The sequence below is a fragment of the Microbacterium sp. SORGH_AS_0505 genome, from assembly GCF_030818715.1.
Classification (GTDB): Bacteria; Actinomycetota; Actinomycetes; order Actinomycetales; family Microbacteriaceae; genus Microbacterium.
In genome coordinates this window covers 1-54468 of the sequence record NZ_JAUTAT010000001.1, presented here as the reverse complement: position 1 = coordinate 54468, position 54468 = coordinate 1, and the positions used below count along the sequence as shown (strand labels likewise).

At 69.9% G+C, this 54468-nt stretch carries 64 protein-coding genes and 1 tRNA gene (1 of these 65 only partly in view); 34 read left to right on the top strand and 31 right to left on the bottom strand.

Annotation, left to right across the window (positions count from 1 at the left end; genetic code table 11):
- The 7 genes from QE428_RS00325 to QE428_RS00295 all read left to right on the top strand — a co-directional run.
- Positions 1-791, top strand: the 3' portion of a protein-coding gene (locus tag QE428_RS00325) for an Ltp family lipoprotein (protein WP_307461785.1). Its footprint begins 64 nt before the window's first position; the window shows 791 of its 855 coding nt (coding positions 65-855); the start codon falls outside the window, past its left edge; the stop codon is at positions 789-791.
- Positions 792-862: 71 nt separating this feature from the next.
- Entirely contained in the window at positions 863-1264 is a 402-nt protein-coding gene (locus QE428_RS00320) for a hypothetical protein (protein WP_307461781.1), read from the top strand.
- A 44-nt stretch (positions 1265-1308) separates the two neighbouring features.
- Complete coding sequence (locus QE428_RS00315) at positions 1309-2211, top strand: oxygenase MpaB family protein (protein ID WP_307461777.1); 903 nt, start codon at positions 1309-1311, stop codon at positions 2209-2211.
- Between the two features lie 33 nt (positions 2212-2244).
- Positions 2245-2649: a VOC family protein gene (locus QE428_RS00310; protein ID WP_307461774.1), complete on the top strand. Its 405-nt coding sequence runs from the start codon at positions 2245-2247 to the stop codon at positions 2647-2649.
- 52 nt (positions 2650-2701) lie between these two features.
- Positions 2702-4012 carry an HNH endonuclease signature motif containing protein gene (locus QE428_RS00305; protein ID WP_307461771.1) on the top strand — a complete coding sequence of 437 codons (1311 nt, stop codon included), beginning with the start codon at positions 2702-2704 and terminating at the stop codon, positions 4010-4012.
- A gap of 168 nt (positions 4013-4180) precedes the next feature.
- Positions 4181-5002 (top strand): SDR family NAD(P)-dependent oxidoreductase, encoded by an 822-nt coding sequence (locus QE428_RS00300; RefSeq protein ID WP_307461768.1) that lies wholly within the window; start codon positions 4181-4183, stop codon positions 5000-5002.
- A gap of 25 nt (positions 5003-5027) precedes the next feature.
- Positions 5028-5363 (top strand): YciI family protein, encoded by a 336-nt coding sequence (locus QE428_RS00295; RefSeq protein ID WP_307461765.1) that lies wholly within the window; start codon positions 5028-5030, stop codon positions 5361-5363.
- Positions 5364-5387: 24 nt separating this feature from the next.
- On the opposite strand, the gene QE428_RS00290 is transcribed toward QE428_RS00295, so the two are convergent.
- The 7 genes from QE428_RS00290 to QE428_RS00260 all read right to left on the bottom strand — a co-directional run bounded on the left by QE428_RS00290 (position 5388) and on the right by QE428_RS00260 (position 10562).
- Complete coding sequence (locus tag QE428_RS00290; protein ID WP_307461761.1) at positions 5388-6317, bottom strand: hypothetical protein; 930 nt, start codon at positions 6315-6317, stop codon at positions 5388-5390.
- An 86-nt stretch (positions 6318-6403) separates the two neighbouring features.
- Positions 6404-7186 carry an SDR family NAD(P)-dependent oxidoreductase gene (locus tag QE428_RS00285; RefSeq protein ID WP_307470576.1) on the bottom strand — a complete coding sequence of 261 codons (783 nt, stop codon included), beginning with the start codon at positions 7184-7186 and terminating at the stop codon, positions 6404-6406.
- Between the two features lie 72 nt (positions 7187-7258).
- Entirely contained in the window at positions 7259-8095 is an 837-nt protein-coding gene (locus tag QE428_RS00280) for an alpha/beta fold hydrolase (protein ID WP_307461758.1), read from the bottom strand.
- Positions 8096-8183: 88 nt separating this feature from the next.
- The gene (locus QE428_RS00275; RefSeq protein ID WP_307461755.1) at positions 8184-9137 is read right to left on the bottom strand and encodes a helix-turn-helix domain-containing protein; all 954 of its coding nucleotides are present in this window, start codon (positions 9135-9137) and stop codon (positions 8184-8186) included.
- A 37-nt stretch (positions 9138-9174) separates the two neighbouring features.
- Positions 9175-9564 carry a DUF2510 domain-containing protein gene (locus tag QE428_RS00270; protein WP_307461752.1) on the bottom strand — a complete coding sequence of 130 codons (390 nt, stop codon included), beginning with the start codon at positions 9562-9564 and terminating at the stop codon, positions 9175-9177.
- A gap of 41 nt (positions 9565-9605) precedes the next feature.
- Positions 9606-9887, bottom strand: a complete 282-nt coding sequence (locus QE428_RS00265) for a hypothetical protein (RefSeq protein ID WP_307461749.1) — start codon at positions 9885-9887, stop codon at positions 9606-9608.
- A 66-nt stretch (positions 9888-9953) separates the two neighbouring features.
- Entirely contained in the window at positions 9954-10562 is a 609-nt protein-coding gene (locus tag QE428_RS00260) for a TetR/AcrR family transcriptional regulator (RefSeq protein ID WP_307461744.1), read from the bottom strand.
- An 81-nt stretch (positions 10563-10643) separates the two neighbouring features.
- On the opposite strand from QE428_RS00260, the gene QE428_RS00255 reads away from it, so the two are divergent.
- Genes QE428_RS00255 through QE428_RS00240 form a run of 4 tightly spaced genes read left to right on the top strand, consistent with a single transcriptional unit; the run spans position 10644 to position 13906 of the window.
- A complete protein-coding gene (locus QE428_RS00255) occupies positions 10644-12017 on the top strand; it encodes a glycoside hydrolase family 30 beta sandwich domain-containing protein (protein ID WP_307461741.1) in 1374 nt (457 codons plus the stop codon).
- Positions 12018-12036: 19 nt separating this feature from the next.
- Positions 12037-12429, top strand: coding sequence for a VOC family protein (locus QE428_RS00250; protein WP_307461738.1), 393 nt, complete (start codon positions 12037-12039; stop codon positions 12427-12429).
- A gap of 35 nt (positions 12430-12464) precedes the next feature.
- Positions 12465-13508 carry a DUF1266 domain-containing protein gene (locus tag QE428_RS00245; RefSeq protein WP_307461735.1) on the top strand — a complete coding sequence of 348 codons (1044 nt, stop codon included), beginning with the start codon at positions 12465-12467 and terminating at the stop codon, positions 13506-13508.
- Entirely contained in the window at positions 13505-13906 is a 402-nt protein-coding gene (locus tag QE428_RS00240; RefSeq protein WP_307461732.1) for a GNAT family N-acetyltransferase, read from the top strand. Before QE428_RS00245 ends, QE428_RS00240 begins: the two co-directional genes overlap by 4 nt.
- A 33-nt stretch (positions 13907-13939) precedes the next feature.
- Here QE428_RS00240 and QE428_RS00235 read toward each other — a convergent pair whose 3' ends face one another.
- Complete coding sequence (locus QE428_RS00235) at positions 13940-14236, bottom strand: rhodanese-like domain-containing protein (protein ID WP_020096921.1); 297 nt, start codon at positions 14234-14236, stop codon at positions 13940-13942.
- A gap of 62 nt (positions 14237-14298) precedes the next feature.
- Between QE428_RS00235 and QE428_RS00230 the strand changes: the two genes are divergently transcribed.
- From QE428_RS00230 to QE428_RS00190, 9 genes are read left to right on the top strand one after another with little or no spacing between them, the layout of a single operon-like run.
- Positions 14299-15177: a hypothetical protein gene (locus QE428_RS00230; RefSeq protein ID WP_307461724.1), complete on the top strand. Its 879-nt coding sequence runs from the start codon at positions 14299-14301 to the stop codon at positions 15175-15177.
- Between the two features lie 44 nt (positions 15178-15221).
- Positions 15222-15854 (top strand): LysE family translocator, encoded by a 633-nt coding sequence (locus QE428_RS00225; RefSeq protein WP_307461721.1) that lies wholly within the window; start codon positions 15222-15224, stop codon positions 15852-15854.
- A 42-nt stretch (positions 15855-15896) separates the two neighbouring features.
- Positions 15897-16766: an aldo/keto reductase gene (locus tag QE428_RS00220; protein WP_307470574.1), complete on the top strand. Its 870-nt coding sequence runs from the start codon at positions 15897-15899 to the stop codon at positions 16764-16766.
- Positions 16767-16814: 48 nt separating this feature from the next.
- On the top strand, positions 16815-17135 hold the full coding sequence (locus tag QE428_RS00215) for a hypothetical protein (protein ID WP_307461719.1): 321 nt from the start codon (positions 16815-16817) through the stop codon (positions 17133-17135).
- A 39-nt stretch (positions 17136-17174) separates the two neighbouring features.
- Complete coding sequence (locus tag QE428_RS00210; protein ID WP_172824673.1) at positions 17175-17339, top strand: hypothetical protein; 165 nt, start codon at positions 17175-17177, stop codon at positions 17337-17339.
- A gap of 36 nt (positions 17340-17375) precedes the next feature.
- Positions 17376-18170 carry an MOSC domain-containing protein gene (locus QE428_RS00205; protein ID WP_307461714.1) on the top strand — a complete coding sequence of 265 codons (795 nt, stop codon included), beginning with the start codon at positions 17376-17378 and terminating at the stop codon, positions 18168-18170.
- Positions 18171-18212: 42 nt separating this feature from the next.
- On the top strand, positions 18213-20522 hold the full coding sequence (locus tag QE428_RS00200; RefSeq protein WP_307461711.1) for an acyltransferase family protein: 2310 nt from the start codon (positions 18213-18215) through the stop codon (positions 20520-20522).
- Positions 20523-20544: 22 nt separating this feature from the next.
- On the top strand, positions 20545-21561 hold the full coding sequence (locus QE428_RS00195) for a Gfo/Idh/MocA family protein (RefSeq protein ID WP_307461708.1): 1017 nt from the start codon (positions 20545-20547) through the stop codon (positions 21559-21561).
- A 35-nt stretch (positions 21562-21596) separates the two neighbouring features.
- On the top strand, positions 21597-21896 hold the full coding sequence (locus QE428_RS00190) for a Dabb family protein (RefSeq protein WP_307461705.1): 300 nt from the start codon (positions 21597-21599) through the stop codon (positions 21894-21896).
- A gap of 18 nt (positions 21897-21914) precedes the next feature.
- Here the strand turns inward: QE428_RS00190 and QE428_RS00185 are convergent, their stop codons facing one another.
- The 5 genes from QE428_RS00185 to QE428_RS00165 form a co-directional block, all read right to left on the bottom strand.
- Positions 21915-23006, bottom strand: a complete 1092-nt coding sequence (locus QE428_RS00185) for an alkene reductase (RefSeq protein ID WP_307470572.1) — start codon at positions 23004-23006, stop codon at positions 21915-21917.
- 46 nt (positions 23007-23052) lie between these two features.
- The gene (locus QE428_RS00180) at positions 23053-25092 is read right to left on the bottom strand and encodes an ABC transporter ATP-binding protein (RefSeq protein ID WP_307461702.1); all 2040 of its coding nucleotides are present in this window, start codon (positions 25090-25092) and stop codon (positions 23053-23055) included.
- Positions 25089-26816, bottom strand: coding sequence for an ABC transporter ATP-binding protein (locus tag QE428_RS00175; RefSeq protein WP_307461700.1), 1728 nt, complete (start codon positions 26814-26816; stop codon positions 25089-25091). Before QE428_RS00175 ends, QE428_RS00180 begins: the two co-directional genes overlap by 4 nt.
- Positions 26817-26891: 75 nt before the next feature.
- Positions 26892-27266, bottom strand: a complete 375-nt coding sequence (locus QE428_RS00170; RefSeq protein ID WP_307461698.1) for a response regulator — start codon at positions 27264-27266, stop codon at positions 26892-26894.
- Positions 27267-27314: 48 nt separating this feature from the next.
- Positions 27315-27785: a hypothetical protein gene (locus tag QE428_RS00165; RefSeq protein ID WP_307461696.1), complete on the bottom strand. Its 471-nt coding sequence runs from the start codon at positions 27783-27785 to the stop codon at positions 27315-27317.
- A 129-nt stretch (positions 27786-27914) separates the two neighbouring features.
- On the opposite strand from QE428_RS00165, the gene QE428_RS00160 reads away from it, so the two are divergent.
- The 3 genes from QE428_RS00160 (at position 27915) to QE428_RS00150 (ending at position 30586) form a co-directional block, all read left to right on the top strand.
- Positions 27915-28382 carry an SRPBCC family protein gene (locus tag QE428_RS00160; RefSeq protein WP_307461694.1) on the top strand — a complete coding sequence of 156 codons (468 nt, stop codon included), beginning with the start codon at positions 27915-27917 and terminating at the stop codon, positions 28380-28382.
- A gap of 94 nt (positions 28383-28476) precedes the next feature.
- Positions 28477-30189: an AAA family ATPase gene (locus tag QE428_RS00155; RefSeq protein ID WP_307461692.1), complete on the top strand. Its 1713-nt coding sequence runs from the start codon at positions 28477-28479 to the stop codon at positions 30187-30189.
- Positions 30190-30196: 7 nt separating this feature from the next.
- Positions 30197-30586 (top strand): hypothetical protein, encoded by a 390-nt coding sequence (locus QE428_RS00150; protein WP_307461690.1) that lies wholly within the window; start codon positions 30197-30199, stop codon positions 30584-30586.
- On the opposite strand, the gene QE428_RS00145 is transcribed toward QE428_RS00150, so the two are convergent.
- A complete protein-coding gene (locus QE428_RS00145; protein ID WP_307470570.1) occupies positions 30587-30760 on the bottom strand; it encodes a DUF1272 domain-containing protein in 174 nt (57 codons plus the stop codon). It abuts the gene before it with no gap.
- Positions 30761-30874: 114 nt separating this feature from the next.
- Between QE428_RS00145 and QE428_RS00140 the strand changes: the two genes are divergently transcribed.
- A complete protein-coding gene (locus QE428_RS00140) occupies positions 30875-31717 on the top strand; it encodes a hypothetical protein (protein ID WP_307461687.1) in 843 nt (280 codons plus the stop codon).
- Here QE428_RS00140 and QE428_RS00135 read toward each other — a convergent pair whose 3' ends face one another.
- Together QE428_RS00135 and QE428_RS00130 are read right to left on the bottom strand one after the other, a co-directional pair.
- Complete coding sequence (locus tag QE428_RS00135) at positions 31718-31987, bottom strand: hypothetical protein (RefSeq protein WP_091355107.1); 270 nt, start codon at positions 31985-31987, stop codon at positions 31718-31720.
- Between the two features lie 105 nt (positions 31988-32092).
- A complete protein-coding gene (locus QE428_RS00130; protein WP_307461683.1) occupies positions 32093-32974 on the bottom strand; it encodes a LysR family transcriptional regulator ArgP in 882 nt (293 codons plus the stop codon).
- A gap of 85 nt (positions 32975-33059) precedes the next feature.
- On the opposite strand from QE428_RS00130, the gene QE428_RS00125 reads away from it, so the two are divergent.
- Positions 33060-33719 (top strand): LysE/ArgO family amino acid transporter, encoded by a 660-nt coding sequence (locus tag QE428_RS00125; RefSeq protein WP_307461681.1) that lies wholly within the window; start codon positions 33060-33062, stop codon positions 33717-33719.
- Positions 33720-33743: 24 nt separating this feature from the next.
- Here QE428_RS00125 and QE428_RS00120 read toward each other — a convergent pair whose 3' ends face one another.
- Positions 33744-34106 (bottom strand): Lsr2 family protein, encoded by a 363-nt coding sequence (locus QE428_RS00120; RefSeq protein WP_091355094.1) that lies wholly within the window; start codon positions 34104-34106, stop codon positions 33744-33746.
- A 28-nt stretch (positions 34107-34134) separates the two neighbouring features.
- Entirely contained in the window at positions 34135-34983 is an 849-nt protein-coding gene (locus tag QE428_RS00115; RefSeq protein WP_091355089.1) for a LuxR C-terminal-related transcriptional regulator, read from the bottom strand.
- A 125-nt stretch (positions 34984-35108) separates the two neighbouring features.
- On the opposite strand from QE428_RS00115, the gene QE428_RS00110 reads away from it, so the two are divergent.
- Together QE428_RS00110 and QE428_RS00105 are read left to right on the top strand one after the other, a co-directional pair.
- Positions 35109-35459, top strand: a complete 351-nt coding sequence (locus tag QE428_RS00110; protein ID WP_172824671.1) for a DUF485 domain-containing protein — start codon at positions 35109-35111, stop codon at positions 35457-35459.
- Positions 35456-37075: a cation acetate symporter gene (locus tag QE428_RS00105; RefSeq protein WP_091355086.1), complete on the top strand. Its 1620-nt coding sequence runs from the start codon at positions 35456-35458 to the stop codon at positions 37073-37075. The genes QE428_RS00110 and QE428_RS00105 overlap by 4 nt, the downstream gene beginning before the upstream one ends.
- A gap of 59 nt (positions 37076-37134) precedes the next feature.
- Here the strand turns inward: QE428_RS00105 and QE428_RS00100 are convergent, their stop codons facing one another.
- The gene (locus QE428_RS00100; protein WP_091355084.1) at positions 37135-37659 is read right to left on the bottom strand and encodes a methylated-DNA--[protein]-cysteine S-methyltransferase; all 525 of its coding nucleotides are present in this window, start codon (positions 37657-37659) and stop codon (positions 37135-37137) included.
- A 192-nt stretch (positions 37660-37851) separates the two neighbouring features.
- On the opposite strand from QE428_RS00100, the gene QE428_RS00095 reads away from it, so the two are divergent.
- Both QE428_RS00095 and QE428_RS00090 read left to right on the top strand, forming a co-directional pair.
- Positions 37852-41544, top strand: a complete 3693-nt coding sequence (locus QE428_RS00095; RefSeq protein WP_307461671.1) for an AAA family ATPase — start codon at positions 37852-37854, stop codon at positions 41542-41544.
- Positions 41534-41710 carry a hypothetical protein gene (locus QE428_RS00090; RefSeq protein ID WP_307461667.1) on the top strand — a complete coding sequence of 59 codons (177 nt, stop codon included), beginning with the start codon at positions 41534-41536 and terminating at the stop codon, positions 41708-41710. The genes QE428_RS00095 and QE428_RS00090 overlap by 11 nt, the downstream gene beginning before the upstream one ends.
- A 4-nt stretch (positions 41711-41714) precedes the next feature.
- Here the strand turns inward: QE428_RS00090 and mscL are convergent, their stop codons facing one another.
- The 3 genes from mscL to QE428_RS00075 are packed head-to-tail and all read right to left on the bottom strand — an operon-like array spanning position 41715 to position 43084.
- The gene (gene mscL / locus QE428_RS00085) at positions 41715-42170 is read right to left on the bottom strand and encodes a large conductance mechanosensitive channel protein MscL (RefSeq protein WP_307461664.1); all 456 of its coding nucleotides are present in this window, start codon (positions 42168-42170) and stop codon (positions 41715-41717) included.
- 36 nt (positions 42171-42206) lie between these two features.
- Positions 42207-42479, bottom strand: coding sequence for an FmdB family zinc ribbon protein (locus QE428_RS00080; RefSeq protein WP_091355078.1), 273 nt, complete (start codon positions 42477-42479; stop codon positions 42207-42209).
- A gap of 14 nt (positions 42480-42493) precedes the next feature.
- On the bottom strand, positions 42494-43084 hold the full coding sequence (locus QE428_RS00075) for a 5-formyltetrahydrofolate cyclo-ligase (protein WP_091355075.1): 591 nt from the start codon (positions 43082-43084) through the stop codon (positions 42494-42496).
- A 76-nt stretch (positions 43085-43160) separates the two neighbouring features.
- On the opposite strand from QE428_RS00075, the gene galU reads away from it, so the two are divergent.
- The 4 genes from galU to QE428_RS00055 all read left to right on the top strand — a co-directional run bounded on the left by galU (position 43161) and on the right by QE428_RS00055 (position 45880).
- The gene (gene galU, locus QE428_RS00070) at positions 43161-44039 is read left to right on the top strand and encodes a UTP--glucose-1-phosphate uridylyltransferase GalU (protein ID WP_091355072.1); all 879 of its coding nucleotides are present in this window, start codon (positions 43161-43163) and stop codon (positions 44037-44039) included.
- Between the two features lie 22 nt (positions 44040-44061).
- Entirely contained in the window at positions 44062-44682 is a 621-nt protein-coding gene (locus QE428_RS00065; RefSeq protein ID WP_091359637.1) for a GNAT family N-acetyltransferase, read from the top strand.
- 72 nt (positions 44683-44754) lie between these two features.
- The gene (locus QE428_RS00060; RefSeq protein ID WP_307461654.1) at positions 44755-45750 is read left to right on the top strand and encodes a large exoprotein; all 996 of its coding nucleotides are present in this window, start codon (positions 44755-44757) and stop codon (positions 45748-45750) included.
- Positions 45751-45804: 54 nt separating this feature from the next.
- Positions 45805-45880, top strand: a tRNA-Ala gene (locus QE428_RS00055).
- Positions 45881-45915: 35 nt separating this feature from the next.
- Here the strand turns inward: QE428_RS00055 and QE428_RS00050 are convergent.
- From QE428_RS00050 to QE428_RS00035, 4 genes are read right to left on the bottom strand one after another with little or no spacing between them, the layout of a single operon-like run.
- Complete coding sequence (locus QE428_RS00050) at positions 45916-46326, bottom strand: hypothetical protein (protein ID WP_307461651.1); 411 nt, start codon at positions 46324-46326, stop codon at positions 45916-45918.
- Between the two features lie 28 nt (positions 46327-46354).
- Complete coding sequence (locus QE428_RS00045) at positions 46355-47917, bottom strand: glycerol-3-phosphate dehydrogenase/oxidase (RefSeq protein ID WP_307461647.1); 1563 nt, start codon at positions 47915-47917, stop codon at positions 46355-46357.
- Complete coding sequence (locus QE428_RS00040) at positions 47914-48726, bottom strand: aminoglycoside phosphotransferase family protein (RefSeq protein ID WP_307461644.1); 813 nt, start codon at positions 48724-48726, stop codon at positions 47914-47916. Before QE428_RS00040 ends, QE428_RS00045 begins: the two co-directional genes overlap by 4 nt.
- On the bottom strand, positions 48723-49397 hold the full coding sequence (locus QE428_RS00035) for a class II aldolase/adducin family protein (protein WP_307461641.1): 675 nt from the start codon (positions 49395-49397) through the stop codon (positions 48723-48725). Before QE428_RS00035 ends, QE428_RS00040 begins: the two co-directional genes overlap by 4 nt.
- A gap of 46 nt (positions 49398-49443) precedes the next feature.
- On the opposite strand from QE428_RS00035, the gene QE428_RS00030 reads away from it, so the two are divergent.
- Positions 49444-50082, top strand: coding sequence for a TetR family transcriptional regulator (locus QE428_RS00030; protein WP_133399960.1), 639 nt, complete (start codon positions 49444-49446; stop codon positions 50080-50082).
- An 84-nt stretch (positions 50083-50166) separates the two neighbouring features.
- On the opposite strand, the gene QE428_RS00025 is transcribed toward QE428_RS00030, so the two are convergent.
- The 5 genes from QE428_RS00025 to QE428_RS00005 all read right to left on the bottom strand — a co-directional run.
- The gene (locus tag QE428_RS00025) at positions 50167-51324 is read right to left on the bottom strand and encodes an MFS transporter (protein WP_307461636.1); all 1158 of its coding nucleotides are present in this window, start codon (positions 51322-51324) and stop codon (positions 50167-50169) included.
- A 1-nt stretch (position 51325) separates the two neighbouring features.
- The gene (locus QE428_RS00020; RefSeq protein ID WP_307461633.1) at positions 51326-52591 is read right to left on the bottom strand and encodes an aminotransferase class III-fold pyridoxal phosphate-dependent enzyme; all 1266 of its coding nucleotides are present in this window, start codon (positions 52589-52591) and stop codon (positions 51326-51328) included.
- A complete protein-coding gene (locus QE428_RS00015; RefSeq protein ID WP_091355031.1) occupies positions 52588-53367 on the bottom strand; it encodes a hypothetical protein in 780 nt (259 codons plus the stop codon). The genes QE428_RS00020 and QE428_RS00015 overlap by 4 nt, the downstream gene beginning before the upstream one ends.
- Positions 53348-53983: a TetR/AcrR family transcriptional regulator gene (locus QE428_RS00010; protein WP_307461629.1), complete on the bottom strand. Its 636-nt coding sequence runs from the start codon at positions 53981-53983 to the stop codon at positions 53348-53350. Before QE428_RS00010 ends, QE428_RS00015 begins: the two co-directional genes overlap by 20 nt.
- Positions 53983-54468, bottom strand: a 486-nt coding sequence (locus QE428_RS00005; protein WP_307461626.1) for an SDR family oxidoreductase, incomplete at its 5' end; no start/stop codon positions are given. The genes QE428_RS00005 and QE428_RS00010, both read right to left, overlap by 1 nt.

The following is a 54468-nucleotide window of genomic DNA, read 5'->3' as shown; positions in this document are numbered from 1 at the left end:
TCCAACCGCCTCCCTACTCGCCGCCTCCCGTCGCGCACGAGAAAGCGATCAAGCCCTGGTTCAAGAAGAAGCGCATCATCATTCCCGCGGCAGCCCTCGCACTGATCGTCATCGGTGGAGCGGCTGGTGCCGCCAACAAGCCGGCGTCGACCCCCGAAGCAGCGCCCGCCGCGGCGGGCAGCAACTCGGCGCAAAACGCAGACGCGGCTACTGCGATCGAGGTGCCTGACACCATCGGTAAGACCGCCAAGGAGGCAGCTGCACTCCTCGAGAACGCCGGCCTCGAGGTCGACTTCTCGGCCGAGTCCGGCGTGGTTCTCGACCGTGACAACTGGACCGTGCTCCGGACGGCTCCGGCTGCTGGAGAGAAGGCGAAGGATGGCGATACCGTCGTCGTCAGCGTCGAGAAGACTGCTAAGCCTGAAGCAGAGCCCGTGGAGCAGGCCGAAGCGGAGCCTGAAGAGGCGGCGCAGGATGACGCTCCGTCGCTCGCTCACGCGAACGCCCTCGGTTCCGCGGTGATGTATCTGGACTCAATGCCTTTCAGCCGTGCGGGCCTGATCGATCAGCTCACCAGTGAGTACGGCGAGGCGTACCCGAAGGACGTCGCCGAATGGGCCGTCGATAAGGTCGGCGCAGACTGGAACGCGGAGGCGGCCGAGGCCGCTCAGATGTATCTCGACACCATGTCGCTGTCGAAAGACCGCTTGTACGACCAGCTGACAAGCGAGTACGGGTCGCAGTTCACCGCCGAACAGGCGAAGTTCGGCCTCAAGGCTGTCGGCTACTGACACCTCATCCGGGCGTCGCCTGCGCGGCGCCCGGATCCGACCCTAAAACGACGCCCCGCTAGCCTGGCCCCGTGCCCTTCGCGCTCGCGCTCACCGTCATCCTCACCCTGCTTGCGATCTTCCAGATCACGCTCGCGCTCGGTGCCCCGTTGGGGCGGTTCGCGTGGGGAGGTCAGCACCGCGCACTGCCGCTGCGACTCCGTATCGGCAGCCTCGTCTCGGTCCTCATCTACGCGCTGATCGCCGTCCTCGCCTGGGATCGTGCTCGCGCCATCGACGTCGTCCCCGACATCGTCGCCCAGGTCGGCATGTGGACTGTCTTCGTGTACTTCGTGCTCGGCATCCTCATGAACGCCATCTCGCGCAGCAAGCCGGAGCGGAACACGATGGTGCCCGTCACGATCGTGCTGGCCGTGCTCTCGTTCCTCATCGCCATGGGGTACGGGGAGCTCGCGATGGCGGCCCGGGCCTAGCGCCGCACCGCCCCATGCCTCCGAGGCGGTGGCAGGCTGGAACCGTGACGTCCTCCGCTCCTCCGCGTGTGGCGCGGCTGCGCGCCCGGCTGCTCACCGCCCTCGCAGGTGACCCGACCGGGATGGCGCCGTACGTCCGCGCGCTCGCCGACGGCGACGACACCGGCTACTTCGCCGAGGGCGGCCCTGCGTGGACCGTTCACGCCGGCATGGGCACCCTGGTCGCCGGCATCCGTGCCCTTCTCCTTCAGGCTCTGCACCCGGGCGCCCTCGCCGGCGTGCACGACTGGTCGCGCTACCGCGACGATCCGATCGGGCGTCTCACCGGCACCGTCCGCTGGGTCATCACGCTCACCTACGGATCGACGACGCAAGCGGATGCCGAGACCGCCCGCGTCGGCCGCTTCCACCAGCGCGTGCAGGGCGAGTACGTCGCCGGCGACGGTTCCGCCCGGACGTACACCGCCGAAGCCACCGACCTGGTGCGCTGGGTGCACCTCGCCTTCACCGACGCGTTCCTGCGCAGCCACGAGGCGTACGGCGGATCGATCCCGGGCGGCCCCGACGCGTACGTCGCCGACTGGGCAACCGCCGGACGCCTCATGCGCGTGCCCGATCCGCCGCTCACCGAGGCTGCCCTGCGCGCCGAGATCGACGGCTTCCTCGACCGCGGCGAACTGCGCCGCGACGAGCGCGTCGACGACGTCGTGCGGTTCCTGAAGAAGCCCCCGTTCACTGGGCTCATGGGCGTCGCCTACCGCGTGCTGTTCGCCGCGGCGGTCGCGACGTTCCCGCCGCGGATCAGGCGGATGCTGGGCCTTCGCCGCTCGTGGCTGCCGGTGAAGACCGCGACCCGCCTCATCCTGCGCGTGACCGAGCGTGCGCTCGGGTCCGGCCCTCGTGCGCAGGACATGGCGCGACTGCGGTTGCGGCGGCTGGAGGGCTAGCGCGCGGGCGACCGCGACCCGGAGGATGGCGGCATGGCTCTCTTCGATCACATCGGCATCAGCGTGCGCGACCTGGCGACGTCGACCGCGCAGTTCGACCCCGTCATGAGGCTGCTGGGGTGCACCCGAGAGGATGCCGTCGGCTCCGTCTCGTGGTACCGCGGCGAAGAAGAGCTCATCCTCTACCCGGCCCGCGACGACCACGACGAACCGCATCGCCACGGCCGCGTCGGATGGCAGCATCTGGCGTTTGCGGTGGACTCCCGAAATGACGTCGACCGCCTGCACGACGCGGCGGTCACCGCCGGGTGGGCTCCGGTCCGCGAGCCGAAACCGTACCCGCGATTCAGCGACCGCTACTACGCCTCGTTCGTCGAAGACGACAACGGCGTGCGACTCGAGTTCATGTTCAACCCGCCCCGCCAGAGCGCCGACTGACCGGCTTCGCGGGCGCAGAAGCGATGTCGGAGGCCCCCACCACAATGGAGGCATGACCTCGCTCGGCACCATCGGCATCCGGGAACGCTTCGCGCCCCTCGCCGACATCGTGCACGAGACCGCCATGGTCGAGAAGCTCATCACCCGGGCTCAGATCGTGCAGCTGCAGGTCCTCGCCCGCGCGGGTGCGCTCGCCGAACAGCAGGCGGCCGAGTCCTCGGTGCACGTGCAGGCGCACGACATGGCGCTCCGTGCGATCGCGGCCGAACTCGGCGGGGTGCTCCGCCTCACCGACCGCACTGTGCAGCGCCGCATCACCCAGGCGCGCACGATCGTCGAGGACTATCAGGCATCCCTCACGGCGTGGGAGGCGGGCATCATCACCCGCGGTCACGTCGATGTGATCGTCGAGGCCGGCGCCGAGCTCCCCGCCGACGTCCGGCCCGCCTTCGAAGCCGTCGCCATTCAGCGGTGCCGCCGTGACACCCCCAACCGGGTGCGCGCCGAGATCGAGATCCTCGCCCTGCAGATGCATCCGCGGTCCTTCACCGAACGCCACCAGGATGCCGCCGCCCACCGCGCCGTGCACCTGATCCCCGGCCGCGATGGCATGAGCGACCTCGTCGCGACGCTGCCGACCGTCATCGCCGAGGGCATCCACGACCGGCTCACCCGTCAAGCGTGCGCGATCATCGACACGCGGAGCGAGCGCTCCAGCGAGATCGTCGACACCGACGCGCGCACCGCCGACCAGGTGCGCGCCGACGTCTTCGCCGACCTGCTCCTCGCCGGCACACCCGCGCTCGACGACACCCGCGACACGACCGCCGGCCCCCTCGGCGCAATACGCGCGCGCGTGCAGGTGGTGGTCCCCGCGCTCGCCCTCGCCGGCGCCGACGTGCCGTGCGATCTCGTCGGGCGCACGCCGATCGACGCCGCCACCGCCCGGCGGCTCGCCGGTGACACACCCTCGTGGGAACGCCTCGTCACCGATCCGATCACCGACACCGTGCTCGCCGTCGACACCTACCGCGTGCCGAACCCCCTGCGACGCCACCTGCAGGCACGCGATCAGCACTGCCGATTCCCCGGATGCCGCCTCGCCGCCATCCGCTGCGAGGTCGACCACACCCACGACCATGCCCTCGGCGGCGCGACCGAGGCGGGCAACCTAGCCCACCTGTGCCAACGTCACCACTCGATGAAGCAGTTCACCGCCTGGAAAGTGCGACAACTCGGGGGTGGTGTCCTCGAATGGACCTCACCCCTCGGGAGAACGTATCGCGAAGACGCACCGACACCGGCCGTCGCGTTCACCCCTGCTGAGCGCACCTGGCCCGCGAGCGATCCGCCGCCGTTCTGAGCCCGGGTTCTCACGCCCGGGTTCAGCGCCCCGATTCGGGAGCCCGCGTTCCGACACGAGGTTGCAGGCCCTGCGACGCCTCGGTCCGCGACCGCCCGACCCCGGCCACACCGCGCTCCCATCGTCAAGAGCCGACACGGACATAGCGAAGGGTGTGACACTCGCCTCATGCGAACCATCGTCATCACCGGCGCCAGCGACGGGATCGGAGCCGCGGCATCCCGTCAGCTCGTCGCCCGCGGCCACCAGGTCGTCCTCGTCGGACGCTCGCCCGAAAAGACCCGCGCCGTTGCCGATGAGGTCGGGATGCCGCACCACCTCGCCGACTTCTCCGACCTGGCGCAGGTGCGCCGGCTCGCGGGCGAACTGCTCGCCGCCTACCCGCGCATCGACGTGCTCGCGAACAACGCCGGCGGCATCTTCGGTCCCCGCAAGCTCACCACCGACGGGTTCGAGCAGACGTTCCAGGTGAACCACCTCGGACCGTTCCTGCTGACGAACCTGCTGCGCGAGCGGCTGGTCGAGAGTGAGGCATCCATCATCCAGACCGCCAGCGCCGCCGCCCGCATCTTCTCGCGGTTCGACATCGCCGACCTGAACGGTGCGCGCCGCTACTCCGGACGCGTCGCCTACGGCAACGCGAAGCTCGCGAACATCCTCTTCACCCGTGAACTGCAGCGCCGGTGGGGGAGCGAGGGCATCTCGGGCGGCGCGTTCCACCCCGGCGTCGTCGCGACCGGCTTCGCCGGCAACCTGACCGGACCGTTCCGCTTCATGTACCACAACCCGCTCGCCAAGCGACTGCTGACGACGACCGACGAGGGTGGCAAGCGCCTCGTGTTCCTCGCCGACGGAACCCCCGGCACCGACTGGCTGCCCGGCGCGTACTACGAGAACGACCGGGTCACCAAGACGCACAAGTTCGCCACCGACGAGCAGCTCGCGCGCGAGCTGTGGGACCGCAGCGTGGAGATGGTGAAGCTCGGCTGAGCACCGCCACGGAGAGGATGCCGCCATGCCGCAGTACGCCGTCCTGATCTACACGGACGACTCCGCACACGCGCTCGACGCGTCGGACGAGCAACTCGCCGACCCCAACGCGCACGCCGACGAGCTCGCCCGGTCAGGCGCGCTGCGCGCTGCCTACGCGTTCACGCCGCGCGCGCTCGCACGATCGGTCCGCGTCGACGGCGTGACCGACGGACCGTTCGTCGACTCCGCACAGGTCGTCGCCGGTGTGTACGTGATTGAGGCGGACGACGAGGACGCTGCCCTCGCGATCGCAGCCACCAATCCCGCCATCCGCGGCGACGGCGGCGTCGAGGTCAGGCTCATCCACAGCGGCACCTGACCTCGCACCAGGCGACTGCTCACCTCATGCGCGGACAGCGGCGGGATAGGACAGCGGGGCGCCGCAACCGCAGCGGCCGCCCGCCTCGCTGAGCCCCCGCAGTTCACGAGCGAAGGCATCGGCGAGATCACTGCCGTCGTTCGCATGTGTGGCCAGTCTCGACTTGAGTTCGCCCGCCTTCGACGAGTCCAACGTGCAGCCTTTGGCATCGAAGTGCACGACCACCGCAGGGAGATCGCCCCTACCGCTGCCCGCGAACCAGATCTTGTGAGCACCGTCGGGGAGGACGATCTCGACCCCCTGCCCACCACGGCTCACCCGAACCGAGCGCGCAACGTCGCCGAACTCGTCCTGCACGTCGGCTCGCTCGTCCCGAGACACCGGACGACCGACGAGGCGTGCGGCGAACTCGCTGATGCGCGCCTGTACGTCGCTGTTCTTCGCGTGGTTCTGTTTCGTCGCGACCTTGTCAGTGAAGGCCTGTTGTGCTGCGGCGGTCTCGCGGGGGAGTGACTCGTTGATCGTCGTGAGCGCCGTTGTCACCATCGTGATGACGTCGTCGGGTAAGGCGAAGTCATCGGAGAACGTCTTGAAGCGGTAGCTCGCGCGCGCGTGGAGTTGCACCGCGTATTGGCGGGCGGCGGCATCCTCGTTCGCGTTGGCCAACGCCTCGAACAGCTGCATCTGCGACAGGTCCGCGTGGATGTCAAATGCCTGGGCGAGTTCGTCGTGTCTCTGCTTGCTCTCCTGGTACGCCCACTGCTCGTTTTGCTGTTTCCATTCGACCTCTTTCCGTTCCCACTCCTCTTCCCGTTGCGCCCACTCCCGTTCGGCACGGTCCGCTTCGCGCTTACGCTTCGACGAGTCGCGCATCCACAGTGCGAGCGGAACGACCGCACCGGTTGCGACCGCCAGAACGAGATTCAGAATCGAGATCGGGTCGTCCAAAGTCATGCCCCCAGGTTCGGCGACTCATCGGATCGGTCGCTTCGCCTCGAACCTATCGATGAGACCGGCCGTCCGCCGAACGACGGTGCGAGTCAGGGCAGGATGCTGTCCACGTACCCGCCGTCGACCCGCAGCGCTCCGCCGGTGGTCGCTGACGCGAGCGGCGAGGCGAGGTAGACGACCATGTTCGCGATCTCTTCGGGCTCGATCAGCCGGCCGATGAGCGACTGCGGACGCGCGGTGCGCATGAACTCGCGCTGCGCTGCCTCCCAGTCGAGCGACCGGTCGACCATCTCGTAGACGAAGTCCTCGACGCCCTCGGTGTGCGTCGGCCCGGCGATCACGGAGTTCACCGTCACGCCGGTGCCGGATGCCGCTTTCGCGTACCCGCGTGACATCGCGAGCAACGCGCTCTTCGACGCGCCGTAGTGGATCATCTCCTCGGGGATGACGATCGCCGAGTCACTGGCGATGTTCAGCACGCGACCCCAGCCGCGCTCGGTCATCCCTGGTAGCACCAGCCGCGTCAGCCGCGCCCCGCTCAGCACGTTCACGTCGAAGAACCGGCGCCACTCGTCGTCGTCGATCTCGAGCGCCGGCGTCGACCCGAAGATGCCGAGGTTGTTGACCAGCACATCGACGTCACCCGCGGCATCCACCAATGATTGCGCGCCCTCGGCCGTCGTCACGTCTGCCGCGACGCCGCGTGCGCCCAGTCCGTCCAGCGACTCGACCGCCTGCGCGACGCGCTCCTCGTTGCGGCCGTTGATGACGACCTCGGCTCCAGCCTCGGCCAATCGCCGCGCGATTGCGAGCCCGATGCCCTGTGTCGAGCCGGTCACCACCGCGGTCTTCCCCGTCAGATCGAGCGTCAGTACGTCAGAGCCCGCCGGGGCCGCAGACGAACGCGGCGTGCCCCCCTCCAGGGCCACGCCGCGCGGCATCCGTCAGCTCTGGATGAATGCCAGGATGTCGGCGTTCAGCACGTCGGCATGCGTCGTCAGCATGCCGTGCGGGTAGCCCTCGTAGATCTTGAGCGTCGCGTTCGGCAGCAACTCGGCCTGCGGCAGTGCTGCCCCCTTGTACGGCACGACCTGGTCGTCGTCGCCGTGCAGGACGAGCGTCGGCACCGTGATCGCGCGCAGGTCGTCACGCTGATCCGTCTCACTGAACGCCTTGATCCCCTCGTAGTGCGCGAGCGCGCTGCCCGTCATGCCCTGCCGCCACCAGTTGTCGATCACCGGCTGCGACGGCTCGACGCCCTCGCGGTTGAAGTTGTAGAACGGACCGGATGCCACGGCCTTGAAGAACTCGGCACGGTTGGCCGCCAGCGCCTCACGAAATCCGTCGAACACCGACAGGGGAGTGCCTTCGGGGTTCCAGTCCGTCTGCAGCATGATCGGCGGAACGGCCGCGACCAACACCGCCTTCGCCACGCGGCCCTGCGGTTCGCCGTGCTGTGCGACGTAGCGTGCGACCTGGCCGCCGCCCGTCGAGTGCCCGATGTGCACGGCGTTCTGCAGGTCGAGGTGCTCGACGACGGCGCTCACGTCACTCGCGTAGTGATCCATGTCGTGTCCGGTTGCGATGTCGGACGACCGGCCGTGACCGCGGCGATCGCTCGCGATCACGCGGAACCCCTTGCTCAGGAAGAAGAGCATCTGCGCGTCCCAGTCGTCGGACGACAGCGGCCACCCGTGGTGGAAGACGATCGGCTGGGTGCTCTTATCGCCCCAGTCCTTGAAGTAGATCTCGGCGCCGTCGTCGGTGGTGATGAAAGGCATGGGCTTGTTTCCCTCTTTCCGGGGTGAGGTGGATGCCCTCACGCTAAAGCGCTTTCCCCGCCCTCGTCGTGGCCCTCTCAGTACCCGTTTACGCTGCTGTCGTGTCCACCGGCATCCGCTCATGCGCGGCGCCACCGGGACCCGTGCCGCGGTACCGCGCCAGCCTGCTCGCCGACGTCGGCGTCGATGACCCGGCATCCGGGAGCGTCATCGTGCCGCCGCGCAGTGCGGTCTGCAGATCGAGCAGGGCGCGCTCGCCGACACTGCCCGGAACGCCGTAGCAGATGACGGTGTAGAGGCCCGGATGCGCCTCGAGGATCTGCCACTTCGTGTCGACCCAGCCGTGCTCGGGAAAGTAGTTCGGCGCGACGCCGGAGGTCAGCGGCAGCGCCTCGTGCTGCTCCCACAGGTCGCGGAAGTCGTCGTCGTCGAGCAGGAGTCCGGTGATCTCCTGCCAGCGCGGATCGGACGGATTGCCGTAGTAGCGCAGCCGCGACACCGAGGAGCGCGCGCCCTCCTGCCACGACGCCAGCTCACGCAGCTCGGGCGGCGCCTCGAACTGCATGAGCACGAGGTTGTTGCCGACCTCCATGTACCCGGGCGCGACCGCGCGGATCAGGTCGTTGACGACCAAGATGTCCTGGTTGCGGTCGATGATGTACGCCGCCGTGTGATCCCAGTGCGTGATCAGCTGCACGAGTTCCACCGGCGGATCCTCACCGCTATGCACCTCGAACGGCGCCTCCGAATCGGGCAGCGCGAGACGCTGCAGATAGGCGGTGCCGGCACGATCGAGGCGCAGCGCGCGGGCCAACGAGTTGCAGACCTGCAGCGACATCTGATGTCCGCTGCCTTGCTCGAGCCGCCGGTAGTACTCGGCGCTGATGCCCGCCAACCGAGCGACCTCCTCGCGCCGCAGTCCGCGCACGCGGCGACGTGGTTCGGGAGGGATGCCGACGGCATCCGGCGTCAATCCGGCGCGGCGCGCGCGGAGGAAGCTGGCGAGCGCACTCTCGTCCGCGCTCGATCGATCAGATGTCACGCCAGACATCTTGCCCGAGTCGTGTTTCAGGTGGGGGTCAGACCAGCTTCTCGAACACGAGGGTCGCCTGGATCCGGTCGCCGCCGCCGAAGCCGGTGCTGCCCGACGACGCCGTCGTGATCGTGTGCAGCCGGTAGCCGAGGGCCGCCTGCGCATTGATCGCCCGCTCGAGCTCGGTCAGGTTCCCCGACCCGCTGCCGAAGAACTTCTCCTTCAACACCACCTGCAGCACCACGTAGCTCATACCCGCTTGCGCCGGACGCGGCTGCGCGCCGGCCACAGCCTCGGCCTGCGCCTGGGCGATGAACCCGCCGATCCCGGGCTGCGGGGGAGGAGGCGGCTGCGTCCGCTCGGTCCAGGCGGTACCGTCCCACCACCGCATCGTGCCGGAACCGTCGTCGTACCACCCTGCTGCAGTGTCGCTCATTCGGTCACCGTACCGGGACGGATGCCGCGGGCAGAAGTGCGTCAGGCGTTGCCGCTGAGCAGCCACATCATGAGGGCGCTCGTCGAAATCAAGCCGGTGACCGCGGCGATCGATCCGAGCGAGCCACCCACGAGCGCCATCACCTTCGACTGGCCGCGCGTGAGCGCGTAGATCCCGAGGGTGAACGCCGTCAGACCGAGGATGAGACCCAGCCACGGGACGAGCCCGGTGAGGAACGCGGCGATGCCGACGGCGAGCGTCGCGATCGCGAGTCGGTTCGACGGTCGCGCGGCGGCGGACTGCCTCGTCGGCGTCTCTGGCATTGTTCTCCCACACATCGGCTCGCGGGCTCTGTCGCCCCCGTTCACGCTACCGCGCGGAACCGGCTGTCAGGAGAGGTCGACCGTGGTCAGCAGCTCGAGGTGCTTCCGCAGCGTCTCGGTGACATCGACGGCATCCGGATCGTGCATCCACTGCACCTGCACCCCGTCCCACAGCGCCAGGGTCGACACCGCCGCGAACTCGGGATCGACGCCCGGGCGGAGGAGCCCGGCATCCGCCATCTCGCGGAACGCGGACGCGAACTCGCTGCGCACCCGGGCGTAGCGCAGCACGAAGTACTCGTTGCTCGGGTGGTCCGGCGTCGCCGACTCGGCCGCGAGCAGCGTGTACAGCTCGACGATGCCGGGGATCTTCTCGTTCGCGCGCGCCAGCCGCAGGAACGCTGCGGGGGTGTCGGCGGGGCCGGCCGTGCGGTCCGGATCGGCGTCCGTCAGACTCCGGGTGTCGCGGTCTTCGAGCACCTTCTGCAGCAGAACGCTCTTGTTCGCGAAGTGGTGCAGGATCGTCGACGCGTCGATGCCGACCCGATCGGCGATCTCCTTCAGTGACCCCGCCCGGTAGCCGTGCGTCGCGAAGACGTCGCCCGCGGCATCCAGGATCTCGCGCTGACGCGCCGCCGTTTTGGCGTACGGACCGCGCTTGGTCGAAGAAGGCATGGGTCCAGCCTACCCGGCAAAGTTCAACGGTCGTTGGATTTTGCGCTAGCGTGGGCGGACGCGACTCATAGGAGAGAGCACATGGCCGCACCCGTCCGCTGGATCAGCACCACTCAGGAGCATCCCTGGCGCGAGCTCGACGCACCCGAGCTCGGCGAGCTGCGCGCCATGCCGTCGGTGATCCTGCAGACCGACGACCCGCAGCAGGCCATCGAGGGCTTCGGCGCCTCGTTCAACGAGCTCGGGTGGACCTCGCTCTCCCACCTGACCGACGAGGACCGGGATGCCGTGATGCGAGAACTCTTCGAACCGGGAACGGGTCTGAACCTCACCCGCTGCCGCATGCCCGTCGGCGCAAACGACTTCTCCACCGACTGGTACAGCTACGACGAGACCCCCGGCGACCTCTCGCTTGACGACTTCTCGATCGAGCACGACCGCGCGACGCTCGTGCCCTTCATCCAGGCCGCGCAGCGGCACCAGCCCGACCTCACCCTCTGGGCCTCGCCGTGGAGTCCGCCGACCTGGATGAAGACGAACGGCCACTACGCCGCGGCCAAGGCGAGCCCGCTCGCGGCGGGAGTCGACAACGGCATCCGCGACGACCAGCTCGGCGCCGAGGGCACCGACATGATGCGCCTCGACGACGAGACCCTCGCCGCGTACGCCTCCTACTTCGGCCGATTCGTCGACGCATATGCCGAGCTCGGTATCCCCGTCACGATGGTGATGCCGCAGAACGAGTTCAACTCGGCGCAGATCTTCCCGAGCTGCACGTGGACGCCCGAGGGACTCGCGGCGTTCGTCCGCCACCTCGGTCCCGAGATGGCGTCGCGCGGAGTGGACGTCTTCCTCGGAACGCTCGAACGCGCGGACGACGGCCTCGTCGAGCGGGTGCTCGCCGATGAGACCGCCGCCGAGTGGATCTCGGGCATCGGGGCGCAGTGGGCCGGCAAGGGAGCCGTCCCCTACCTGCATCGCCACCACCCGGAGCTCGCGATCTACCAGACCGAGCAGGAGTGCGGTGACGGCCGGAACGATTGGCGCCTCGCTCGCCACGCCTGGTTCCTCATGAAGCACTTCTTCTCCCACGGAGCGAAGGCGTACATGTACTGGAACATGTCGCTGCTCCAGGGCGGGGTGAGCCGCTGGGGCTGGGCGCAGAATTCGCTCGTGACGGTCGACCCCGACACCGGCTCGTACGCCTTCACCCACGAGCACTGCATGCTCAAGCACGTCTCGCATTTCGTGGCCGGCGGGGCACGCCGCATCCCGACCCTCAGCTACACCGGCCACGAGAATCAGCTGGTGTTCCGGAACCCCGATGGCAGCCTCGTCATCGTCGTGCAGAACGACCTGGGCGAGGAGATGCCGATGACGTTCATGATCGACGGGCAGGCGCTCGAGGTCGTCCTGCCGGCGGACTCGCTGAATACGCTCCTCGTTCCCGCCTGACGTCGAAGAGACTCGGTCCATGACCGGTTTTCATCACATCGAACTCTGGGTCGCCGACCTCGCCGTCGCGCAGACCGAATGGGGCTGGCTGCTCGCCGAGCTCGGGTTCGCCCGCGACAGCGTGTGGACCGAGGGGGAGTCCTGGTCCGCGGGCGGCGCCTACCTGACCCTCACGACCTCGCCGAACCTGTCGACGACCGTGCACGACCGGCGAGCTCCCGGGGTGAACCACCTCGCTTTCTTGGGCGGATCGCGCGCCGACGTCGACGCGATCATCGCCGCCGCGCCGGACCACGGCTGGCGCCTTTTGTATCAGGAGCGGTATCCGCACGCAGGCGGCCCCGATCATTACGCGGGATGGCTCGAGAACTCGGCCGGAGCGAAAGCCGAGATCGTCGCCGACGCACCCTGACGCGAACGCGTCCGGAGCGGTGCCAGGATGGTGCGGTGGCCCCTGACGTGAACGCCCTCCAGAACCATCCCGGTGACGTCGAGTACCCCGTCCGAGCCCGCCGGCGCTACGCGCAGGCTCTCGAAGCCAAGCGCAAGGCCGACCCCGCCGAGATGCGCAGGCGTGCCCTGCCCGTCACCCTCATCGCCGCCCCGTTCGGCATCGCCGGCTTCGTGCTCTCGTTCGTCTGGGAGGTCGACGAGGTCATCGTCAATTTCTTCGCCTTCGCCGTCGGCATGGCGTTCGGCCTCCTCGTCGCCTCGACCATCCTCGCGAGAAGGGATGCCCGTGCTCCCCGCCGTGCGCAGCTCGCCTACATCGAGGCATCCGGTCGGCAGCCCCTCACCCCGCGGCAGCAGCAGATCCTCGCGCTCGACGCCGCGAGCGACTTCGCCGTCCGCGGCTGGAACGACTCGCTCGCCTTCACGCCCACCTTCGCCGAGCTGCCGCGGGAGCTGCGCACGAAGCACCAGGACGGCGAGAAGAGCTCGCCGTGGTTCTCGCTGCCCGTCACACCCCTCAAGCAGCTGCGGGGCGCGCTCGACGAGCAGTTCAAGATCGTCACGAAGGCCGACGCAGAGCTCCTCGTCGCCGACACGCTCGTCATGGGACTGAACTCGCAGCGCTTCGCCGAGATCGCCCACAGCGACAACGCGGAGCACATGATGTCGCGCGTCGCCGCGCTCACCGAGCTGCCCGTCTTCGATATCCAGGACCTCGCCCGAGGCAGCGAGGAACACCCCGCCCGGCTGCTGCTCGCCGCTGACATCGAGCGTGGCATCGGTGGCATCCGCTACGCCTACGTCGCCGGCTACCTCACCGCCGACGAGACCTGGACGCTGCTCGAGCCGCTCGCAGAGAAGGCGTTCCGCACGTACGGCAGCTGGGAAGAGTACTGGCGCGAGGTGCTTATCGCCACCGCGTTCCGCACCGATTCGCTGCAGGCCGTACAGAGTCAGCGCGACGCGCTCACGGAGCTCCGCACATCGCCCTGGCCCGCGGCATCCGTCGCCTGGCCGTCGGAAGGGGAACGCGCATGAGGATCACGACCGACCTCGACGAGATCGACCTCGGCGTCGTGCACCGCTGGCTGTCCGAGGGTGCGTACTGGGCGCTCGGCCGACCCCGCGACGTGCTCGAGCGCGCCGCGCAGAACTCACTCAACTTCTACGCTCAAGGCGACGACGGCACGCCCCTCGGTTACGCACGCGTCGTCACCGACTCCGCGACCTTCGCATGGCTGTGCGACGTGTACGTCGATCCGGGAGCGCGCGGGCAGGCCGTCGGCAAAACGCTCGTGGGGGCCGTCGTCGAGGTGATCGAATCGCTGGGCCTGAAGCGCACCCTCCTCGCAACCGTCGACGCGCACGGCCTCTACGAGCAGTTCGGTTTCACTCTGCACCCGAACCCCGAGCGGGTCATGCAGCGCGGCGGCTGACGCTCAGTCGAACGCTCGGGTGTTATCCCCGGGTCACTTCTCGACCTCGCGGCCCTCCGCGATCCAGGAGCCGGTGCCGCCCTCGACGTTCGTCGTCTCGAGACCGTGGTGCTCGAGGAAGGCGGCTGCGCGGGCGCTGCGTCCGCCGGCCTGGCAGATGAGGTGCAGGTCGTCGAGTTCGCGCAGCTCGTCCACGTGGTCGGGCACCGTGGCGAGGGGGATGTTGCGCGCACCGGGCACGTGACCGGCGGCGAACTCGTCGGGTTCGCGCACGTCGATGATGTTCGCGGGGGAGGCCTCGGCGAGCTGCGCCGTCGTGATGGAGTGCATACCTCGATGGTCGCAGATCTCGCGGGCCCCGGCGCGGAGTCGGCGATCGTTACCCTCGGAGTATGCCGATCCGCTCCGCTCTTCGTGCCCTGAACGATTCCACCTCCATCACCCACGGCGTCGTGTCGTCGTGCGTCGTCGGCGCCCTCACCCTCATCGACCCACGCCGTCTCACCGTCGGGCAGCGCCTCGTCTACCGCCTGGCGAACGCGGGGCTCGCCGCCTGGACCGTCGGCGTCGGTCTCCGCAGCAGCGGTCCGAGCGGCGCCGTCCCGCCGGCCGGGCGGGCGGCCCTCGTCGCGGGCACCGCCGGTGCGGCCCTCGGCTTCGCCGATGCAGGCGAAGCGGTGGATGCCCGCGTGCAAGGCGCGATCGCGCGAACCGGCGCGCGGCATCCCCGCCGTTGGCTGGCAGTCGGAGGGGCCATCCTCGCCTTCGGCTCGTGGTGGGCGAGCCGCACCCTCGACACTCCGCAGGACACCCCCGAGGCGCAGGAAATCGCCGTCGACCTGCCGGAGGACGTCCGGGCTCTCGCTGCGCACCTGCTCGCCGCCACCGACCTGTTCGGCGCGCCGGAGCTCCGCGCCCAGCTCGCACATGCGGAGCGTCTCGTCTTCGACGACAGCGACGGCGGGTTCTGGCCGGACGCGCAGCTCCTCGTCGCCGACGATCTGCCGCGGGCCGTTCCGGCGCACGCGACGTTCCCGGTCGTCGGTCGGTTCCGCGCCCTGGGCGATGTCACGTTCGACGTGCGGCTCATGGTGACGGACGGTGTGCTCACGAGTGTCTTCGTCGACGAAGGCGCCGACTGGACGTCCGAGCAGCGCGACGCCTGGTACGAGTCCGGCGGCGACCTCGCAGAGCTCGGCGACTGGCCCGCGCTCGGCGACCTCGAGATGCTCATCGAATCGCCCGAGGGGCTTCGCCCTATCGGCGCCTAGGCGGCACGGTCGGAGACGGATGCCGGGCGCGATAACGTTCCCTCATGATCCCGATCGAGAACCTCGTCGCCTTCGCCTTGGCGTCGATCGTGATCATCGTCATCCCGGGTCCCGGCGTCCTCTTCGTGGTGGGCCGCTCCATTGCGCTCGGGCGCCGCGCGGGCGTCCTCAGCGTGCTCGGAAACTCCCTCGGGAACATCCCGGCGATCCTCCTCGTCGCGTTCGGTGTCGGCGCGATCGTCGCCTCATCCGTCGTCGCGTTCACGGCGATCAAGGTCGTCGGGGCGATCTACCTCGTCTACCTCGGCGTGCAGGCGATCCGGCATCGGAGGCACCGAGCCGAGCGGGACGGGCGCGGATCGGCATCCGTCGTCACCCTTCTGCGACAGGGCTTCATCGTCGGGCTCACCAACCCGAAGACCATCGCGTTCTTCGTCGCCGTCCTGCCGCAGTTCGTCGCGCGGGATGCGGGCCCGATCTGGGCGCAGCTGCTCCTGCTCGGCCTCATCTTCCAGGTGATCGCTCTCATCTGCGACAGCACCTGGGCCGTCGCGGCCGGCACCGCGCGAACCTGGTTCGGGCGCTCGCCGCGGCGGCTGTCCACCCTGTCGGGCGCCGGTGGCGTCCTCATGATCGGGCTCGGCGGCGCACTCGCCCTCACCGGCGCGAAAAGCTGACGAACGGGAATGTTCCGGCGGGCTGATGCGCTGCACCTCCCCATGACGAACAACACGAAGCCTGCACAGTCGTCCGGCACGTTCCGCATCGGCGGAGACCTCGAGGTCAACCGTCTCGGTTACGGCACCATGCAGCTCACCGGCCCCGGCGTCTGGGGTCCGCCGAAGGACCACGACGAGGCCATTCGCGTCCTCCGTCGCAGCGTCGAGCTCGGTGTAAACTTCTTCGACACCGCTGAGTCCTACGGGCCCTACGTCGCCGAGGAGCTCCTCAAGGAGGCGCTGCACCCCTACGCCGACGACGTCGTCATCGCGACCAAGTCCGGCCTCACCCGCACCGGCCCGAACGTGTGGCCCCCGCTCGGACGCCCCGAGTTCCTGCGCCAGGGCGCGGAGATGAGCCTCCGGCGCCTCGGTCTCGAGCGCATCGACCTGTTCCAGCTGCACCGCATCGACCCGAAGGTTCCGCTCGAGGACCAGGTCGGCGAGCTGAAGGCGCTGCAGGACGAGGGGAAGATCCGTCACATCGGCCTCTCCGAGGTCTCCATCGACGAGGTGAAGGCGGCTCAGGAGATTGCGGAGATCGTCACCGTGCAGAACCTCTACAACCTGCAGCACCGCGACGCCGAGGCCCTCCTCGACTGGTCTGAGGAGCAGGGCATCGGCTTCATCCCGTGGTTCCCGCTCGCGACCGGCGGCCTCACGGGCCCCGACTCCCCGCTGACCGACATCGCCGAGCGCAAGAACGCGACCCCCGCGCAGGTGGCGCTCGCGTGGCTGCTGAAGCGTTCGCCGGTCATGCTCCCGATCCCCGGCACGTCGAGCGTCGCTCACCTCGAGGACAACCTCCAGGGTGCGGTCATCGAGCTCACCGACGAGGAGTTCGCGGAGCTGTCGAAGCTCGGCAGCTGACCCCCGGCATCCCTGGCGTCACGCGTCCACCTCTGCAAGGGTGGGCGCGTGACGCATTTCAGTGGTCAACCCGTCGTCCGGATGTGGACCGGTGTGGTGCGCGCTGAAGACGCGGACCGCTACATCCGGTACGTGGAGCGCACCGGCATGGATGCGTATCGCGCCACCCCCGGCAACCTCGGAGCGTGGCTGCTGACGCGCGATCTCGGCGACGGCCGCACGGAGATCACGACCCTGTCGCGGTGGGAGAACCTCGCCGTGATCGCTGCCTTCGCCGGCGACGACATCGAACGTGCGGTGTTCTACCCGGAGGACGACGAGTTCCTCATCGAGCGCGACGAGCGGGTGCGTCACTATCAGCAGGCGTGACCGTATCTTCTTCACCCCATCCCGCGTACGGTGAGCACTATGTGGACAGTTCTCATCATCTTGCTGATCATCTGGGTGGTGCTGTCGATCGTCGGTTTCGCGTTCGAGGGTCTCTTCTGGCTCGGCCTCATCGGCATCGTGCTCTTCGTCGGCACCCTCGTGTTCGGCTTCATCCGACGGAGCGCCGCCAGGAAGAAAATCTGACCGGAGCCACGCCTGCGAGTGGTGCACGCTAGAGCCATGGCTGCTGTCTCGTCGCTCTACCGGTATCCGATCAAGGGCTTCACGCCCGAACCTCGCGCCGAACTCGTCGTGCAGGCCGACGGGCGTATCGCCGGCGACCGCGTGCTCGCCTTCCGCTTCGCCGACGCCACGGCTCCCGAGGACGATGACGGCCTCGACTCCTGGCCGAAGAGCCGCGGCCTCGTGCTCATGGACTTCCCGTCCATCGCCCGCCTGCACGTCGAACTCCAAGATGGCGTCGTCCGTATCAGCGAGAACGGCTGCCTGTTGGTCGAAGCGGGGCTCGATGACGCGGGCCGCCGCGAGCTCGAGGATGCCGTCACCGGCTTCGTCGAACGCTCCTCGGACGCGAGGTTCCTGCGGCGCGAGGGCGTCCTGCCCCTCCGACTCATCGGTGACGGCGTCACATCCCGATTCCAGGACCGGGCGCGCGGCTACGTCTCGCTCCACGGCGAGTCGACGGTCGCGCAGGTGGATGCCGCCGTGCCCGCACCCGTCGACGACCGCCGCTTCCGCTCCAACATCGTCGTCTCGGGCACCGCGCCGTGGGAGGAGCTCGACTGGTCGGGCCGCGTCCGCATCGGCGACGTCGAGTTCGAGGTCCAACGCCCCATCGGTCGATGCGCCGCGATCACCGCGAATCCCGACACCGGCGAGCGCGATGCGCGACTGCTGCGCGTGCTCACGACCGAGTTCGGTCAGAGCGAGGCGACCCTCGGCATCCTGCTGCTTCCGGTCGGCGACGGCGGCACGGTGCACGTGGGGGACGAGATCGTCGCCGACCGGAACTGACCGCCTGGGAGCGATCCCATAGACTCTTCGTCGGCATTCCCCATGCACTCTCCGATCCACACCCCCGCTCCACCGCGCCGCGACATCCAAGGCCTTCGCGCCCTTGCCGTCCTCGCGGTCATCGGCGCACACGCCGCAGGATGGCCGGCGGGCGGGGTCATGGGCGTCGACGTCTTCTTCGTCATCTCGGGATTCCTCATCACCGGGATGCTGCTGCGCGAAGAGCGTGACACCGGCCGGCTCTCGCTCGGCTCGTTCTACGCGCGTCGAGCGCGCCGCCTGCTGCCCGCGGCGCTGACCGTGCTGATCGCCGTCGGGGTCGCCGGCTGGTTCCTGTTCAACCGCACCCGCGCTGAGCAGACGCTGTGGGATGCCGCCTGGGCCGCCGTCTTCGCCTCGAACTGGAACTTCGCCGCGCAGGGCACCGACTACTTCGCCGACACCGGCGCCGTCTCGCCGCTGCAGCACTTCTGGTCGCTGTCGGTCGAGGAGCAGTTCTACCTCGTGTGGCCGCTGCTCCTCCTCGTCGTCGTCGCCCTCACCGGTCGCACGCGGGTCAGAATCATCGCGGGCGTCCTCGCCGGGACGGTCGTGGCGGGGTCGTTCGTCTGGGCTCTCGTCCAGTCCGATGCGCAGGCGACCGTCGCGTACTTCTCCACCCTGACCCGCGCGTGGGAGCTCGGCCTCGGCGCGCTCGTCGCCGTGCTCGTTCCCCTGCTGCGCCGCATCCCTCGCGCGCTCGGCGGGATGCTGCAGTGGACCGGCTTCGCGGGGATCGCCGCCTCGCTGCTGCTCATCGATCCGACCAGCGGAGGCTTTCCCGCCCCGTGGGCTGCGGCGCCCGTCGCCGCCGCGGCGCTCGCGATCGCGGGAGGTGTCGGGGGAGACCCCCGGCATCGTCACCTCTTCCCGCTCACGAACCCGGTCACCGTCTTCGTCGGTGACGCGTCGTACTCGCTCTACCTCTGGCACTTCCCGGTCGTGGTCTTCGCGGCCGTTCTGCTCCCGGCATCCGAGTGGCATCTCTGGATCGTCCTCGGCGCGAGCGTCGTCCTCGGGCTCGCGTCCTACCTGATCATCGAGCAGCCGCTGCGCTACGCGCCGTTCCTCGGTGGGATGCCGCGCGCCGACGCGCCCGCTTCCGCACCGGACGCCGACCCGGAGCCGGCTCCCGCGCCGGTCGTCGCGGTTGCGACGACCCGTCCTGAGGGGTGGACGCCGGGGACGCGGTATTTCCCGGGATCGTCGCGCCCAGCGGCTCCGCGTATCGAGCCTGCCGCGGTGGTCGCCGCGCCAGTCGTCCCTGTGGCCGCGGTCGACCCCGTCTCCGAGCCGCGCGGGGACGTCATGGCCGCGTGGCGCGAGCGCTTCGCCCCGCAGGTCTTCCTCGCGACTGCGGCGCTCATCGTCGTGGCCCTCGCGGGCACCCTCGGCGTGACGGCATCCGGTCACGGTCCGCGGTTCGGCCTCCCCGAGCTCGCCCCGGCAGCCTCGGCGCCGACCGTCTCGGGCGACCCGACCGCCGACCTGCAGGCCGAGCTCGCGTCGGCTGCCGCCGCTGACGCGTGGCCGTCCCTGAGCCCGTCGCTCGACCGGGTGATGGTCGCGTCGTCGGCAGCGAACCCCGCCCACGATTGCTTCTCGCCGGAGGCGACGACCGCCTGCGGGTGGGGGAGCGGTGACGCTCCCGTGCACATCTGGCTCGTCGGCGACTCGACCGCGATGGCGTATGCGCCCGCGTTCCGCCGCATCGCCGACGACAGCGCCGGCGGCATCCGCGTCTCGGCCATGGGCATGTACGGATGCCGCTTCACCGACGTCCTCGTGCAGAACGACGATCCCCGGGTGATGGCGGGATGCCAGGCGCGCAAGGCCGCGGTGCGTGCGGCGATCCTCGCCGACAAGCCGGACCTGGTCGTGATGTCCAACGCGTACACCCTCGGGCAGTCGGTCGACGGCACCGACCTCTCGGCCGAGAACCTCATCGCGGCGCAGCGACGCGAGGCGAACTCGTACGACGTGGGAGAGCGGATGCTGCACCTCGCCCCGCCGCCGCAGGGCGTCAGCCTCGCCGCCTGCTACACGCCGTCGTCGTCCCCGAAGGCGTGCGACAGCACCGTCGACACCACGTGGCGCGAGATGGAGGCCGCGTCCGAGCACGCGGCGAAGACGGCCGGCGACCACGCGATGTCATCGCTGCCGTTCACGTGCGTCGACGGTGTCTGCCCGCCCTTCGCCGGCACGATCCCGACGAAGTACGACCAGACCCACCTGACCGTCGAATACGCGGAGCACATCGCACCCGCGCTGGGTCAGGCGCTCGACGGGGCGGGTCTGCTGACGAAGCGCTGAGCGAATGCGCCAAGATGGCGGGATGCCTCTCATCCCCGCGCCGCGCCTGATCGACCCTGCCGCTGTCCTCGCCCTTCGCTGGGGCGTCATCGGCACCGGCATCGCCGACCAGTTCGTGCACGCGATCCACGCGCACACAGTGCAGCGTGCCGTCGCCGTGACGGCGCGCGACGCGGCGAAGACCCGGGCCTTCGCAGAGCGGCACGGCATCGCGCGCGTACACCCCACCGTCGAAGCGCTCGTCGCCGATCCCGAGGTCGACGTCGTGTACGTCGCCACGCCGCATCCGCTTCACCGCGAGCAGGCGCTCGCCGCCATCGCCGCCGGAAAGCACGTGCTCATCGAGAAGCCGATCGCGATGACCGCCGCCGATGCGCGCGAGATCCTCGACGCCGGACGCGCAGCGGGTGTCCTCGTCGCCGAGGCGATGTGGACCCGATACCTGCCGCAGGCCGACGTGATCCGTCAGCTGCTCGAAGCGGGAACCCTCGGCGAGATCGACCTCGTCCGAGCCGACTTCGGCTCGCTGGTCGAATTCGACCCCACGAGCCGCATGTTCGACCCGGCGCTCGGCGGCGGCGCGATGCTGGACCTCGGTGTCTACATCGTCGCCTTCGCCTCGTCCATCATCGGACCGCCCGCCACGATCCGCTCCGTCGGTACCCTCGCGCCGACCGGCGTCGACGACAGCGCCACGATCGCCCTGCGGACGGATGCCGGGGCCCAAGCCGCGCTCACGACGACCTTCGGCGCGATCACCCCGATCGAGGCATCCGTCTTCGGCTCCCGCGGCCGGCTCGACGTGCTGAGCCCGTTCTACGGGCCGAGCGGCATCCGCCTCACCCTGTCGGACGGCGAGGTCGAGGAGTGGCGCGACGACGCTCTTCCGCAGGTGCACGACGGCCTCGGCTACCAGGCGACAGCGTTCGCGTCGTTCGTGGCAGCCGGGCTCCTCGAGTCGCCGCTGCACCCGCACGACGAGGTCGTCTCGGTCATGGCGACCATCGACGAGGTGCGTCGCCAGATCGCCGCCGGCTGAGCGACGAGGGCGGCCCGGGGTTAGCCTTGGTCACCATGACCATCCAGCACACCGTCGTCTTCGCCCTGCACCACGCGGAGGACTCGTCCGAAGAGAAGACTTTCCTGACGGACGCGCAGCGGTCCCTCACCGCCATCCCCGGCGTTCAGCAGTTCCGCATCAATCGTCAGATCAGCCCGAAGAGCGATCTGCGCTGGCAGTTCACGATGCTGTTCGACGACCAAGCCGCCTACGACGCGTACAACGCCCACCCCGACCACGTCGCCTTCGTCGAGAGTCGCTGGAGCCACGAGGTCCGCGACTTCCAGGAGTTCGACTTCGTCGCCGGCGACTGATCGGGGCGGGCGGCGGGCTCAGCGCTCCGCGCGCACCTCGGCGAGCGACGGGTAGTCCGTGTAGCCCTCTGCTCCGCCGGTGTAGAAGAGCTCCGGGCGCGGCTCGTTGAGCTCGGCGCGCTGCTCCCAGCGGGTCGGCAGGTCCGGGTTGGCGATGACCGGGCGGCCCACCGCGACGGCATCAGCCCAGCCTTCGAGCACGAGCTCCTCGGCCTCTTCGCGGGACGTGACGACGCCGAAACCCGAGTTGAGGATCGTCGGCGCACCCGCCGTGTGGCGGATGTGCTGGACGAGGTCGCTCTTCGGCTCGGCGTGCAGGATGTCGACGAACGCCAGGCCGAGCGGCGCGAGACCCTCGGCAAGAGCCGTGTACGTCGCTCGCGCATCGGCATCGTCGCTCTCGAGGACCCCCGGAATCTGGTGCTGCGGCGAGAGACGGATGCCGGTGCGCTCCGCCCCGACGGCCTCGGCGACCGCACGGGTCACCTCGACGCCGAACCGCGCGCGGTTCTCGGGCGAGCCGCCGTAGACGTCGCCCCGGACGTTGGATTCGGGGGAGAGGAACTGGTGCACCAGGTAGCTGTTCGCGCCGTGGACCTCCACCCCGTCCATGCCTGCCGCGATCGCGTTCCGCGCCGCCTGCACGAACTGCGCGACGGTCTCTGCGACCTCCGCCGTCGTGAGGGCGTGCGGGACGGGGAGGTCGACCTTCTCGCCCGTCACCGTGCGCCCCTGGCCGGGGGAGGCGATGGCGCTCGGGCCGACGACCAGGTCGACGCCCGAGATCTCGGGGTGCGAGACGCGCCCGCCGTGCATCAGCTGCATGACGATCGTGCCGCCCTCGGCGTGCACGGCGTCGGCGACGCGACGCCAGCCGGCGATCTGCTCTTCGGTCTCGATGCCCGGCTGGCCGGGGTAGGACTTGCCGGCGACCACGGGCCAGGTGCCCTCGGTGACGATGAGGCCGACACCGGCGCGCTGGCGGTAGTACTCGACCATCACATCGTTCGGCACACCGTCCTCCGCAGCCCGCGTGCGGGTGAGGGGTGCCATGACGACACGGTTGGACAGATCGAGGGCGCCGAAGACGGCGGATTCGTACAGGCTCATGTTGAGGGGCAACGACACGTCAGCACGGTCGTATTCCCCTCCACTCTCACTCGGCCGGGGGAGCACCCTCCTCGGCCGGTGCCGCGTCGACCAGGTCGTCGTGCGCCTGCTCGAACTGCGAGCGGTAGAGGCGGTAGTAGGCGCCCTGCTGACCGATGAGCTCTTCGTGCGTGCCCTTCTCGACGATGTCGCCGTGCTCCATTACGAGGATGAGGTCGGCGTCGCGGATCGTCGACAGGCGGTGCGCGATGACGAACGAGGTGCGTCCCTCGCGCAGCGCCGCCATCGCGTGCTGCAGCAGGAGCTCGGTGCGCGTGTCCACGGATGACGTCGCCTCGTCGAGGATCAGCACCGCCGGCTGTGCCACGAAGGCACGCGCGATCGTGATGAGCTGCTTCTCGCCGGCCGACACGTTCGAGGCGTCCTCGTCGAGGAGCGTCTCGTAGCCATCGGGCAGCGAGCGGACGAACCGGTCCACGCGGGTCGCGACCGCGGCATCCACGATCTCGTCGTCGGTCGCCGATTCGCGGCCGTAACGGATGTTCTCGCGGATCGTCCCGGCGAACAGCCACGGGTCCTGCAGCACCATGCCGGTGCGCGAGCGCACGTCATCGCGCGAGAGCTGCGCGATGTCCTGACCGTCGAGCAGGATGCGACCACCGTCGAGCTCGTAGAACCGCATGAGCAGGTTCACGAGCGTCGTCTTGCCGGCGCCCGTGGGACCGACGATCGCCACGGTCTGCCCCGGCTCGACCCGGAACGACAGGTCCGTGATGAGTGGGTGCTCGGGCGCGTACGCGAACTTCACGTGCTCGAACTCGATGACACCGCGGCCGTCGCCACGGGCGGGGGCGTCGGCGGCATCCGGTTCCTGCTCGTCGGCGTCGAGGAGTTCGAACACGCGCTCGGCAGACGCGGTGCCCGACTGGACGACCGCGGCCATGCCGCCGAGCTCCGACAACGGCTGCGTGAACTGCTGCGAGTACTGGATGAACGCCTGCACGTCGCCGAGACGAAGCTGGCCGCTGGCGACCTGCAGTCCGCCGAGTACGGCGATGCCGACATAGGTGAGGCTGCCGACGAACGTCATGGACGGCATGATCATGCCCGAGAGGAACTGCGCCTTGAACGCGGCCTGATAAAGCTCCTCGTTCTCCTCCTGGAACCTCGCGCGCGCGTCTGCCTCGCGGCCGAACACGCGGACGAGCGAGTGACCCGAGAAGGACTCCTCGACGCGGGCGTTCAGCCGGCCGACCTTGCGCCACTGCACGCCGAAGGCCTTCTGCGACTTCGGGCCGATGACGCCGAAGATGATCGCCATGAGGGGAAGGGCGATGAGCGCCACGATCGCGAGCTGCCACGAGATGGAGAACATCATGACGAGCACGCCCACGACCGTGAGCACGGCCGTCAATGCTCCCGACAGGGACTGCTGCATCGTCTGCGTGATGTTGTCGATGTCGTTCGTGACGCGCGAGATGAGTTCACCGCGCTGGACGCGGTCGAAGTGCGACAGCGGCAGACGGTTCAGCTTCGCTTCGACGTCTTCGCGCAGACGCCACATGGTGCGCACCATGATGACGTTGATGACATAGCCCTGCGCCCACGTCAGGATCGCTGAGAACACGTAGATGACGAGCACCCACGTGATGATCACCTTGAGGGCGTCGAAGTCGACGCCCGACCCGGGCGTGTAGCTCTGCATCGCGGCGACGATGTTCGCGAAGTCGTTCTGGCCCTGGCTGCGGAGCGCGTCGACCGTCTGACTCTGGGTCAGTCCCGCGAAGGCCGGGTTGTCGCCGAGGGTCTTCGACAGGAAGCCCTCGAAGACGATGTTCGTCGCCTCTCCGAGCACCTTCGGAGCGATGACCGCGAGCACCACGCCGATGGCTCCGGCGACGGTGACGAGACCGAACATCCACTTGAACGGAGCCAGCAGCCCGATCATGCGGACGAAGCTCGGACCGAACTGCGACGCTTTGCCGGGCGCGACCGAATCCCACGATCCGCTGTTCAGGCGCGCCTGCTCGGCGAGCTCGGCCTCGAGCTTCTCGTCTTCGGTCATCTGCGTGTCGGGCGAGCTCATGCGTCCACTCCCAGCTGCGATTCGACGATCTCGCGGTACGTCTCGTTGGTCGCGAGGAGTTCGCTGTGCGTGCCCACGCCGACCATGCGGTCGGCGTCGAGGACGACGATCCGGTCGGCGTCCATGATCGTCGACACGCGCTGGGCGACGACGATCTTCGTCACCTCCGGCAATTCGCGCCACAGGGCCTGTCGTAGTCGCGCGTCGGTCGAGAGGTCGAGGGCCGAGAACGAGTCGTCGAACACGAGGATGTCGGGGCGGTGCACGACGGCGCGGGCGATCGACAGCCGCTGCCGCTGACCGCCCGAGACGTTCGTACCTCCCTGCGCGATGCGGGCGTCGAGACCGCCCTCCATCTCCTCCACGAAGTCGCGACCCTGCGCGATCTCCAAGGCGTGCCAGATCTCGTCGTCGGTCGCGTCCTCGCGCCCGAAGCGCAGATTGGACGCAACGGTTCCGGTGAAGAGGAAGGCCCGCTGGGGGACCAGGCCGATGCCTCTCCAGAGCTCGTCGAGGTCGGCCTCCCGCACGTCGACGCCGGCGACCCTCACCGAGCCGCCGGTGACGTCGAAGAGGCGGGGGATGAGCGAGACGAGCGTTGTCTTTCCCGCACCGGTCGAGCCGACCACGGCGACCGTCTCGCCGGGGGCGGCGGCGAAAGTCAGGCCTTCGAGAACGGGCGAGTCGGCGCCGGGGTAGGTGAAGGACACATCCTCGAACTCGACGGCACCGGGCCGGGGGAAGTCCCGCACAGGCTGCGCGGGACGGGCGAGTCCGCCGTCAACTGTGAGGACCTCGCCGATGCGGTCTGCCGAGACGGCGGCACGCGGGATCATGATCGTCATGAAGGTGGCCATCAGGACGCCCATGAGGATCTGGCCGATGTACTGCATGAAGGCGAACAGAGTCCCGATCTGCACGGACCCCTCGTTGACCTCGATGCCGCCGAACCAGATGACGCCGACCACCGTGACATTGAGCACGAGCATCGCGAGGGGGAACATCAGGACGAACAGCGACCCGACCTTGCGGCCGACGACGAGGATGTCGGTGTTCGCGCCTCGGAAGCGCTCCTCCTCGATCGGCTCGCGCACGAAGGCGCGGACGACGCGCACACCGGTGAGCTGCTCGCGCAGGATCCGGTTCACGGCGTCGAGCTTGGTCTGGTAGCTGCGGAACAACGGCACCATGCGGCTGATGATGAGGATGCCGATCACCAGCAGCGCCGGCACGGATACGCCGATCAGCCAGCTGAGGCCGACGTCCTGCTGCAGGGCCATGATGATCCCGCCGATGGCGAGCAGGGGAGCGGTGACGAGCATCGTCGCGCCCATCATCGCCAGCATCTGCACCTGCTGCACGTCGTTCGTGTTGCGCGTGATGAGCGATCCGGCACCGAACTGCGTCACTTCGCGTTCGGAGAATCCGCTGACCCGTTCGAAGACGTCTCGCCGGATGTCGCGGCCGACGGCCATCGCGGCGCGGGCCGCGAAGAAAGTGGCCACGATCGAGGCGACGATCTGGCCGAGTGCGATGGCGAGCATGAGCACGCCGTGCGACCAGATGTAGCCGACGTCGCCCTGGGTGACGCCCTTGTCGATGATGTCGGCGTTCAGCCGAGGGAGGTACAGCGCCGCCATGGCGGAGGCGAACTGGAAGATCAGCACGCCGATCAGCAGCCAGCGGTAGGTCCGGAGGTACCGGACCAGAAGGGTTCCGAGCATGGATCTCAGAGTGCCACTACCTGCCGACATCCGCGTCCCCCCGCGGGTGGATGTCCGCTGACGGCGTAGCCGCCCTCAGCCCGCGAGCTCGAGGAGCTCCCTGACGTGTCCGACGATCTCGCGCGGGCGGAACGGCTTCGCGACGACTTCGTTCACGCCGGCGCGGAGTGCCACCTCGCGGTCGCTGCTGTGGACGCGCGCGGTCAGCATGATGATGTGCGGCTGCCGGATATCGACGCTCCGACGGATCTCCTGAGAAGCCTGGATGCCGTCTGTCCCGGGCATCATCCAGTCCATCAGGACGACCCGCGGACCGTGCTCGCGCACCCGTTCGACACCCTCGCGTCCGTTGCCCGCCCGAACGACGGAGATCCCGGCACGCTCGAGGCTGGAGACGAGGAGCATGGCGATGTCGTCGTCGTCGTCAACCACCAGCACCGATATCGCCACCCCGGTACTCTGACACGATCCGGGGGAGCGGGGTAATCGCGGGGAGATCTATCCGAACAGCCCGCCGCCACGCTTGTCGGCGTCCAGCAGGTCCTGTTGCGCCCGCTCGTACAGAGCGAGCAAAGCGTTCAGTTTCTTGACGACATCGAGGGTCTTCTTCGACGCGCTCGCCCACCCTGAATTCTTCTTGGCTTCTTGCAGATAGCGCTGGGCGGTGTAGGCAGGTGACTGGACGGACTGCCATCTACTGCCCGCATTCCCCAGCGTGCGGATGAGCTCATCCGCACGCTTCTTCTTAGCGGTCGTCGTCCCCGCGGCGTGAATCGCAGCATTCCCGCCTCTGATCTTTCCGATCGCTTCTCGCAGCGCATTTATCTCGGCCTGATAGCCGGATGAGGTCAGTCCGCTACGGACGGAAGCGGCAGGGGTCGCCGCAGCGGCGGGGAATGCGATGGCTCCGGAGAGCGACACGCACACGATTCCCACCGCTGCCACTGTCGCGCTGAATGGCTTGTTCATTCCTGAGATCCCCCGTTTCATTCGCGTCGGTCTGGTTCGCGGATCTCGTCGAGCCACTCAACGCGCGCGCCCATGCTATTGGACGCGATCGCCGGGCGGTCGGAGATCGGCGTGGCTAGCCTGGGCAGCATGACCGCCACCTTCACCGAGGTCACTCGGGCGTCCTGCACGCCCGAGGAGCTGTTCGAGCTGTCGCTGTCGATCGACACGCACCTGGAGTCGATGGGGCGGTCGGGCGAGCGTGCGGTCGGGGGTGTCACGAGCGGCACGATCGGCCTGGGTGAGAGCGTCACCTGGCGGGCGCGCCACTTCGGGATCGTCTGGACCATGACGTCCCGGATCACGGCGCTCGAACGACCCCACCTCTTCGTGGACGAGCAGGTACGCGGGCCGTTCCGGTCGTTCCGGCACGAGCACCGATTCGAGCGCGAGGGCGACGGGACGGTCATGACCGACACGATCACCCTGCGCTCGCCATTGCTCGGGTGGATCGTCGAGCCGCTGCTCCTGCGGCCCTATCTGCAGCGGCTCATCCGCTCACGCAACCGCGTCCTCGTCTCGTCGCTGGGACGATCGAGTCCGGATCAGGTGTCCTGAGGTCGTGTTCCTGCCCGTCGACCGGGGATTTCAGCGCCGCTCGCGATAGCGTGGGAGCGGTCCGCCCCCGCGGTCGGACCGTCGAAAGGAACCCATGAGCATTGGCAGCGACCCGGCACGCGCGACTGCGCACGTCACCGGCGGAACCGCACGGTTCACGGCGACCGACGGTGCGGAGGAGATGTTCGAGGCCGCTGACGCGGACGCAGTGCGTCGCCTCGTCGTCGATCGTGTCCGAGCGGATGCCGCGGCGACCGGCACGCCCATCGAACTGCTCACGAGCGGGGACCGCGGCGACCACCGACTCGTCGTCGATCCTGCCGGCGACATAGACGTCGAGCTGGACGACCGCACCGTGACCCGCGCCGAGCTCCGACAGCAGGCGTGGTGGACGACTGATCCGGAGCCGGCGGACCAAGCCGAGCCCGAGGCGGAGCTCGAGGCAGAGCCCGGGTCCGAGGCGGACCCGGAGCCCGAGGCGGACCCGAAGCCCGAGGCGGACCCCGAGCCCGAGGCGGACTCGGAGCCGCACGTCGAACCCGTCCTCGTCGCAGAGGTACCCGCGTTCTTCCCGCCCTCGGCCGGCGACGACGGCGATGACGATGACCTCGACGATCCGACTCCCGCCGGGTGGGAACCCGCCCGCGTGACCGAGATCCCTGCTGCGGCCCCCGTAACGGCACCCGCTCCGGACGATGCGGCGAGCGGTGGGCCGACCACCGGGACCGACCCGGTCGAGGTCGCTCGGGCGTCCTTCGCCGCGGAGGATCAGCCCGCCCCCGTCGAGGTCGCCGCGACCGAGCCCGCTGCACCCGAGGCGTTCACGCCCGAGGTCACGACACCCGACGCTACGCCCGCAGCCGACACTGCGTTCGAGGCATCCGCTGCTCAGGGTCCGCGCCCGTCGTTCATCGAGCCGCCGAGCGATCACCCCGCCACCGTGACCGGCTGGCGCGCGTTCTTCGTGCGCATCGGCCTTCCCGTGAAGCCGTCGAAGGCGGAGATCGAGCGCGCGGAGCGCGAGAAGGCGGTGTCGCGCCAGTGGGCGGGATGCCGCGCGATCGCGGTCGCGAACGGCAAGGGCGGCGTCGGCAAGACGATGACCACGGCGGTCCTGTCCGCGGTGTTCGCGCGGCACGGCGGCGGCAACGTCCTCGCCTGGGACAACAACGACACCCGCGGAACGCTCGGCTGGCGCACCGAACAAGGCGATTACGACACGACGATCCGCGACCTGCTGCCCGAAGCCCCGCGGCTGCTCGAGGCGACGGCATCCGTCTCGGACATCGCCCGGTTCGTCCATCACCAGTCGGTGGACCGCTACGACGTGCTGCGCTCCAACCCCGAATTGCTCGCCGCGGACCAGCGCATCACGACGGCCGACTTCGATCTGCTCGCGCAGGTCGCGGCCCGGTACTACCGCATGGTGATCTTCGATTCCGGCAACGACGAGTCGGCCGATCGCTGGCTGCGGATGATCGATTCGGCGCACCAGCTCGTCGTTCCGACGCTCGCCGCGCCCGAGTCGGCGGAATCGGCTGCGCTCCTCCTCGACGCTCTCCGCAAGCGCGACGAGCACTCCCGCCGGCTCGCCGACGGCGCCGTCGTCGTCGTCGGGCAGTCCGAGCGTGCGGGAATCGGCGCCGCGCAGCGGATCGCCGCGGGCTTCGAGGGTCACGTCCGTGCGGTCGAGATCATCCCCTTCGACGACTCCCTGAAGGCGGGTCGCATCCGCTACGACGCGCTCCAGCCCCGGACGAAGGACGCCTGGATGCGTGCCGCGGCCGCGGTGGCTCGAGGATTGTAGGTTCCGCGTGCGCGCGGCCACGGGGGTGATGCTCGTCCTCTCCGTGCTGGCCGGACTCGTGCTCGTCGCAGGCCTCTTCCTCGACACGCGCGAGAGCGCTGAGGGGCGGTGCTGGAAAGACGACCACCCGCCGGGTGTCTCGGTATCCGAAGTGGCGCTCCTCTCCGCGGAGGCGACGGCGTGGCCCGTGGGACGCCGGTGCACCTGGGCGGCGGAGTCGGGTGACGGCACCGTCGTGACGCAGACGGGGTGGGACAGGACGATCGGCTTCCTGGTCGTGAGTGCGGTTTCGGTGGGCCTGGCGGCCGTTGGCGCGATACGGCGTCGCGCCGGCGCTGTCATCCCCCTCGTCGTCTGCGTCGTCGCGCTCGGGGCCGCTGCGTTCTGGGCGAGATGATCAGGCGCGCATCGATCGAGTCGGCCGGCGCTGGAGGTCGCCGCCGCAGTTCGGGCAGGCGGCATCTGTGAATCCGGCGACGCATGACGCGCACCACGTGCACTCGTACGAGCAGATGAAAGCCTCGCCGCCCGCCGGCAGGGCTCGGTCGCAGGATTCGCAAGCGGGTCGCATCTCGAGCATCCTCCGACGATACGAGCGCCGGCACCGCGGGCAGGATCGAACGGATGCCGAAGGTCGGAGGAATCCTGCCGCTCCGAGGCGACGGGCGTGAGAGAGGATGAGCAGATGACCGCTCCGGATAACGACACGCGGCTGATCGAGGTCGCCGCGCGGCTCAGTGTCGCCCCGGCCGGTCATTTCGTCGCCCTCCGCAAAGCCGCTGCGGAGGAGGCGGGCGATCGGGAGCTCGCCGCCGCCATCGGCCGGCTCCGCAAGCCCGTGCTCGCCGCTTGGGTGGTGAACCTCCTCGCGGCGGGCGACCCGCAGGCGCTCGCGCCGGCCGCCGACCTGGCCGACTCCTTCCGCGAAGCGGTGGATGCCGCGGACGGGCGCGCGCTCGCCGAGCTCGCGACCCGGCGGCGCGGCATCCTCCGAGACCTCGTCGACCGTGCCGTCGCTCTCGCCGAGGACAGCGGTACGGACGTCGGCGCGTCCGTCCGTGCGTCGGTCGAGCAGACCCTCGACGCCGCGTTGCGGGATCCGGATGCCGCCGCTGCCGTCGCGAGCGCGCGGCTGCTGCGTCCCATCGAGGCGACTGGCATGGACGCGCCCGACCTGACGGACGCGGTGTCGGGTCCGTTCGACGCCGGCTCCGCCGCACCCGACCGTGGAGACGAACTCGCCGAACGGCGGGCGGCGCGCGAGGCGGAGCGAGCAGCCGCGGAGGCACGTCGTCACGCCGAGAGCGCGGAGAAGGATCTCGCTCGGGCGGAGGAACGCGTCCGGGTGGCACACGCCCGGATCTCGGAACTCGAGGAACGTTTCGCCGAGCTGGAGCGCGAACGTGCGCGCACCTCGAACGATCTCGACGCCGCTCGGGCCGAGGCGGAGCAGCTCACCGAGACGCGTGCCGCAGCCCGTGACGCTGCGCGTCGGGCGAGGAAGGTCGCCGACCGGGCGGCGACGTGATCAGCCGCGCGCGCGGAGCTGATCGAGAGCAGTGGTCGCCGTCGACCAGACGAGAGTCTGAGCGACCTCTTCGGCGCGATCGTAGCGAGGGCCGGTGAGGACGACGTACACGGCCCCGACGACGTCGATGAAACCCGCGACCTCGCCACCGATCCGCACCTCGTAACGACCGTCGGCGATCAGGTCCCACTGGATGCGGGAGGCCCGAGGCGAGGCATCCGCCGGGCGACGGGTCGGCAGCGCACGCAGCGTCTCTGAATCCACATACATGTTCCGCACCTCGTCCCTCGCACCCAGCCGACACTGATCCCAGGTGACCACCATCGCCCGGGCGGTGGCCTCGGCAGAGGGGATTGACGAGGTGCTGTCGGGCGGCTACACGAGGACGGGGGATGCCGCCGCGATGCGCCGGACGGCGTCCGTCACGGTGTCGAGCAGGCCGGAGGAGAGGTTCCACCTCTGCCAGTAGAGCGGCACCTCGACGGTGTCCGCGGTGAGGATCGTCAGCGACCCGTCGGCGACGCCCGAGTCGAACTGGCCCGGAAGGAGCATCCCCCACCCGAGTCCGAGGGTGATCGCCTCCGCGAACTCGGCGGACGCGCTGATGATGTGCCGGGGCGGCTCGCGCCGTGCGCCGTGCCGACGCGCGAAGGAGCTCTGCAGGGTGTCGTGCCGGTCGAAATCGACCCGCGGCGCCGCCTCGAGCCCGGCGCGGTCCACCCCGTCCGGGAACCACCGGTCGGCGAACGTCCGAGTCGCCACCGCCGTGTACCGCATGCGGCCGAGAGGGGAGGAGACGCACCCCGGCACGGCTTCGCGCTGCGACGTCACCGCTGCCATCACCGTGCCCGCGGCGAGCAGCTGCGCGGTCCGCTCCTGGTCCTCGCGGTGCAGTTCGAACGTCACGTCCTGCGCGTCGGTCACTGCGGCCAGGGCAGGCAGGAACCAGGTGATGAGCGAATCCGCGTTGACTGCGAGAGGGACGTGCGCAGGCCCGCCATCGTCGCCGAGGGCACTGCGGGTCTCGTGCTCGAGAAGATCGAGCTGACGGGCCAGGCGGACGAGCGGTTCACCGGCCGGCGTCGCGGTCACGGGTTTCGTTCTGCGGAGGACCACTCGTCCGACGCGCTGCTCGATGACGCGGATCCGCTGGCTGACGGCGCTCGGCGTGATGCCCAGCTGTGCGGCTGCACGGTCCAGCGTCCCGGCGTCGACGGCGGCGGCCAGGGTCCGCAGGTGCTCCACCGGAATGTCCACGCAGCCGAGTTTACTGAAGCACCCCTTCATATCGTGAAGAATCATTCGCTGTACTGCATGTCGCATCTTCCGTACGTTCGCTGATGTGCCTCCTGAACTCGTCGCCCTCCTCTCCGGCCTCGGCCTCTGCCTCGGACTCATCGTCTCGATCGGGGCGCAGAACGCGGTCGTCCTCCGGCAGGGACTGCGACGCGAGCACGTCGGCATCGTCGTCCTGGTCTGCGTCGTCAGCGACGCGATCCTGCAGACGATCGGTGTCGCCGGTATCGCCACCGTCGTCGCGGCGCACCCGTGGCTCGAGACCGCGGCGCGGTGGGCTGGCGCGATCTTCATCGTCGGGTTCGCGATCGTGAGTGCGCGTCGGGCTCTGCGCGGCGGCGGGAGCCTCGAGGCGGCCGCGGACGAGAAGACGACGGATGCCGCGCACCCCGGCACGCTGCTGACCCGTCCCCGCACGGCGACGCGGGCGGCCACGCTTCTGACGATCCTCGCCGTCACCTGGCTGAATCCGCACGCCATCGTGGAGACGACGGTGGTGCTCGGGTCCGTCGCCGCGACCCACGGCGACGCCCGCTGGTTCTTCCTCGCCGGCGGGATCGCCGCGAGCACCCTGTGGTTCGTACTCTTCGGCTACGGCGCGCGCTACCTGGCGCCGCTCCTGCGCACCGAACGTGCGTGGCGGATCCTCGACGGCGGCATCGCCGTCATCATGGTGATCATCGCCGTGACGCTCGTCCTCGGCTAGCGCCGGGGGAGGAGCGTCGCTTGGTCAGTGCGCAGCGTCGTAGGCGTCGAGTACCTGCGCGGGAACGCGCCCGCGCTCCGACACCTGGTAGCCGTTCTTCGCGGCCCACTCCCGGATCGGGGCGTAGTCGCGCTGGCCGGAGCGCTTCTGCGTGCGGCTTCCGCCCGAGGACGCCGCGGGGCGGCCCGAGCTCGCGCGGTTCGACACGCGACGGGCGGCCTCGACGTACGGCGCCAGCGCATCGCGGAGCGCGTTCGCGTTGTCGTGAGTGAGATCGATCTCATAAGCGGTGCCGTCGACGGAGAAGAGGACGGTCTCGCCGTCGCCGACCTCGAGGACGGTGCCGTCCAGGTCATCGACGAGCTGGTGCACGATTTTGCGGGCCATGCGCTGAGCCTAGTGGTGCAGGCCGCCGCTACGGCAGCAAGCCGGCACGGCGCGCCTTCGCCACGGCAGCGTGGCGGGTGGAGGCATCCAGCTTCGCCATCGCCGCCTGCAGGTACGACTTGACCGTCCCCTCGCGCAGCGACAGCGAGGCGGCGATCTCCGCATTCGTCGCCCCGAGGGCGCAGCACGCCAGGACATCGAGCTCCCTCGGCGAGAGGGCGACGTCGAGCGTCGCGTCGCCGGCGGCCGGACGGCTCATCCCCGTCAGCCTCTTCTCGACGGCGGCGATCCGGTCGCGGAGTGCGGGGTCCGAGACGGATGCCGCGATGCTCCGCAGCTCCGCGTAGCTCTCGCGCAGATCCTCCTGTGCGGCCGCGGGCAGTGCGGGCTCGCTGGGAAGGAGCGCGGCGACCCGTCGGTCGACCTCTTCGCGGACGCGCAACTCAGTCGCGAGCATGTCGGCGGCTTTGAAGGCGGGTCGGCTGACGAGGTCGCCGACGGGGCCGGGGGTCCAGGACCCGCAGTAGACGATGCCGCGGGGACGCCCCGTCACGACGACGGGAACCGCCAGCAGCGTCGAGATGCCTTCGCCGAGAATGGCTCGGTCGTAGTCGTGGGTGATGGTGCGGGCCGTGCGGTAGTCGAGCGCCAGGCGCGGGCGCTTCTCGAGCATCGCGGCTCCGCCGAGCCCGCGACCGGCTTCGACGACGAGTCCCTCGATGCTGCGGGTCCGGGTTCCGGCGATCGCGGTCACATGAACGCGGCCGCCTCGTTCGAGGCCGCCGAAGACGACGGGAAAGCGGGTCTGACGGGCCAGGTCGGACACGGCTCGGGAGACGAGCCGCGTGTCCGCGTCGCTCTCTGCCGACGATCCCACGCGTACCTACTTCCGGGGGTGACGGCACCTCTGCCGCCTTCGTACGGTCGAACCTACCACGCGGCTGATTCCCAGGAACGGCCGGTGAGAGCACCGTCGCTCACCCCATGAGGCAAGGAGGCCACATGTCGTCCCAGTCCCCGCACGGAGGCGTGGAAGGGAGTGCCATCGACTATGTCGCGGTCGAAGAATCGCCGCGCTTCGTCGAACTGAAGAAGAAGCATCGCAGCGTCGTCTTCCCGCTCGCTCTGCTCTTCCTCGTCTGGTACTTCGTCTACGTCCTGCTCTCCTCCTTCGCGCCCGACTTCATGGCGCAGGAGGTCTTCGGTCACATCACCATCGGCCTGCTGCTCGGCCTCGGCCAGTTCGTCACGACGTTCGCGATCACGATGGGCTACGTCGCCTTCGCGAACCGCACGCTCGACCCGATCTCGTCCGAGATCCGCGCCGACCTCGAGAGGCAGGAAGCCCGATGAGTCCGATCCTGCTCGCCGCTGCGCCCGCGGCCGCAGCCGAGAACAACCCCGTCCTCAACATCTCGATCTTCGGCGCCTTCGTCGCGGTGACGCTGTTCATCGTCATCCGGGCGAGCCGCAACAACAAGACCGCCGCCGACTACTACGCGGCCGGTCGCTCGTTCACCGGCCCGCAGAACGGCTTCGCCATCGCCGGCGACTATCTGTCGGCGGCATCCTTCCTCGGCATCGTCGGCGCCATCGCGATCAACGGCTACGACGGCTTCCTGTACTCGATCGGCTTCCTCGTCGCGTGGCTGGTCGCGCTGCTGCTGGTCGCCGAACTCATGCGCAACACGGGCAAGTTCACGATGGCCGACGTGCTCTCGTTCCGCCTGAAGCAGCGCCCGGTGCGCCTGGCGGCTGCGATCACGACCCTCGCGGTCTGCTTCTTCTACCTGCTCGCGCAGATGGCCGGCGCGGGCGGGCTCGTCTCGCTGCTGCTCGGCATCACCGAGCAGATCGGACAGTCGATCGTCGTCGCCGTCGTCGGCGTGCTGATGATCGTCTACGTGCTGATCGGCGGCATGAAGGGCACGACGTGGGTGCAGATCGTCAAGGCGTTCCTGCTCATCGGCGGCGCCATCGTCATGACGATCTGGGTGCTCGCGATCAACGGCTTCAGCCTCGACTCCCTGCTCGAGGCCGCGGTCCAGAAGTCGACGACCGACCCGCAGGAGGCGATCCTCGGTCCGGGCCTCCAGTACGGCGCCAACCCGTGGGACTTCATCTCCCTCGCGATCGCGCTGGTCCTCGGAACGGCGGGCCTGCCGCACGTGCTGATGCGCTTCTACACGGTCCCGACGGCGAAGGAAGCACGTCGTTCGGTCGTCTGGGCGATCTGGCTGATCGGTCTCTTCTACCTGCTGACGCTCGTCCTCGGCTACGGCGCCGGCGCGATCGTCGGGTCGGAGACGATCAAGGCGGCTCCCGGTGGCGTGAACTCCGCCGCCCCGCTGCTGGCGGCGGCTCTCGGAGGGCCGGTCCTACTCGGCTTCATCTCGGCGGTCGCCTTCGCGACGATCCTCGCGGTGGTCGCGGGGCTGACGATCACGGCGGCGGCATCCTTTGCCCACGACATCTACGCGAACGTCGTGAAGAAGGGCAACGTCCCGCCGGACGGCGAGGTCAAGGTCGCCCGTCGCACGGTGATCGTGATCGGTGTTCTCGCGATCCTCGGCGGCATCGGCGTGCAGGGGCAGAACGTGGCGTTCCTCGTCGCGCTGGCCTTCGCCGTCGCAGCATCCGCGAACCTGCCGACGATTCTCTACTCGCTCTTCTGGCGGAAGTTCACGACCCGCGGTGCGGTGTGGAGCATGTACGGCGGTCTCGCGACCGCGATCGTCCTGATCGTCCTGTCGCCGGTGTTCTGGGGCACGGAGACGAGTGTCTTCAAGAACGTCGGCACGGCGATCTGGCCGCTCAACAACCCGGGCATCATCTCAATCCCGGTGGGCTTCTTCCTCGGCTGGTTGGGGTCCGTGACCTCGCGCAAGGCGGAGGACGCGAAGAAGGCCGCGGAGATGGAGGTCCGCTCCCTCACGGGATACGGCGCCGAGAAGGCGGTCGACCACTAAGAGGGCGGATGCCGCGACGAGGCGGGCAGGGACGGCCTACACGTCCCTGCCCGCCTCCGTCATGCGCGGCCCGTCGAACCGGCGACCGACTCCTCGAGATCGAGGAGGAATCGCTTGTGTTCCGGCCGGCCGCCGTACTCGCCGATGGACCCGTCGCTGCGGATCACTCGGTGGGCCGGCAGCACGATCGACCAGGGAGTGCGAGCGCACGCGGTCCCCACCGCGCGATGCGCCCGCGGCGCGCCGGCCGCGATCGCCACCTCGGCGTACGACGCCGTCTGGCCGTACGGCACGTCGACGATCGCCTCGAGAGCCCGTCGGGTGAAGCCCGCCGTCAGTCCCCAGTCCAACGGAACGGTGAACTCCCGACGCTCACCCGCGAAGTACTCGTCCAGTTCCGCTGCCACAGCGGCGGACGGGCCCTCGTCCTCGATGGGAACGGCGTGCAGCAGCATGCTGAGCCGCGCCACCTCGGCATACGCGGGGCCGTCGAGAACCGACAGCGCGGCGAGGCCCGCCTCGGTCGTCACCAGGAGGGCCTCGCCGATCGGTGTCGGGTGCACCGCGTAGGTTGCGTTCGTCATGTCCTCATCTTGGCGCGGCGGCGTCGATCGGGACCGGGGGAGCGAGGAGGCGGGGAGAACCGGCGTCCGGCGTCGGTTGTGGAGGAAACGGGGCGCGTGTGACAGCCGATCTGCGAAACTCGGCCGTCGATCCCGATTTCCCAGCCCGACGCGCCTAATGTTTCTCGTGTGTGGCGAGCAGAGAGCGGTGCTGTGCGCGGCGAGACGGCCGAGCAGGCTCACGCGGTGACCCCGGCGGACGTGACGCTGTCCGACCCCGAGGTCCTCGTCATGCACGCCGCCGTGCCCGAGCGGAAGCGGCTGCGCGAAGAAGCGGCGCAGCTCGGCGGCGCCTCGACGCTGCTGCACTACCGCGACGACGGCGACGCCGGCATCGACATCACCAAGGCGCACCCGGGAAGCCTGCCGCAGTTCATCACCGGGCGTCCGACGCTCCTGTCGAACATGTTCCGGGACGAGGTGGCCCTCCGCACCGCGCGACTGGCCGCCGAGCGCATCACGTCCAAGGACGTCGAGCTCCGCACCGCCCGTGGCCTCGACACCGTCCACCTCGCGATCGGCATGGCGTCCTGGCGCATCGGCGGGGTTAGCTGCACCGCTCCCGTTCTGCTCCGCCCCCTCTCGATCCGGCGGCACCACGCGGACTTCGACCTGCGGCTCCACGGCACGTTCCACATCAACCCCGAACTCGTCACGGCGGCACGCATCCACTTCGGCGTCGACATCGACGGCGACGCCCTCGCCGCGCTCGCCTACGACGGCGGCGTGTTCCAGCCGCAGCCGGTCATCGATCGCCTCCGTGCCCTCACGGCGCACGTGCAGACCTTCACGGTGCTGCCGCGTCTGGTCGTCTCGACCTTCGCCGACGTGGCCTCCGACATGGAGCGGGATGCCGTCGACCTCGACCACCCCGTCCTCAACGCGCTCGCGGGGCACCCCGCCGATCGAGAGCGCCTCTCGTTCGTCCGTCCGCAGCCCGCAGCCGTCGGCCCCGACGACCGGACTCCCGCCGCGGATCGCCTCCTTCTCGACGCGGACGCCGAGCAGGAGGCCGTGCTCGCCCGCATCACCGAGGGGCAGTCGCTCGCCGTCCACACCCTGCCCGGCACGGGCGGCACGCAGACGGTCATCAACGCGGTCGGCGAACTCGTCCGCTCGGGGAAGCGCGTCCTCGTCGTCAGTGCCCGACGCTCGACGCTCGACGGCGTGCGGCACCGGCTCGCCGGCATCGGCCTCCCGGGCCTCGCCGTGTCGCCGACTCGCCTGCACCGCGACCTGATCCGTGCGATCGGTCGGAACGAGAAGGCCGAGCAGCCCAAGGTCGCCGAGGTCGACGACGCTCTCGTGCGGCTCCGCACCGTCCTCCGCGACTACCGCTCGGCGCTCACGCAGCGGCACGCGTCGGTCGGGGTATCTCCCCTCGAAGCGCTCCGCGAACTCACCCGCATCGCCGAACACGAACCGCAGCCGACCGCGACCACGCGGTTCGACCTCGCGACCGTCCAGCGACTCGCGACCCGTCGCGTCGAGGCTGCGGAGGCCCTCGCGGCATCCGCTCGCCTCGGCGAATTCCGCATCGGACCGGACGACTCGCCCTGGTACGGCGTCGCGTTCTCGACGACCGACGAGGCCCGCGCCGCGCACGCTCTGGCCGGCCGCCTGCACCGCACCGAGGTGCCGGGGCTGCTGGAGCGCGGGTACGAGCTCATCGGACAGACCCGCATGCGCCCGTTCTCGTCGATCGCCGAGATGGGCTCGTACGTCCAGCTGCTGCAGGGCATCCGCGCGTCGCTCGACCGCTTCAGCCCCACGATCTTCGAACGGCCGCTGACCGACCTGATCGCAGCGCACTCGTCGCGGCGCGATTCGGCGCAGATGACCCCCGCCAACCGTCGGCGCCTTCGCCGGCTGTCGAAGGAGTACGTGCGCCCCGGCATGCACGTCACCGACATGCACGAAGCACTGCTGCGGGTGCAGCAGCAGCGCACCTCCTGGCAGCAGCTGGTCGACGCCGGCGTGACACCCGAGATCCCCATCGGTCTCGACGACGTCGCGGCGGCGTGGCAGCGCGCCAACGCGGACCTGGGCGAGCTCGACACGGCGCTCGGTCGCACCGAGAGCCTCGCGTCCCTCCCGATTCCGCAGCTGCTCCGCACGCTCGCGGGGCTGGCCGCGGCATCCGACGTTTTCGACAACCTCGTCGAGCGGGCTGCGCTGCGCAGCGAACTCGCCCAGCTGGGGCTCGAGCCGCTCCTCATGGAACTCTCGACGCGCCACGTGCCCGAATCAGAGGTCGCGAGCGAGTTCGAGTACGCCTGGTGGCGCTCCGCTCTCGAGGCCATGCTGCGGTCGGACCGCGCCCTGCTCGGCGCGAACACGCAGGTGCTGGACCGGCTCGAGCGCGACTTCCGTCTCGTCGACGAAGCGCACGCCTCATCGGCCGGGCCGCTCCTGTCGTCGGAGCTCGCGAAGCGGTGGCGGATCGCCATCGTCGACGAGCCGCGCGAAGCGGCCTCCCTGAAGTCAGCCCTGCGCGGCGGAACCGCCTCGGCCGCAGAGCTCGTCGCCTCGGCCCCCACGCTCATGCGCGTGCTCGCCCCCGTGTGGCTCGCATCGCCCTACGAGGTCCCCAACGTCCCCGACCACCCTGATTTCGACGTCGTGATCATCGCGGATGCCGCGGCCCTCTGCCTCGCCGAGGCGACGCCCGCCCTCCGCCGCGCTCGCCAGATCGTCGTCTTCGGCGACCCCGTCACGCAGAAGCCGACCCCGTTCCGGCTCTGGTCGGGACGCGGCGACGATCTCGAGGCGCCCGAGGTGCCCTTCGACGACGCGAGCGTGTTCGGCCGGCTCAGCGAGCTGATCCCGGTCGAGACCCTCACCCGCAGCTACCGGGCGGGCGGCGAGGATCTCGCCGAGCTCGTCAACGACGCCTTCTACGGGGGAGCGATCAGCTCATTGCCGTGGGCGGGTTCGTACCTCGGTCGCGGCAGCCTGAGCGTGGACTACGTCGAGGGCGGCACCGGTGCGCCGGACCCCGACACGGGAGCCGTGGAGAGTCCGGATGCCGAGGTCGCCCGCGTCGTGACCCTCGTCGTCGAACATGCGATCAACCGCCCGGCGGAATCGCTCATGGTGGTCACCGCCTCGTCGCGTCACGCCGATCGCATCCGCGCGGCCGTCGCCAGCGCTTTCGCGGGACGCTCGGACGTCGCGGACTTCGTGGGGCGCGAGACGGCCGAGCCGTTCGCCGTGCTCGGCCTCGAGGAATCCGTGGCGGAGAGCCGCGACCGCGTCATCTTCTCGCTCGGATTCGGCCTGACCAAGCACGGCCGCGTCCTCAGCGACTTCGGCGATCTCTCGACGCCCGACGGTGAGCGGCTGCTGACGGTCGGCATGACGCGTGCGCGCCGCTCCATGGTCATCGTGTCGTCGATCCGTCCCTCCGCGTTCGATGAGGGACGCCTCACGCACGGCGCGGCGACCCTCATGTCGATCCTCGGGCGCATCGCCGCCCGCGGTCGCGACGCGCGTCTCGAGGACCTCGCCGACCCGCTCACGCTCACTCTCGCTCAGCATCTGCGAAGCCTCGGTGTGTCCGTCGACGTCCACTATCGCGGCGGGCAGCTGCCGCTCGTCGCCCAGTACAAGGGCAAGGCCGTCGTCGCCGACCTCGACGGGGAGAGCACTCACGACAGCCTCCGCGAGACCCTCCGCCGCCGTCCGCAGCTGCTGCGACGCCTGGGCTGGCACTACGTCCGCGTGCACGCGTTCGACGTCTACAACGATCCTTCCGCTGTCGCGCTGCGCATCGCCGGCGTCATCGGCGTGCAGCCCGAGACGCCTGCGGCGCCCGGGTCGACTCAGCCGATCGATGTCGACTGAGCGCCAGCGCGTCGAGCGGGTCCCGGGCTCCCGGCGAGCCAGGCTGACGCCCGCGCCCGGGACGGACACGACCCCCGAGACGACGAACGGGCCGGACGCGGGGAAAACCCCGGCATCCGGCCCGAACGATGATCGCCTCCGCAGCGACGTCCCGCCGCACTACTGACGCGTCAGATGGACGGCGACGGCGGTTCGGTCGACCGCGTCGGGGCCGCCGTCGCGCCGCGCTGCTGCTCGAGCAGATCGCGGATCTGGATGAGCAGCTCGGCCTCGGTGGGGAGCTTCGCCGCCTCTTCGACGACCCCGGCCTTCGCCGCCTGACGCTCCTTCCACTTGTTCATCGGGACGACGAATACGAGGTAAACGACGAGGGCGACCGCGAAGAAGCTGATGATGGCGCTGATCAGGCCTCCGATCGGGAAGGTCACGACGTCGTAGAGGCCCTGCACCTGGATGCCGAAAGCGCCGGTCTTGGGGTCGGCCTTGAAGAACAGGCTGATGAGTGGGGTGATGATGCTGGCGACGATCGCGGTCACCACCGCGCTGAACGCCGCGCCGATGACGACCGCGACCGCGAGGTCGATGACATTGCCGCGCATGATGAAGTCTTTGAAGCCTTTGATCATGGCTGCTCCTTCCTCTGCCGGCGCAGGGGCCGGGTATTACGAACCCGCGGGGGCGGGCGAAGCGGACGCTCCGGATGATGTCGATGATGTCGAAGAACCCGAGCTCTCGCCAGAGGTCTTCGTCCCGCTCGACGAACGCGAGTCGGTCCGGTAGAAGCCCGAGCCGTTGAAGGTCACGCCGATCGAGCCGTACTGCTTGCGAAGTGCGCCGCCGCATTCGGGGCATTCGGTGAGTGCGGCATCGGAGAACGACTGGACGGCGTCGAAGCGGTGACCGCACGAGGTGCAGGCATAGGCGTAGGTGGGCATGAGACCTCGGTGGATCAGCGGGTGGGAAGGAGAACGGTGCGGGTGGGGGTGACGACCCCTGAGACGGGCTGGTCGTGGACGTCGCGGGGGACGTCGTCGACGAGCTCGGAGTCGAAGATGACGGCGTAGACGGGCGGGCACTTCTCCATCGAACCGATGGTCTTGTCGAAGTAGCCGCGCCCCCAGCCGAGGCGCATCCCGTGGCGGTCGACGGCGGCCGCCGGGATGACGAGCAGATCGACGTCGTTCACGGCGACGGGGCTGAGAAGCTCGCCCACCGGTTCGGGGAGTCCGAACATGCCCTCGGCCGTGTCGCCTTCTTCTTCGGCGACGGCCCAGTCGAGCAGACCATCCGCGCGGGTGACGGGCAGGAGGACGCGGATGCCGCGGGCCACGGCCGCGGCGATGAACTCGCGCGTGCCGGGCTCGGTCGGGGTGGAGAGGAAGCAGGACATGGACCGGACGTGGTGCTCGGTGACCAGGGCGTCGAGCTGGGCGCGGACACCGGCCGCGGCCTCGTCGAGGGCGGCGGCGGAGCGCTGCTGGCGACGCTCGCGGAGCTCCGCGCGCAGCGCGCGCTTCTCGGTGTCCAACGGCCCGGTCATGGTCCGATTCTAAAGGGACACGCCCGCTGCCCCGACGTGTGTCCCGCGGGCTCGCGGCATCTGTAGGGTGAGGGGCATGTCTGCTGAGCGCATCAAGGCCGTGATCCCTGCCGCAGGGCTCGGGACCCGCTTCCTGCCCGCCACCAAAGCCATGCCGAAGGAGATGCTGCCGGTCGTCGACAAGCCGGCCATCCAGTACGTGGTCGAGGAGGCCGTCTCGGCCGGGATCGACGACGTCCTCATCATCCTGGGACGCAACAAGAACAACATCTCGAACCACTTCGATTCGGTCCCCGAGCTCGAGTCGAACCTCACCAAGAAGGGCGACCACGAGAAGCTCAAGCGGGTGCAGGACTCCTCGGAGCTCGCCGACATCCACTTCGTCCGTCAGGGTGAGCCGAAGGGCCTCGGCCACGCCGTGCTCCGCGCGCGCTCTCACGTCGGTGACAGCACCTTCGCCGTGCTTCTCGGCGACGACCTGATCGACGCGCGCGACGTCCTCCTCGAGAAGATGCTCGAGCAGAACAAGAAGACGGGCCTCACGGTCGTCGCGCTCATGGAGGTCTCGCCCGACCAGATCCACATGTACGGCGCCGCGGCCGTCGAGGAGACGGACGAGCCCGATGTCGTCAAGGTGACCGGTCTGGTCGAGAAGCCGAAGAAGGAGGATGCGCCCTCCAACTACGCGATCATCGGTCGCTACGTGCTGACCCCGGGTGTCTTCGACGTCCTCGAGCGGACCGAACCCGGCAAGGGTGGCGAGATCCAGCTGACCGACGCGCTCGAAGAGCTCGCGTCGACCGAAGGTGTCCTCGGCGTCGTGTTCCGCGGGCGTCGGTACGACACGGGTGACCGCGCCGACTACATCAAGGCCATCGTCCAGCTCGCCGTCGACCGGGATGATCTGGGAGCGGAGCTGCGTCCGTGGCTGAAGGACTTCGCATCGGGCCTCTGAGCCCGGCGGGACGCTGATGGGCATGGACGGGCCGGTCGTGCGCGCGCACGGTCCGATCTCGATCCGGCTCGTACGGCCCCGTGATGCGAAGCCTTTGCAGACCGAGCTCGAGCAGAATCGTTCGTGGCTGCGGCAGTGGGAGGCGACGAGCCCGGACGGGCCGATCTCGCTCGACATGCGCAGCGGCGTGCGGCGGTTGCTGCAGCAGTACCGTGACGGCTCCGGCGTGCCGTTCGTCATGGAGTACGACGGCGAGGTCGCCGGGCAGCTGAACGTCTGGGGGATCGCCCGCGGGTCGCTGTCGTCGGCAACGATCGGCTACTGGGTGAGCGAGCGCTTCGCAGGTCGCGGCATCACGCCGACGTCGGTGGCGCTCGCGACCGACGTCTGCTTCGAAGACCTGCGCCTCCACCGCATGGAGATCTGCATTCGGCCCGAGAACGCGAAGAGCCTCCGCGTCGTCGAGAAGCTGGGCTTCCGGTACGAGGGGCTTCGCCGCAAGTACATCCACATCGACGGGGACTGGCGCGATCACTACGCGTTCGCTCTCGTCCGCGACGACGTCCGCGAGGGCGTGTTGAACCGCTGGTTGGCGGGGCGCGCGCCGGCGGATGCGGCATCCATCCCTCCCGCCGACCGTTAACCCTCAACCAGAAGTTCAGACACGCCCACCGGATGCCGGTTCTCACCGCTCCGGGAACATACGGTGAGCGACATGGGTGAGCAGGTGATGGGTGGCGGGGTGATCATGCTCGTCGCCGTCCTCTTGTGGCTGGTGTACCTCCTGCCGTCGTGGCACAGCCGGCATCAGTATCAGGCCGCTGAGCGGAACGCCGTGCGCCTGAACCAGGCGCTGCGCGTACTCGCCGAGACGAGCGAGACTCCCGGTGAGGTTCGCCTCGAACTGAACGCCCGCACCGCCCTCGCCCAGCAGAAGCTCGCGCGTCGCGTGCAGGCCGAGAAGGAGAGCGTCGGCCTCGAAGCTGCGCGCGCCGAACTCGCCGCCGCGAAGGTGCAAGCCGCCGTCGACCGCGAACTCGCCAGGGCCGAGCGGCGTCAGACTGCCGCCGACGCCGCTGCTCAGCGCGAGAAGGCGCGAGCGGATGCCGCCCTCGCCCGAGAGCGGGCGATCGCCGAAGCCGCCGCAGCTCGAGCCACCCCCGCCGTACGCCGCGCGCGGGCGCGCCGCCGCGTGCGCCTCACCGCCTCGATCCTCGGTGTCGTGGCCCTTGGTGTCGCCGGTTTCGGCGGCTACCTCGGCGCCGTGGGCGCAGGCTGGAGCCTGCTCGCCGTCGGCGGTGTCGTAGCCGTCTCGAGCCTGCTCGTGCTCGGCCGGATGAACACGATTGCCCGACGCGCGGCATCCCGTTCCGTCGCGGTCGAGATCGTCCGCGAGGCGCGCGCGCTGCAGGACGTGGCGCTCGAATCCGACCGCGCCGAATGGACGCCTCGTACCCTCCCGCGTCCGCTCACGGCCTCTGCGGGGTCGCGCGCCGCGGCGGTGCTCGACGCCTCCGATGCCCGTGATGCGCTCCGCCAGGCGGCCGTCGAGGAGGCTCTCCGCGAGCGGGTCGCGCAGGCCGCACCGCCGTCGATCGACACCGCCCGCCGCACTCGTGCGGCCGAGGTCGCTTTCGCGGGACCGGCCGACGATGAGCGCATCGAGGCGCACGTGCGAGACCTCCTCGCACGCCGCGCATCGGGGCAGTAGGAGCCCGCCTCGCGTTCGAGCGGCCCGATCGGTCGTGGTAATGTTGAGGCTTCCGGGCCTGTGGCGCAGTTGGTAGCGCGCTTCGTTCGCAATGAAGAGGTCAGGGGTTCGAATCCCCTCAGGTCCACCACCGGAAAGACCCCCGCTCGCGGGGGTCTTTCGCTGTCAGCGGGGGAGTGATCTGGTCCTCACGAGCGACTCCGTCAGGGAACCCGCCGCGGCCAACACTCCCAGGGTGACCGCGCCGGCTGCAGCGACGGCCGGGACGCCCGCCTCCAACGTGATGTAGCCGAGCATCGCGCACCCTGCGGCGGCCACGACCGCGGCCGCGGCGGTCCAGACAGTCCGAGCTCCCCATCGCCGGGCGAGCGCGTGCGCTTCGCGCGTCAGCAGCCAGACCACGACTCCGGCCACCGCGCCGATGCCGGCTCCGATCGGGCCGCCGTAGATCATCAGTCCCCACGGCGTCTCGACCCCAGCGTTGAGACTGGCGACCGCCGTCGCGGCGAGGCCGATTCCCGCTGCCGCGCCGATCGCGCCGCTGAACGCCATGCGTCGAACGAATCCCCCAGTCATCGCTTCACCGTAGCGGGCCTCGTGCTTCTCAGCGGGGGAGTGCGACGGCCGCGCGCGCCGCGTCGAGCTCGGTCGCACGACGTTCGGGAGACCAGTCGAGCTCTGTGCCCGCGATGTCCGCCGCCGCCGACAGGACGTCGTCGCCGGGGTCACCGCGGCGTCCGATGCCGGTGCGGTTCAGCAGGATGTCGGCGAGGTGCACGGCCGCCTCGTGGCGGGCCGCGAACGCGACACCGGCGAGCAGTTCCCCGTCGTCCGTCGCCGGGCGCGAGAGGACGTCGGACTCGGATGCCACGGCCCGGAGGGCACCGGCATCCGATCCGTACAGCCGGGCGATCAGGTCGGTCGTCCCCGTGTCGGCCAGGTCCGTGCCGTCGAGTGGGACGTCGGCTGTGCGGCTCGGCGCGGCGACGCGGCCGATCGAGCGTGCGAGAGCGGGGACGACCTTCTCGGCGAACGCCCGCGCCGTCGTGTACTTGCCTCCGGTCGCGGTCACGATGCCGGGGACGCCGTCCTTCGCGTGGTCGACGAGTTCCGACGCGCGCGAGGCGCGATAAGTGTCGGTCCCGCTCGTCTCCGTCAGAGGGCGCAATCCCCCGTACGCGGCGACGACGTCTGCCGTCGAGAGCTCCACGGGCAGGCGACCGGCGGCGTTGATCTCGGCGAGGAAACGCTCGATCGACTCCCGCGTCAGCCGCCAATCCGAGACGTCTCCGGTGTAGGGCGTCTCGGTCGGACCGATGAGCGTCCGCCCGCGCCACGGCGCGAAGCTGAAGTGGCCGCCCGACGACACGGTGAGCACCATCGTCTCGGTGATCGGCCTGGTGATGAGGTAGATGCCTTCCGAGCGCACCTCGGGGCGCGGGCCGGCGGCGCGCTGCAACACGCCCTCGGCCGCGAGCACGTCGTACGCCCACGGGCCGCTCGCGTTCACCGTGACGCGCGAACGAACCTCGTGCTCGCTGCCGGTCACGAGGTCCGTCACCCGCGCTCCGCGGACGCGTCCGGCCGCGGAGATCAGCCCGTCGGCCCGCACGTAGTTCGCCACCCTCGCGCCGTGCGCGACGGCGGACCGCACGAACGCGAACGTCAACCGCTCGGGCGAGAGCATCATCGCGTCGTGGAAGAGGATTCCGTGCTCGAGGTGGCCCAGCCCTCGCAGCCGCAGTTCCTCGCGACTGAGGCTCCGATGACGCGGGATGCGGTGGCTCGCGGGCACGCGGTTGCGGTCGAACGACAGCACGTCGTACGCCGTGAGGCCGACGTGCTCGACGATCCCGGGGTCGGGGAGCACCATGGCGATGGGGGAGACGAGCCCCGGAGCGATGCGCGACAGGGTCCGCCGCTCCGCGAGCGACTCGCGGACGAGACCCACTTCGAGGTTTTTCAGGTAGCGGAGCCCGCCGTGGATGAGCTTGCCCGTCGCGGCCGAGGTCGCCGCACCGAAGTCGTCCTTCTCGACGAGCGCGACCGACAGGCCACGGCTCGCCGCCTCGTACGCGATCGCCGCCCCCGTGATGCCGCCCCCGACGACGAGGACGTCGACGACCTCACCGTCGGCGGGAAGGGAGCGGTGGACAGTCGTGGTCATCGGGTGAGCTCCGACCGGATGCCGCGCACCAGGCGCTCGCGCTCGCTCGGGATGTCGAGCATTCCCAGGCGCAGCACGCGCGCCGCGGTCGCCCAGCGGTCGAGGCTCGCCGTCGTCATACCCGTCGCCCGCAGATACTCGGTCAGATACATGCGTCCCATCGCGCCGCGCGCGGCTCCGTAGACGAGCAGTTGCGCCTTCGTCGCGCCCGGGAAGAGTTCGGCCTCGGTGAAGAGCAGTCGCGTCATCGCGACGTCCGCTGCGGGATCGCCGGATGCCGTCGACTGCCAGTCGATCGTCGCGATGCCGCCGCCGTGTCGGAACACGTTCATCGGGTGGAAGTCGAGGTGCAACACGCTGTCGCCGCCAGGAAGGGACGCCAGATGGTCGAGCAACGCCGCCCGCTCGCGAGCGGTGAAGCCTGCGAACGGGGCCGTGCCGACCAGGTCGGCGGCGACATCGCGGACGTCGGGGAAGCGGTCGCTCGCGACCCGATGAACGCGCGCATGCTCCTGCGCGAGCGTGCGGGCGACGCGCCCCATGCGCAGCGGGTTCTTCTCGGCGACCGTCGTCAGGGCGACCCCGTCGATGCGGTCGAAGACGACGGCGCGGCGGCCGTCGGCATCCGTCCTCCCGTGACAGCGGATCGGGGTGAGGCCGAGGTCGAACGCGGCGGTGGCGTCCTCGACTTCGCGGTCGATCGCCTCATTGGGCCAGTCGTCGTGGAAGACCTTCGCGACCGTCGATGTCGTCAGGGAGTGGACGTCTGCCGACCGCCCGTGGGCGACGAGTCCGCCGACGGCGGTCACACCGACACCGGTTTCGTGGTGCCGTACCCGAGACGCATCGCGTGGGCGACGACCTCCTGCTGCTGGGCGGCGTCGAGCGCCCGAGGCGTGCCGACGGTTGCGGCACGCAGGTAGAGCTCCGCGAGCCACTCGACGAGGAGGGCGTTCTCGACGGCGGTCCTCAGGTCGGCGCCGAGGGCGACCGCGCCGTGGTTGGCCATGAGTGCGGCGAGACGGCCGTCGAGGGCCGTGCCGACGGCGGCGGCGAGGTCGGGCGTCCCGAACGCGTGGAACGGGGCGACGCGCAGCGACCCGCCCAGGACGAGCTGCTGGTAGTGCACGACGGGCAGCTCGTCGAGGACGAGGGAGAGCGCCGTTGCGCTCGGTGCATGCGTGTGGACGACTGCCGACACCTTCTCGGCCGGCGCGGAGCGCAGGACCCCGAGGTGCAGGGCGAGCTCGGACGTCGGGGCGAGTGCGCCCTCGACCACGGCGCCGCCCAGATCGACGACGATCACATCGTCGGCGGTCGCCTCGCCGAGGACGACGCCGGTCGCCGTGACGGCCACCACGTCGCCCGCGCGAGCACTGACGTTGCCGGCGGTGCCGATGAGCAGACCGTGGCCGGCCAGGGTGCGGGATGCCTCGGCCACGGACGCGCGGAGATCGTGATGGTGCGACGTCGTCGTCATGCTGCTAACGTTGCCGCCGCCCCTAACCAAAGTCAAGTTTGATTCCATGCACACGACGGACGACACCTCTCAGGACTGGACGGACCTCGGCCTGCGCCGGACCCCGACGCAGCAGCGCTCGAGGCAGAAGGTCGTGCAGGCGATCGCGGCCGCCGAGGATCTCGTCGTCCGTGAGGGAGTCGACGTCATCACGCTGCCGCGCGTCGCCGCTGCGGCGGGGGTGAGCGTGGGGGCGTTGTACCAGTACTTGCCCGACCGCGAGGCGATCCTCGCCGCTATCGTCTCGCGGTATCACGACCGCCTCGAGCGCCTGCTCGACGACGCGATCGAGCGACTGCGCGCCGACCCGCGCAGCGAGGACCCTGTCGGAAGCGTCCTGCGCGCTGTCGCCGCCGTCTATCAGGATGAGCAGTCCGCGCGGTCGCTCGGCACGGTTGCGATCTCGGCTGACGCGGATGCCGCACGTCGCCGTCACAAGCGGGCGATGGCCGATCGCGTCCACACGCTGCTCCGCGAAGCGGGAGTGCTCGACGGCGTCGACGACGAGCGGGGCGCCGCCGTCGCTCGGGTCGCGTTCGCGTCGGCTGACGCCGTGCTGCACGACGCCTTCGCCGCGCCCGAACCGGAGCGGGCCGTCCTGCTCACCGAGCTCGAGCGCGCGCTGCGTGCCTCGCTGCGTGTGTGAAGAGCTGGGCGCCTGAAGACGTCGGCGCTCGAAGACCTCGGCGCTTGAAGACCGCGGCGCCAGAGAACCCGTCGCCTGAGCGTGTCAGCCGGCGGTCCGCCGCCACGCCGGGACGGCGGCGACCAGCAGCAGCGCAGGCAGGAGGAAGGCCAGCCCCGAGCCCGTGACGTCGGTGAGCACCCCGACCCCGACGGCCCCGAGGACGGCGCCCGCGTAGTTGAAGAGGTTGACCCGCGCGATCACCTCGTCGCTGCGCGCGGGATCGATGGACCCGGCGAGGCCGAACGCGATGGGGACGAGAGCTCCGACGGCGAGACCGCTCACGGCGAAGGCGATGATGGTGACGACCGGCACCGGGACCGCCGCCACGACGAGGGCTCCGGCGACCCCGAGGATGAGGCCGATCGCGAGCAGTCGCGCCCTGCCGAGGCGGCGGACGACGGCATCCGTCACCATCCTCGCGATGAGCACGCCGCCCTGGTACGCCGCGAGCCCGACGGGTGCGAGCGCCGCAGCGGCACCGATCGCCTCGAGGTGGATCGACCCCCATGAGCTCACCGCCGAGTCGACCGTGTAGGCGGCCAGAATGACGAGCCCGACGACCGTGATGGCGCGTCCATCGAGGCGCGGGCCCCTCGGTACGCCGTCCGTCGAGGGGCGGGCCGCACGTTCCCGGCTGAGCAGGCGCGCGCCGGAGAGGACGAAGGCGACCTGCAGGATCGCGGCAGCCACGAGGGCGGCGAACGCGGGAGCGCCGGATGCGATGATCCCCGCCATCCCGAGCGCGCCGATGATCGAGCCGGCGGTCAGGGTCGCGAAGAGGCGCCCGAGGAGCGGCGTCGCGCGGCCGCGCTGAGCGAGCACGCCCTGCATGTTCGACGACGCGTCGATGAGACCCAGCCCGAGGCCGTAGACGAGGACGGATGCCGCGAGCATCGCGGTCCCCGGCGAGAAAGCCGTCGCGACCAGTCCCAGCGCCTGCAGCGACAAGCCCGTGATGACGCCGTGCCGGCTGCTCGCCCGCCGGGCGATCGCGTCGGCGGCGAGCGAGCCGAGCGCTGCCGTCACGCAGACGCCCAGCAGGATCGCGGCGATCCCCGTCGAATCGAGCCCGGTCCGCTCCTGGAAAGCGGGAAGCGCCGTCACGATGACGGCGTATCCGAGCCCCTGCAGCCCGTAGACGGCCCCGGTGGCGACGACGGTGCGTGTGGTCGTTGCGGGTGATGCCGTCGTGCCGGTCACGTCACACCACCGCGGGGTGGCGCGTCCGGAGGGCGGCGAAGGCGTCCGCCGCGATCTCGACCGTCCGGTCGACGTCCGCTTCGGTGACCGCGGCGTTCAGGAAATGGTTGTGGTGGGACGTGAGGTACGCGCCGCGGCGCACGCACTCGGCGATCCAGTCCTGGTGCAGCATGAGCGAGTCCGCCGGATCCGCCACGCGCAGGTAGAAGAGCGCGGGGGCGCCCGAGGCGACGAGGGTGTAGCCCGCGTCCGATGCGACCTCGGTGAGCCCGTCGGTCAGTCGCCGTCCCAGCCGGTCGAACAACGCGGGGGCGTCGAGCTCGCGGAGCTTCCGCTGCGTCGCGATCCCGGCCGCGAAGGGGACGGCGCTCATCCAGTAGCTGCCCGTGTAGGTGATCGAGCTCACCGCTTCCTTCAGCGAGTCCTTGCCGAGGAGCGCCGACACGTTGTACCCGTTCGCGAGGGCTTTGCAGAAGCAGATGAGGTCGGCCTCGAAGCCGAAGTAGTGGTCGCTGCCGGCGAGGTCGAGGCGGAAGCCCGCGCGCACGTCGTCGATGATCAGCACGACGCCGTGCTCGTCGCAGAGCTTCCGCACCGCCTGCCAGTACCCGTCGGCGGGCAGCTGGTTGTCCACGAAGTTGCCGTGCATGTACGGCGTCGAGATGAGGGCGGCGACCTGTCCGCGGTTCTCGGACAGCAGGGTCCGGAGGGCGTCGAGATCGTTCCACGGGACGTAGAGGTTGTTCGCGACGTCCTCCTCGAGGACACCGGGGTAGTCGAGCTTCTGCGTCCACGGCGCGACCCCGTGATAGAAGCCCTTCACGAAGATCACCTTCTTGCGCAGCGTCGCCGCGCGGGCGGTCATGATCGCGAGCGTCGTCGTGTCGCCGCCGTTCTTAGCGAACATCGCCCAGTCGGCGCTGGCGACCTGGTCGACCAACAGTTCGGCGAAGTCGATCATGACGGTGGAGGGCAGCGAGACGACGTCCTCCTTCTTCGCCTGCGCCTGAGCGGCGGCGACGACGTCGGGGTCGTTGTAGCCGAGGACGTTGGGCCCGTAGGCGCACATCCAGTCGATGAACTCGTTGCCGTCGAGGTCCCAGAAGCGGGTGCCCTCGGCTCGGGTCGCGAATTTCGGGAACCCCTCGTTCGGCAGGTGCAGGCCCTCGGTGGGGCCGAGGTGACCCGGGATGCCACCGGGGATCACCTGTTGAGCGCGGCGGAACGCACCGAGGCTCTTGTCGAAGGTGTACACGGAGGAGCTCACTTTCCGAGGTAGTGGCCGACGCGGTCGAGGATGCGGCTCGTGTTGTCGACGAGCGGGATGTAGCCGCGGATGGCGATGCGCCCGTCGCCGACGCACGCCAGCGCACTCTCCCGGCCCGCGAGGACGTCGCCGGCGGTCTGCAGGTCGGCGAACCGGAAGACGGCTCGGGGCGAGGCATCCGTCACCGGAACGCGCGAGAGCCGGTGCTCGCGTACGCGCAGTCGGTGGCGGAGCGCGTCGCCGACGGCGATGTCGAGGTCGCCGTCGGACATCTGCGCGGCGCTGAAACGGCCCGACCGGTCGCGGTTCGCGACGATCGCGATCGCCCCCACCGCGACCTCGAGGAGCAGGACGCGGTGCGCGTCGGTGAAGGCCGGATCGGCGAGGTCTTCGTCGCTCGGGCGCAGGTACCGGCCGAGCAGGTCGCTGACCGGGGTGAACACCTGCGTCAGGAACCGGATGCCTGCCGGTCCCGCGATCGGAAGGGGCGACCCCGTGCCGTCGAGGACGGCGTTCAGGTGCGCGGGGGAGCGGAACACGAGCGTCGCTCGGGTCGTTCCGCCGTGCTCGCCCTCGGCGGGACGGATGCCGTCGCGCGCGAACACGAGGCTCATCGACTCGCCGCCGATCACCCGCGCGGTGAGCCGCACGGGCTGCGTCAGTCCCGCGAGCAGTCGCGTTGCGTCGGGCGCGACCTCCGACAGCTTCGGCAGCGCGCCGAGGACGGCGTGCAGGTTCACCGCCGCGAGAACGCGCTCATCGATCTCCGTCAGCATGGGGGCTCCCTTCGGTCGGTGCCTCGAGTGGGGCGGATGCCGCGGCCAGCGCTGCGGCGGCGAACGACGCCGTGCGACGCGCGGCATCCGAATCCCCGTCTGCGAGCCACGTCGTCGTGATTCCGTCGGCGATGACGACGAGGTGACGTGCGAGGTCGGACAGGGGAGCGGTCCACCGGTTGCCGGTGATCTCGGCGGCGTAGGCGAGCATCTGCTCGGCGGCGTCGTAGTAGGTCCGCCACTGCGCGCGCATCTGCCCCTGCGGGTCGCGCCGGCGGGCGACGAGGGCGAGTTCGAGCAGGGCGATCTCGTCGGCGGGGTCCTGCTCGAGCATGTCGATGTAACCCTCGAGGCCCGATCGGATGGCCGCCGTCAACGAGGTCGGATCGATCGCCCGCGATTCGGCGGCGAAGCGCTCCTGCGCGATCACCGTGTCGATGACGGCCGTCATCAGCTCGTCCTGCGTGCCGAAGATGTACGTGAAGGCGCCGAGGGGCATGCCGGCTTCGGCGGTGATCGCGCGCGTGGTCGCGGCGGCCACGCCACGCCGGGCGATGACCCGGATCGCGGCGGCGATCAGCTCGTCCCGTCGCTCTTCGGGCGGCATCCGGCGCATCAGGAGTCCCCCACGGCGCGGGCGGCGACGTGCAGGCGGAGTCGCCGGGGCGACACGCGCGCCACCCAGCCCTGCACGCGGTTGGCGGCGCCGACCGTGCGGACGGGGGAGGGGCGGGACGAGTCCAGCGCGTCGAAGGCCTCGTCGAGCACGTCGTCGACGGTCTTCGTCGCGCCGACCTTGAAGGTCTCGGAGCCCGCCGCGGCGAAGAACTCCGTCTCGGTGGGGCCGGGGCACAGGGCGAGGACCCGCAAGCCCGAGCCGCGGGTCTCCTGCCAGATGGCCTCGGTGAGCGAGGTGACGTAGGCCTTCGTCGCGGCGTACACCGCCAGTCCCGGCAGCGGCTGGTGTCCGGCGTTGCTCGACACGTTGACCAGTACCCCGCGGGCGGCGATCAGGTCGGGGAGCAGCTCGCGCGTCAGCAGCGTGAGCGCCGCGACGTTGACCTGCACCTCGGCGGCGACGCGTGCGGAATCCTCGTCGAC

Bases quoted from the DNA above. Each gene is read 5' to 3' on its own strand.
- QE428_RS00250 (WP_307461738.1), top strand. From the start codon at position 12,037: ATGACCGGTTTTCATCACATCGAACTCTGGGTCGCCGACCTCGCCGTC.
- QE428_RS00155 (WP_307461692.1), top strand. From the start codon at position 28,477: ATGAGCATTGGCAGCGACCCGGCACGCGCGACTGCGCACGTCACCGGC.
- QE428_RS00220 (WP_307470574.1), top strand. From the start codon at position 15,897: ATGACGAACAACACGAAGCCTGCACAGTCGTCCGGCACGTTCCGCATC.
- QE428_RS00300 (WP_307461768.1), top strand. From the start codon at position 4,181: ATGCGAACCATCGTCATCACCGGCGCCAGCGACGGGATCGGAGCCGCG.
- QE428_RS00225 (WP_307461721.1), top strand. From the start codon at position 15,222: ATGATCCCGATCGAGAACCTCGTCGCCTTCGCCTTGGCGTCGATCGTG.
- QE428_RS00295 (WP_307461765.1), top strand. From the start codon at position 5,028: ATGCCGCAGTACGCCGTCCTGATCTACACGGACGACTCCGCACACGCG.
- QE428_RS00305 (WP_307461771.1), top strand. From the start codon at position 2,702: ATGACCTCGCTCGGCACCATCGGCATCCGGGAACGCTTCGCGCCCCTC.
- QE428_RS00205 (WP_307461714.1), top strand. From the start codon at position 17,376: ATGGCTGCTGTCTCGTCGCTCTACCGGTATCCGATCAAGGGCTTCACG.
- QE428_RS00290 (WP_307461761.1), bottom strand. From the start codon at position 6,317: ATGACTTTGGACGACCCGATCTCGATTCTGAATCTCGTTCTGGCGGTC.
- QE428_RS00060 (WP_307461654.1), top strand. From the start codon at position 44,755: ATGGGTGAGCAGGTGATGGGTGGCGGGGTGATCATGCTCGTCGCCGTC.
- QE428_RS00135 (WP_091355107.1), bottom strand. From the start codon at position 31,987: ATGTATGTGGATTCAGAGACGCTGCGTGCGCTGCCGACCCGTCGCCCG.
- QE428_RS00090 (WP_307461667.1), top strand. From the start codon at position 41,534: ATGTCGACTGAGCGCCAGCGCGTCGAGCGGGTCCCGGGCTCCCGGCGA.
- QE428_RS00190 (WP_307461705.1), top strand. From the start codon at position 21,597: ATGACCATCCAGCACACCGTCGTCTTCGCCCTGCACCACGCGGAGGAC.
- QE428_RS00280 (WP_307461758.1), bottom strand. From the start codon at position 8,095: ATGCCTTTCATCACCACCGACGACGGCGCCGAGATCTACTTCAAGGAC.
- QE428_RS00255 (WP_307461741.1), top strand. From the start codon at position 10,644: ATGGCCGCACCCGTCCGCTGGATCAGCACCACTCAGGAGCATCCCTGG.
- QE428_RS00075 (WP_091355075.1), bottom strand. From the start codon at position 43,084: ATGACCGGGCCGTTGGACACCGAGAAGCGCGCGCTGCGCGCGGAGCTC.
- QE428_RS00195 (WP_307461708.1), top strand. From the start codon at position 20,545: ATGCCTCTCATCCCCGCGCCGCGCCTGATCGACCCTGCCGCTGTCCTC.
- QE428_RS00120 (WP_091355094.1), bottom strand. From the start codon at position 34,106: ATGGCCCGCAAAATCGTGCACCAGCTCGTCGATGACCTGGACGGCACC.
- QE428_RS00035 (WP_307461641.1), bottom strand. From the start codon at position 49,397: ATGACGACGACGTCGCACCATCACGATCTCCGCGCGTCCGTGGCCGAG.
- QE428_RS00100 (WP_091355084.1), bottom strand. From the start codon at position 37,659: ATGACGAACGCAACCTACGCGGTGCACCCGACACCGATCGGCGAGGCC.
- QE428_RS00110 (WP_172824671.1), top strand. From the start codon at position 35,109: ATGTCGTCCCAGTCCCCGCACGGAGGCGTGGAAGGGAGTGCCATCGAC.
- QE428_RS00050 (WP_307461651.1), bottom strand. From the start codon at position 46,326: ATGACTGGGGGATTCGTTCGACGCATGGCGTTCAGCGGCGCGATCGGC.
- QE428_RS00265 (WP_307461749.1), bottom strand. From the start codon at position 9,887: ATGCCAGAGACGCCGACGAGGCAGTCCGCCGCCGCGCGACCGTCGAAC.
- QE428_RS00175 (WP_307461700.1), bottom strand. From the start codon at position 26,816: ATGCTCGGAACCCTTCTGGTCCGGTACCTCCGGACCTACCGCTGGCTG.
- QE428_RS00210 (WP_172824673.1), top strand. From the start codon at position 17,175: ATGTGGACAGTTCTCATCATCTTGCTGATCATCTGGGTGGTGCTGTCG.
- QE428_RS00180 (WP_307461702.1), bottom strand. From the start codon at position 25,092: ATGAGCTCGCCCGACACGCAGATGACCGAAGACGAGAAGCTCGAGGCC.
- galU (WP_091355072.1), top strand. From the start codon at position 43,161: ATGTCTGCTGAGCGCATCAAGGCCGTGATCCCTGCCGCAGGGCTCGGG.
- QE428_RS00030 (WP_133399960.1), top strand. From the start codon at position 49,444: ATGCACACGACGGACGACACCTCTCAGGACTGGACGGACCTCGGCCTG.
- QE428_RS00240 (WP_307461732.1), top strand. From the start codon at position 13,505: ATGAGGATCACGACCGACCTCGACGAGATCGACCTCGGCGTCGTGCAC.
- mscL (WP_307461664.1), bottom strand. From the start codon at position 42,170: ATGATCAAAGGCTTCAAAGACTTCATCATGCGCGGCAATGTCATCGAC.
- QE428_RS00270 (WP_307461752.1), bottom strand. From the start codon at position 9,564: ATGAGCGACACTGCAGCAGGGTGGTACGACGACGGTTCCGGCACGATG.
- QE428_RS00200 (WP_307461711.1), top strand. From the start codon at position 18,213: ATGCACTCTCCGATCCACACCCCCGCTCCACCGCGCCGCGACATCCAA.
- QE428_RS00080 (WP_091355078.1), bottom strand. From the start codon at position 42,479: ATGCCCACCTACGCCTATGCCTGCACCTCGTGCGGTCACCGCTTCGAC.
- QE428_RS00185 (WP_307470572.1), bottom strand. From the start codon at position 23,006: ATGAGCCTGTACGAATCCGCCGTCTTCGGCGCCCTCGATCTGTCCAAC.
- QE428_RS00145 (WP_307470570.1), bottom strand. From the start codon at position 30,760: ATGCGACCCGCTTGCGAATCCTGCGACCGAGCCCTGCCGGCGGGCGGC.
- QE428_RS00045 (WP_307461647.1), bottom strand. From the start codon at position 47,917: ATGACCACGACTGTCCACCGCTCCCTTCCCGCCGACGGTGAGGTCGTC.
- QE428_RS00230 (WP_307461724.1), top strand. From the start codon at position 14,299: ATGCCGATCCGCTCCGCTCTTCGTGCCCTGAACGATTCCACCTCCATC.
- QE428_RS00140 (WP_307461687.1), top strand. From the start codon at position 30,875: ATGACCGCTCCGGATAACGACACGCGGCTGATCGAGGTCGCCGCGCGG.
- QE428_RS00310 (WP_307461774.1), top strand. From the start codon at position 2,245: ATGGCTCTCTTCGATCACATCGGCATCAGCGTGCGCGACCTGGCGACG.
- QE428_RS00010 (WP_307461629.1), bottom strand. From the start codon at position 53,983: ATGCGCCGGATGCCGCCCGAAGAGCGACGGGACGAGCTGATCGCCGCC.
- QE428_RS00235 (WP_020096921.1), bottom strand. From the start codon at position 14,236: ATGCACTCCATCACGACGGCGCAGCTCGCCGAGGCCTCCCCCGCGAAC.
- QE428_RS00160 (WP_307461694.1), top strand. From the start codon at position 27,915: ATGACCGCCACCTTCACCGAGGTCACTCGGGCGTCCTGCACGCCCGAG.
- QE428_RS00165 (WP_307461696.1), bottom strand. From the start codon at position 27,785: ATGAACAAGCCATTCAGCGCGACAGTGGCAGCGGTGGGAATCGTGTGC.
- QE428_RS00105 (WP_091355086.1), top strand. From the start codon at position 35,456: ATGAGTCCGATCCTGCTCGCCGCTGCGCCCGCGGCCGCAGCCGAGAAC.
- QE428_RS00015 (WP_091355031.1), bottom strand. From the start codon at position 53,367: ATGCTGACGGAGATCGATGAGCGCGTTCTCGCGGCGGTGAACCTGCAC.
- QE428_RS00260 (WP_307461744.1), bottom strand. From the start codon at position 10,562: ATGCCTTCTTCGACCAAGCGCGGTCCGTACGCCAAAACGGCGGCGCGT.
- QE428_RS00065 (WP_091359637.1), top strand. From the start codon at position 44,062: ATGGACGGGCCGGTCGTGCGCGCGCACGGTCCGATCTCGATCCGGCTC.